This window comes from Nonomuraea sp. H19, assembly GCF_052068215.1.
In the GTDB taxonomy this organism is placed as follows: Bacteria; Actinomycetota; Actinomycetes; order Streptosporangiales; family Streptosporangiaceae; genus Nonomuraea.
This window is the reverse complement of record NZ_JBQHCV010000008.1, coordinates 110446-168116: the sequence shown is the minus strand read 5'-3', so window position 1 is coordinate 168116 and position 57671 is coordinate 110446. Positions and strand designations below refer to the sequence as shown.

The 57671-nt window shown below is 71.3% G+C and carries 50 protein-coding genes (2 of these 50 only partly in view); 25 read left to right on the top strand and 25 right to left on the bottom strand.

The features are described from left to right. Positions 1–1037: the 3' portion of a DEAD/DEAH box helicase gene (locus ACTMTI_RS19435; RefSeq protein WP_441121806.1), read on the top strand. It extends 1687 nt beyond the left edge of the window; the window shows 1037 of its 2724 coding nt (coding positions 1688–2724); its start codon lies off the left edge, out of view; it ends in the stop codon at positions 1035–1037. 7 nt (positions 1038–1044) lie between these two features. Here the strand turns inward: ACTMTI_RS19435 and ACTMTI_RS19430 are convergent, their stop codons facing one another. Then, the gene (locus ACTMTI_RS19430) at positions 1045–1233 is read right to left on the bottom strand and encodes a hypothetical protein (protein WP_441121805.1); all 189 of its coding nucleotides are present in this window, start codon (positions 1231–1233) and stop codon (positions 1045–1047) included. Positions 1234–1621: 388 nt separating this feature from the next. On the opposite strand from ACTMTI_RS19430, the gene ACTMTI_RS19425 reads away from it, so the two are divergent. Further along, entirely contained in the window at positions 1622–3529 is a 1908-nt protein-coding gene (locus ACTMTI_RS19425; RefSeq protein WP_441121804.1) for an ABC transporter ATP-binding protein, read from the top strand. A 119-nt stretch (positions 3530–3648) separates the two neighbouring features. Further along, a complete protein-coding gene (locus ACTMTI_RS19420; protein WP_441121803.1) occupies positions 3649–4230 on the top strand; it encodes a TetR/AcrR family transcriptional regulator in 582 nt (193 codons plus the stop codon). A gap of 6 nt (positions 4231–4236) precedes the next feature. On the opposite strand, the gene ACTMTI_RS19415 is transcribed toward ACTMTI_RS19420, so the two are convergent. Next, the gene (locus tag ACTMTI_RS19415; RefSeq protein ID WP_441121802.1) at positions 4237–5664 is read right to left on the bottom strand and encodes an RNB domain-containing ribonuclease; all 1428 of its coding nucleotides are present in this window, start codon (positions 5662–5664) and stop codon (positions 4237–4239) included. A gap of 27 nt (positions 5665–5691) precedes the next feature. After that, the gene (locus ACTMTI_RS19410; protein WP_441121801.1) at positions 5692–6009 is read right to left on the bottom strand and encodes an STAS domain-containing protein; all 318 of its coding nucleotides are present in this window, start codon (positions 6007–6009) and stop codon (positions 5692–5694) included. Positions 6010–6377: 368 nt separating this feature from the next. On the opposite strand from ACTMTI_RS19410, the gene ACTMTI_RS19405 reads away from it, so the two are divergent. Beyond that, positions 6378–7109, top strand: a complete 732-nt coding sequence (locus ACTMTI_RS19405) for a hypothetical protein (protein WP_441121800.1) — start codon at positions 6378–6380, stop codon at positions 7107–7109. Positions 7110–7170: 61 nt separating this feature from the next. Here ACTMTI_RS19405 and ACTMTI_RS19400 read toward each other — a convergent pair whose 3' ends face one another. Continuing rightward, positions 7171–8064: a siderophore-interacting protein gene (locus ACTMTI_RS19400; RefSeq protein ID WP_441121799.1), complete on the bottom strand. Its 894-nt coding sequence runs from the start codon at positions 8062–8064 to the stop codon at positions 7171–7173. Positions 8065–8378: 314 nt separating this feature from the next. Here ACTMTI_RS19400 and ACTMTI_RS19395 point away from each other — a divergent pair, with 314 nt between their 5' ends. The 5 genes from ACTMTI_RS19395 (at position 8379) to ACTMTI_RS19375 (ending at position 20005) form a co-directional block, all read left to right on the top strand. Then, entirely contained in the window at positions 8379–9806 is a 1428-nt protein-coding gene (locus ACTMTI_RS19395) for an RICIN domain-containing protein (protein ID WP_441121798.1), read from the top strand. 150 nt (positions 9807–9956) lie between these two features. Then, positions 9957–12029: an alpha-galactosidase gene (locus tag ACTMTI_RS19390; RefSeq protein WP_441121797.1), complete on the top strand. Its 2073-nt coding sequence runs from the start codon at positions 9957–9959 to the stop codon at positions 12027–12029. Between the two features lie 157 nt (positions 12030–12186). Further along, positions 12187–13536 carry an FAD-dependent oxidoreductase gene (locus ACTMTI_RS19385; RefSeq protein WP_441121796.1) on the top strand — a complete coding sequence of 450 codons (1350 nt, stop codon included), beginning with the start codon at positions 12187–12189 and terminating at the stop codon, positions 13534–13536. 134 nt (positions 13537–13670) lie between these two features. Continuing rightward, positions 13671–19070 (top strand): family 43 glycosylhydrolase, encoded by a 5400-nt coding sequence (locus ACTMTI_RS19380; RefSeq protein ID WP_441121795.1) that lies wholly within the window; start codon positions 13671–13673, stop codon positions 19068–19070. A 92-nt stretch (positions 19071–19162) separates the two neighbouring features. Beyond that, complete coding sequence (locus ACTMTI_RS19375; protein ID WP_441121794.1) at positions 19163–20005, top strand: ACT domain-containing protein; 843 nt, start codon at positions 19163–19165, stop codon at positions 20003–20005. Between the two features lie 22 nt (positions 20006–20027). On the opposite strand, the gene ACTMTI_RS19370 is transcribed toward ACTMTI_RS19375, so the two are convergent. The 9 genes from ACTMTI_RS19370 to ACTMTI_RS19330 all read right to left on the bottom strand — a co-directional run bounded on the left by ACTMTI_RS19370 (position 20028) and on the right by ACTMTI_RS19330 (position 29406). Then, positions 20028–21383: an aminopeptidase P family protein gene (locus ACTMTI_RS19370; protein WP_441121793.1), complete on the bottom strand. Its 1356-nt coding sequence runs from the start codon at positions 21381–21383 to the stop codon at positions 20028–20030. Continuing rightward, on the bottom strand, positions 21376–22650 hold the full coding sequence (locus ACTMTI_RS19365; RefSeq protein WP_441121792.1) for an alpha/beta fold hydrolase: 1275 nt from the start codon (positions 22648–22650) through the stop codon (positions 21376–21378). Before ACTMTI_RS19365 ends, ACTMTI_RS19370 begins: the two co-directional genes overlap by 8 nt. Then, positions 22647–23459, bottom strand: a complete 813-nt coding sequence (locus tag ACTMTI_RS19360; RefSeq protein ID WP_441121791.1) for an ATP-binding cassette domain-containing protein — start codon at positions 23457–23459, stop codon at positions 22647–22649. Before ACTMTI_RS19360 ends, ACTMTI_RS19365 begins: the two co-directional genes overlap by 4 nt. After that, a complete protein-coding gene (locus ACTMTI_RS19355) occupies positions 23456–24256 on the bottom strand; it encodes an ABC transporter ATP-binding protein (RefSeq protein WP_441121790.1) in 801 nt (266 codons plus the stop codon). The genes ACTMTI_RS19360 and ACTMTI_RS19355 overlap by 4 nt, the downstream gene beginning before the upstream one ends. Beyond that, complete coding sequence (locus ACTMTI_RS19350; protein ID WP_441122098.1) at positions 24253–25248, bottom strand: ABC transporter permease; 996 nt, start codon at positions 25246–25248, stop codon at positions 24253–24255. Before ACTMTI_RS19350 ends, ACTMTI_RS19355 begins: the two co-directional genes overlap by 4 nt. Next, positions 25248–26168, bottom strand: a complete 921-nt coding sequence (locus ACTMTI_RS19345) for an ABC transporter permease (RefSeq protein ID WP_441121789.1) — start codon at positions 26166–26168, stop codon at positions 25248–25250. The genes ACTMTI_RS19350 and ACTMTI_RS19345 overlap by 1 nt, the downstream gene beginning before the upstream one ends. Beyond that, positions 26169–27821 (bottom strand): ABC transporter substrate-binding protein, encoded by a 1653-nt coding sequence (locus ACTMTI_RS19340; protein ID WP_441121788.1) that lies wholly within the window; start codon positions 27819–27821, stop codon positions 26169–26171. A gap of 443 nt (positions 27822–28264) precedes the next feature. Continuing rightward, positions 28265–28642, bottom strand: coding sequence for a hypothetical protein (locus ACTMTI_RS19335; protein WP_441121787.1), 378 nt, complete (start codon positions 28640–28642; stop codon positions 28265–28267). Between the two features lie 104 nt (positions 28643–28746). Continuing rightward, positions 28747–29406 carry a TetR/AcrR family transcriptional regulator gene (locus ACTMTI_RS19330; RefSeq protein ID WP_441121786.1) on the bottom strand — a complete coding sequence of 220 codons (660 nt, stop codon included), beginning with the start codon at positions 29404–29406 and terminating at the stop codon, positions 28747–28749. 22 nt (positions 29407–29428) lie between these two features. Between ACTMTI_RS19330 and ACTMTI_RS19325 the strand changes: the two genes are divergently transcribed. Beyond that, a complete protein-coding gene (locus ACTMTI_RS19325; RefSeq protein ID WP_441121785.1) occupies positions 29429–30346 on the top strand; it encodes an NAD-dependent epimerase/dehydratase family protein in 918 nt (305 codons plus the stop codon). 243 nt (positions 30347–30589) lie between these two features. Here ACTMTI_RS19325 and tnpA read toward each other — a convergent pair whose 3' ends face one another. Further along, on the bottom strand, positions 30590–31006 hold the full coding sequence (gene tnpA, locus ACTMTI_RS19320) for an IS200/IS605 family transposase (RefSeq protein WP_441121784.1): 417 nt from the start codon (positions 31004–31006) through the stop codon (positions 30590–30592). A 23-nt stretch (positions 31007–31029) separates the two neighbouring features. Here tnpA and ACTMTI_RS19315 point away from each other — a divergent pair, with 23 nt between their 5' ends. Beyond that, complete coding sequence (locus tag ACTMTI_RS19315; RefSeq protein WP_441121783.1) at positions 31030–32226, top strand: RNA-guided endonuclease InsQ/TnpB family protein; 1197 nt, start codon at positions 31030–31032, stop codon at positions 32224–32226. Positions 32227–32288: 62 nt separating this feature from the next. After that, entirely contained in the window at positions 32289–32804 is a 516-nt protein-coding gene (locus ACTMTI_RS19310) for a hypothetical protein (protein ID WP_441121782.1), read from the top strand. A 24-nt stretch (positions 32805–32828) separates the two neighbouring features. Here the strand turns inward: ACTMTI_RS19310 and ACTMTI_RS19305 are convergent, their stop codons facing one another. Beyond that, positions 32829–33569, bottom strand: a complete 741-nt coding sequence (locus ACTMTI_RS19305; RefSeq protein ID WP_441121781.1) for a GntR family transcriptional regulator — start codon at positions 33567–33569, stop codon at positions 32829–32831. Positions 33570–33696: 127 nt separating this feature from the next. On the opposite strand from ACTMTI_RS19305, the gene ACTMTI_RS19300 reads away from it, so the two are divergent. Next, complete coding sequence (locus tag ACTMTI_RS19300) at positions 33697–34515, top strand: inositol monophosphatase family protein (RefSeq protein ID WP_441121780.1); 819 nt, start codon at positions 33697–33699, stop codon at positions 34513–34515. On the opposite strand, the gene ACTMTI_RS19295 is transcribed toward ACTMTI_RS19300, so the two are convergent. Together ACTMTI_RS19295 and ACTMTI_RS19290 are read right to left on the bottom strand one after the other, a co-directional pair. Beyond that, the gene (locus tag ACTMTI_RS19295) at positions 34512–35234 is read right to left on the bottom strand and encodes an HAD family hydrolase (protein WP_441121779.1); all 723 of its coding nucleotides are present in this window, start codon (positions 35232–35234) and stop codon (positions 34512–34514) included. The genes ACTMTI_RS19300 and ACTMTI_RS19295 overlap by 4 nt on opposite strands. Before the next feature lie 82 nt (positions 35235–35316). Continuing rightward, complete coding sequence (locus ACTMTI_RS19290) at positions 35317–35970, bottom strand: GntR family transcriptional regulator (protein ID WP_441121778.1); 654 nt, start codon at positions 35968–35970, stop codon at positions 35317–35319. A gap of 70 nt (positions 35971–36040) precedes the next feature. On the opposite strand from ACTMTI_RS19290, the gene ACTMTI_RS19285 reads away from it, so the two are divergent. Further along, a complete protein-coding gene (locus ACTMTI_RS19285; RefSeq protein ID WP_441122097.1) occupies positions 36041–37228 on the top strand; it encodes a CaiB/BaiF CoA transferase family protein in 1188 nt (395 codons plus the stop codon). Further along, entirely contained in the window at positions 37225–38205 is a 981-nt protein-coding gene (locus ACTMTI_RS19280) for an HpcH/HpaI aldolase/citrate lyase family protein (protein ID WP_441121777.1), read from the top strand. The genes ACTMTI_RS19285 and ACTMTI_RS19280 overlap by 4 nt, the downstream gene beginning before the upstream one ends. A gap of 325 nt (positions 38206–38530) precedes the next feature. Here the strand turns inward: ACTMTI_RS19280 and ACTMTI_RS19275 are convergent, their stop codons facing one another. After that, entirely contained in the window at positions 38531–39169 is a 639-nt protein-coding gene (locus ACTMTI_RS19275; protein WP_441121776.1) for a TetR/AcrR family transcriptional regulator, read from the bottom strand. A 134-nt stretch (positions 39170–39303) separates the two neighbouring features. Between ACTMTI_RS19275 and ACTMTI_RS19270 the strand changes: the two genes are divergently transcribed. The 6 genes from ACTMTI_RS19270 (at position 39304) to ACTMTI_RS19245 (ending at position 44884) form a co-directional block, all read left to right on the top strand. Beyond that, entirely contained in the window at positions 39304–40284 is a 981-nt protein-coding gene (locus tag ACTMTI_RS19270) for a substrate-binding domain-containing protein (RefSeq protein ID WP_441121775.1), read from the top strand. Beyond that, positions 40281–41312: an ABC transporter permease gene (locus tag ACTMTI_RS19265; RefSeq protein ID WP_441121774.1), complete on the top strand. Its 1032-nt coding sequence runs from the start codon at positions 40281–40283 to the stop codon at positions 41310–41312. The genes ACTMTI_RS19270 and ACTMTI_RS19265 overlap by 4 nt, the downstream gene beginning before the upstream one ends. Next, complete coding sequence (locus tag ACTMTI_RS19260; protein WP_441121773.1) at positions 41309–42064, top strand: ATP-binding cassette domain-containing protein; 756 nt, start codon at positions 41309–41311, stop codon at positions 42062–42064. Before ACTMTI_RS19265 ends, ACTMTI_RS19260 begins: the two co-directional genes overlap by 4 nt. A gap of 108 nt (positions 42065–42172) precedes the next feature. Further along, the gene (locus ACTMTI_RS19255) at positions 42173–43129 is read left to right on the top strand and encodes an alpha/beta hydrolase (protein ID WP_441122096.1); all 957 of its coding nucleotides are present in this window, start codon (positions 42173–42175) and stop codon (positions 43127–43129) included. 218 nt (positions 43130–43347) lie between these two features. Continuing rightward, positions 43348–44190: a metallophosphoesterase family protein gene (locus ACTMTI_RS19250; protein WP_441121772.1), complete on the top strand. Its 843-nt coding sequence runs from the start codon at positions 43348–43350 to the stop codon at positions 44188–44190. 73 nt (positions 44191–44263) lie between these two features. Continuing rightward, a complete protein-coding gene (locus ACTMTI_RS19245) occupies positions 44264–44884 on the top strand; it encodes a YigZ family protein (protein WP_441121771.1) in 621 nt (206 codons plus the stop codon). Here the strand turns inward: ACTMTI_RS19245 and ACTMTI_RS19240 are convergent, their stop codons facing one another. Beyond that, complete coding sequence (locus ACTMTI_RS19240; protein WP_441121770.1) at positions 44885–46114, bottom strand: isochorismate synthase; 1230 nt, start codon at positions 46112–46114, stop codon at positions 44885–44887. A 218-nt stretch (positions 46115–46332) separates the two neighbouring features. On the opposite strand from ACTMTI_RS19240, the gene ACTMTI_RS19235 reads away from it, so the two are divergent. Then, positions 46333–47166: a GDSL-type esterase/lipase family protein gene (locus ACTMTI_RS19235; RefSeq protein WP_441121769.1), complete on the top strand. Its 834-nt coding sequence runs from the start codon at positions 46333–46335 to the stop codon at positions 47164–47166. A gap of 27 nt (positions 47167–47193) precedes the next feature. Here the strand turns inward: ACTMTI_RS19235 and ACTMTI_RS19230 are convergent, their stop codons facing one another. After that, positions 47194–47907 carry an HNH endonuclease family protein gene (locus tag ACTMTI_RS19230; RefSeq protein WP_441121768.1) on the bottom strand — a complete coding sequence of 238 codons (714 nt, stop codon included), beginning with the start codon at positions 47905–47907 and terminating at the stop codon, positions 47194–47196. Between the two features lie 73 nt (positions 47908–47980). Here ACTMTI_RS19230 and ACTMTI_RS19225 point away from each other — a divergent pair, with 73 nt between their 5' ends. The 3 genes from ACTMTI_RS19225 to ACTMTI_RS19215 all read left to right on the top strand — a co-directional run bounded on the left by ACTMTI_RS19225 (position 47981) and on the right by ACTMTI_RS19215 (position 49794). Beyond that, entirely contained in the window at positions 47981–48442 is a 462-nt protein-coding gene (locus ACTMTI_RS19225; RefSeq protein WP_441121767.1) for a fluoride efflux transporter FluC, read from the top strand. Further along, positions 48439–48798, top strand: a complete 360-nt coding sequence (locus ACTMTI_RS19220) for a fluoride efflux transporter FluC (RefSeq protein ID WP_441121766.1) — start codon at positions 48439–48441, stop codon at positions 48796–48798. The genes ACTMTI_RS19225 and ACTMTI_RS19220 overlap by 4 nt, the downstream gene beginning before the upstream one ends. Before the next feature lie 75 nt (positions 48799–48873). Beyond that, entirely contained in the window at positions 48874–49794 is a 921-nt protein-coding gene (locus tag ACTMTI_RS19215) for a S1C family serine protease (RefSeq protein ID WP_441121765.1), read from the top strand. On the opposite strand, the gene ACTMTI_RS19210 is transcribed toward ACTMTI_RS19215, so the two are convergent. The 5 genes from ACTMTI_RS19210 to ACTMTI_RS19190 form a co-directional block, all read right to left on the bottom strand. Next, entirely contained in the window at positions 49775–51085 is a 1311-nt protein-coding gene (locus ACTMTI_RS19210; RefSeq protein WP_441121764.1) for a glycosyltransferase family 4 protein, read from the bottom strand. The two genes, ACTMTI_RS19215 and ACTMTI_RS19210, sit on opposite strands and share 20 nt — an antisense overlap. A 159-nt stretch (positions 51086–51244) precedes the next feature. Next, entirely contained in the window at positions 51245–54358 is a 3114-nt protein-coding gene (locus tag ACTMTI_RS19205) for a S41 family peptidase (RefSeq protein ID WP_441121763.1), read from the bottom strand. A 222-nt stretch (positions 54359–54580) separates the two neighbouring features. Next, a complete protein-coding gene (locus tag ACTMTI_RS19200) occupies positions 54581–54706 on the bottom strand; it encodes a hypothetical protein (protein WP_441121762.1) in 126 nt (41 codons plus the stop codon). Between the two features lie 89 nt (positions 54707–54795). Next, the gene (locus ACTMTI_RS19195) at positions 54796–56658 is read right to left on the bottom strand and encodes a GTP-binding protein (RefSeq protein WP_441121761.1); all 1863 of its coding nucleotides are present in this window, start codon (positions 56656–56658) and stop codon (positions 54796–54798) included. 201 nt (positions 56659–56859) lie between these two features. Further along, positions 56860–57671, bottom strand: partial view of an Rv2578c family radical SAM protein gene (locus ACTMTI_RS19190; RefSeq protein ID WP_441121760.1) — the 3' portion only. The gene runs 220 nt beyond the window's last position; 812 of the gene's 1032 nt are visible here — the last part of the coding sequence; its start codon lies off the right edge, out of view — the gene reads right to left on this strand; it ends in the stop codon at positions 56860–56862.

Genomic DNA, 57671 nt, shown 5'->3' with positions numbered 1-57671 from the left:
TCATCCGCGTGCCGGGCGGGCGCAGGGCGGGGCTGGCGATCGTGCTCGACCCCGGGCGCAACCCGCGCGGCACCGGGCCGAGCCCTCTGGTGCTGACGATCGGCAAGCAGGTCAAGAAGCTCGACGCGGCCGACTTCCCGGTGCCGGTCGAGCCGCTCGAGAAGCTGCGCATCCCGAAGAACTTCAACGGCCGCTCGCCCAAGGAGCGCGCCAACCTCGTCTCCACGCTGCTGGCCAAGATGGGCGACCGTGATCTCGGCAAGCCGGACCGGGCGCGCGACCACGCGGTGGAGGACGAGGAGGTCAACGAGCTGCGCCGGCGCATCCGCCAGCACCCCTGCCACGGCTGCGACGAGCGCGAGGACCACGCCCGCTGGGCCGAGCGCTACCACAAGCTGCTGCGCGAGACCGAGGGGCTGCGCCGCCGCGTCGAGGGCCGCTCGCACGTCATCTCGCGTACGTTCGACCGCATCTGCTCGGTGCTGGAGCAGCTCGGCTACCTCGACGGCGAGACGGTCACCGACGAGGGCCGCCGCCTCGGCCGCCTCTACACCGAGCTCGACCTGCTCACGGCCGAGAGCCTGCGCAAGGGGCTGTGGGAGAAGCTGGACCCGGCGGAGCTGGCGGCATGCGTGTCGGCGCTGGTCTTCGAGTCGCGGGCGGCCGACGACGCCCGCCGGCCCAAGGTCCCCGCCGGGCAGGCCAAGGACGCGCTGACCGAGATGGTCCGGCTGTGGGCGGAGCTGGAGGGCATCGAGTCCGACCACGGGCTGTCCACGATCAGGGAGCCCGATCTGGGCTTCGCCTGGGCGGCCTTCCGCTGGACCAAGGGCCACAGCCTGGACGCCGTGCTCATGGACGGCGTCAACGGCAACGAGCTGGCGGCCGGCGACTTCGTGCGCTGGATCAAGCAGCTGATGGACCTGCTCGGCCAGCTCGGGAACGCCGCGCCGCCGGGCAGCAAGGTCAAGCAGACCGCGGTCAAGGCCGTGGACGCCATGCGGCGCGGGGTGGTGGCCTACTCCTCGCTCGCCTGACCATGCTCTAGTCGTCTTTTCCGAGGGCGCCGACGACCGTCAGCACCAGACCGGCCAGGCCGGTCACGATGCCGGCGGCCGTCAGCATGCCGCCGTCGAGCCACAGGTTGAGCAGGCCGAAACTTTTGCCGAAGAAGTGGTCGGCGATGAGGGCGCCGAAGCCTTGGACCATGAGAAGGATGCCGAGGAGAACCATACGGCCAGCGTTTCAGGCGGGGGCGGCCGTTCCATCGGACCAAAGTATCGGGCGATGTCACCTTAGATAGCGGCCTCGGGAAGCATTCTTGGCGACTGCATTGCCTTCTTTGGGTGCTTTACGCATTTACAGCACTTTTAACAGTCGCACGGAGGTGTCTTTCCGGACTGCATTCATGGGTCAAGTCTCTTTGAAGTTGTCTGCTATGTCGTGCTTTATTAGATTTCTGGTGCTAACGTCCGATTTGTGAATGTGTAGGCCATCCAACCGGGGGAGGAACCATGGCTAGCACACGGCTCTCGGCAATCGGCTTCCACGCAGGATGGGGCTGTCATCGCCGCCGACGGTGCCGCCGTTGGCGGTGCTGTGGCTGCCGCAATAGGTCGTGGTGGTGGTAAATCAGCCCGATGAGAGCCGGCGGCGCAGCCGTCGGCTCTCGCTGAGCGCCTCCGGCCGCGAACTGGCGCCGGCGATTTCCCTTCGCCGGACATTTCGCGAGTTCTGGCCGGACACTCGCGGGCTGCGCCGGCTGTTCGCGGCCGGTGTGGTGTTCGCCATCCTGGCCGCGCTGTGTGAGGTCGCCGCGATCCGCCTGTTCGGCCACATCACGGACGAGGTGCTCACCACCCGGGATCTGGGAGCGTTCTGGGCTCCCGCGTTCAGCTGGCTCGGGCTCGCCGCGGTCGCCGGGGTGACGGCCTTCGCCGGGACGTACGCCACCGCGCTCGGTGCCGAACGCTTCCTGCTGGTCCTGCGCGACCGGGTCTTCGCGCACGTGCAGACGCTCTCGCCGGACTTCTCGGAGAAGCGGCGGCTCGGCGACCTGATGGCACGGCTCACCGACGACGTCGAGGCCATCGAAGAACTCGTCGGCTCCGGGGTGGTCAAGGCGATCACCACGGCCGCCAGCGTGGTGTTCTTCGCCGGGGCCGCCTTCCTGATCCGCTGGGACCTCGCGCTCGTCACGATGGCGCTGATCCCGGCGTTCCTGGTGGTCTCGAAGGTGTTCGCGGCCAGGTTCAGGATGGCCGCGGCGCGGGAGCGGCACAGCAACGGTGCCATGAACAGCGTCCTGGAGGAGTCGCTGGCCAACCAGCCGCTCGTGCAGGCGTACAACCGGCAGCCGGTCGAGTCACGCCGCCTGCACGCCGAGGGACGCACGTGGCTGCGCGCCAACCTGACGCAGGCCAGGCTGTCCGGCCTGTACGGTCCCTCCGTCCAGGTCATCGAGACCGCCTGCCTGATCGTCATCCTCGGGTTCGGCGCGTGGGAGATCGCCGCGGGCCGTCTGACCATCGGCGGCCTGCTGGCCTTCGCCGCGTACCTGGCGCTGCTGTACCCGGCCGTGCAGAGCCTCGGCGAGCTGGCCCTGACGGTGTCGGAGGCGGGCGCCGGGTCCGACCGGATCATCGAGATCCTGCGAACCAGGCCGGCCGTCACCGACGCCCCGGACGCCGTGCCCGCCCCGCCCGGCCCCGGCCGGGTGGCGTTCGACCGGGTCTGCTTCGGCTACCCGGGACGGCGGCGCCCGGTGCTGCAGGAGGTGTCCTTCACCGCCGAGCCCGGCGAGCTGCTGGTCTTCACCGGGCCCAGCGGGGCCGGCAAGTCCACGCTGGCCAAGCTGCTGCTGCGCTTCTACGACCCGGACGCGGGACGCGTCCTGCTGGACGGCGCCGACATCCGCGGCCTGACGCGGGAGTCGCTGCGCGCCGCCATCACGCTCCTGCACCAGGAGACCCTGCTGTTCTCGGGGTCGGTGCGGGACAACATCGCCTACGGCTGCCCGGACGCCTCGCCCGACGAGGTTCTCAGGGCCGCTGAGGCGGCCGGCGTGCACGACTTCGTCAAGCGGCTGCCCCAGGGGTACGACACGCCGGTGGGGCAGCGGGGACGGCTCCTGTCCGGCGGGCAGCGGCAGCGGATCGCGATCGCCAGGGCCGTCCTGCGCGACGCGCCGGTGCTGGTGCTCGACGAGCCGATGAGCGGGCTGGACGAGGCCACGGCCGCGCAGGTCATGGCGCCGCTGCGGCGGCTCATGACCGGGCGGACGACGATCCTCATCACGCACGACCTGCGGCACGTGCCCGAAGGGGCGCGGGTGATCGAGTTGCGGCCGGTGCCGAGGCGGGAACGGATCCGGCTGAAGCGGGTCGGCGCCTCGGCCGCCCGCCTCCGCCGTTCCGCTTCGTCCGATCGGGCTGCTTCGCCTGATCGCGCTGCTTCCCCCGATCGGGCTGCTTGGCGTGATCCGGTCCGGGTCGTGCGGCAGTCCGCGTCGGACCGCGTCGCTCCATAAGGTCCCGGCAGCTTCATGAGGCACCCGACCGGCAAGTCGGGTGCCTTATGGCTGTATGTCGTGAAAACCGGTCGCTAGAATCGGAGAGATCCCTCCGGTTGTCGAAGGCAGGTTCACGCATGGGCGACGACCACGGCACGGCCAGGCCGCTGCGGGCCGACGCCCGCCGCAACCGCGACCGGGTCCTGCAGATCGCCGAGGAGGCCCTGGCCAGCGACGGCCTGACGATCTCCTTCGATGAGATCGCCAGGCGCGCGGGATTCGGGGTCGGCACCGTCTACCGGCACTTCCCGACCAAGGAAGCACTGTTCGAGGCGGTGCTGCTCGGCCGGATCGAGCGGTTCGTGGCCGACGCCCGCGCGCTGGCCACGGCAGAAGACCCGGGCAAGGCGTTCTTCGGCTGGTTCGCGACGGTCGTCGAGCAGGCCGCGGCCAACCAGGCGCTGTGCGACCTGCTGGAGAGCGGCTCGCGCATGGCGCTCAGGCCCGGCTCGACGCTGCAGGACGACTTCGCCGCCGCGCTCGGCCGGTTGCTGGCCCGAGCGCAACGGGCCGGCGCGGTGCGGCCCGACGTGGGCGCGGACGACGTACAGGACCTGCTGCGGGGATGCCTGGTGGCCGAGCGGCGGGCGCGGGCCAGGGGAGGGGCCGTGCGAATGGCGGACGTGGTCTGCGACGGGCTGCGGGTCACCGGACGCTGACGCCGCTCAGGCCGGGGTGAAGCGGACCTCCCGGGTGGCCGGGTCCGCTTGCACCAGGCGTACCGTGACCTGCTCCCCGAGGGGGAGGGGGCCGTCGCAGCGGGCGATCACGGCAGGATCGGCGAGCTGCACCTGCCCGTCCCCGCGCCGCTCGTCCACGTCAATCACCACCGCCTCGAACTCCTGCCCGATCCTGTCCCGCAGCAGGAACGCCTCCACCAGGTCCACGCACGCCCGATCCACCGCCGCCGCGCGCCGCGCCGAGCCGGACATGAGGGCGGGCAGGCTCGCCAGCGCCGCCCGCACGTCGGAGGGGACCGGCTCGCCGGCGGCGATCGCCAGGCACACCTCCGTCGCGTAACGGTCGACCAGGCGGCGCAGCGGGGCCGTGACGTGCGCGTACGGGGCCGCGACCGCGGCGTGCTCGGCCACCTTCGGCGGCGCCCCGTCGAACGCCTCGTAGCCCGAGCCGCGCAGCAGCACCCTCGACTCGTGCAGGAACGCCGCCTGCTGCGGGTTCTTCGGGTCCAGGTCGTGCACCACGGCGCCGTACCCGGCCCCGTCCGGCCATGGCACGCCCAGCGCCGCCGCCACTCTGCGCACCTTGGCCAGGTCGGCGGGACGCGGCCGGGGCAGCACGCGCAGGATGCCGATCTCGGCGTCGAGCATCATCGTGGCCGCGGCCATGCCGGTCAGCAGCGAGATCTGCGCGTTCCACGCCTCGGCGGGCAGCGGCAGCCGGAACTCCAGCCGGTAGCCGTCGGCGCCGGGCACCACCTCCTGCTGGGGCGTGGGCAGGGTGACGCCGCCGCGCTCGCGCTCCAGGGCCAGCCTGAGCTCGCCGATCTCGGCCAGCAACTCCAAGGTGCCGTCGGCGGTGCCGGTGGCGAGGGCCACCTGTACGTAGCCGTAGTCGAAGCGCTCGCGGCTGCGTACGAGGGCGCGCAGCACGTCGGCGCCGACCGTGCGGCCGTCGGCGTCGAGGTCGATCCGCCACACCACGGCCGGCCGCAGCGCGCCGGGCAGCAGGCTGGCCGCACCCTCCGACAGCACCTTGGGGTGCAGCGGCACCTTGCCCGCCGGCAGGTAGACGGTCTCGCCCCTGGTACGGGCCTCGGCGTCGATGGCCCCGCCGGGGCGCACGAAGGCGCCGACGTCGGCGATGGCGTACCAGACGCGGTATCCGTCACGCAGCCGCTCCAGGTGGACGGCCTGGTCGAGGTCCATCGAGCCGGGCGGGTCGATGGTGACGAACGGCACGTCGGTCAGGTCCTGGGCGGCCGGCCGCGCGATCTCCGCCAGGTGCGCCGCCCATTCGGCCTCGTCGAGGACGGCGCGCGGGAAGCCGCCCGGCAGGTCGAGCTCCCGCCCGATCCGGTCGAAGCCGTCTTCCAGCCTGGCGGGTATCTCCTCGGGAACCTGAATCGTCGACACGCCCCAAAACCTACAGGCGCCGGGCGATCATGTGGTGAGGTGGGCGTCCAGCCCGGTGATGCGCAGCAGCCGCAGCATGGCGGGCGGGACGCCGGCGATCCGCAGCGGGATGCGCCCGCGCGCGGCGTGGTCCTGGACGGAGACCAGGACGCCGAGCCCGGCGGCGTCGATGAAGGACAGGCCGCTGACCTCGACGACCACCGCGACGTTCCCGTGCCGGGCCTCTTGCAGCAGCTGGAGCAGGTGGCTGCGGAGCTGCTCGATGGTGGCGATGTCCAGCTCGCCGGCCACGGTGACGGTCAGAGTCCCGTTATGGCGGCTGGTGGTCAGGTGCAGTGGGTCCATGTCCGGCTCCGCGCTCTGTCGGGGCCGGGAACGTCCTTGCCGGTTGCGCGGACCCGCCCTTCATAGGCACCAGAGGTCACGTAACGCGACCGTGTTCTTCCGGAATGGAGTTTACCCGGCTGTTCGTGAACGTCGAGAGGTGCGCGGCGAATCGGGAGAACGGGAGAATTCCTCAGGAAAACACATCGGATTTCAGCGCGGCGTGCGACTCCTCCAGCCGGCGCTGGGTGACGGCCTCGGCCGCCGCGGTATGCGCCCACGGCGGCCGACCTCGCAACCCAGGTCTCGTTTACGGAAATTTCCGAGTTTGCGGGGAAAGATCACACTACGCTGCTAGCCCGGTCAGGATACGAGGGGAGTAGCGCATCGTGTGGATCGCTGTCGCAGTGGCGGCCGCCATCGTCGTCGGCGTGGTGGTGTGGTGGCTTCGCCGTGACCCGGTCGGCGGCGACGCGTACGACATCTTCGAGATCGAGCGGAAGTGGGACTGGGAGCTCCTGCTCACGCCAGAGGCGGAGGCCGCGTTCGTGGAGGGGCTGCGGGCCTACCACGAGGCGGGGAATCCCGTGCGCGTCGGCGGGGAGCAGGGGGTGCTCACCGCGTACGACCCGCCCCGGCTGCTCTCCCTTCACCTGCTCGCCGGAGCTTTCGCGGCCAGGGGCGACGCCGCGATGCACGATCCGCAGGGCACGGTGGCGGAGTTCATGGCGCAGGACGCCGAACGCCCCGGAGTGCTGCACCTGCGTCCGGACTGGCTGATCGGCGAGGTGGACGGCATGGACCGGACGGGCTTCGCCGACGCCGTCCACGAGATCGTGTGCCCGCCGGGCGGCGAAGTCCGGCCGGGCGCCGAGGGCGTTGGAGCGTTGCAGGTCCGCGTGCGCGCCGCGCAGGAGCCGCACGCCAACACGATGATGCTGGACCTGGCCAGGGTGCTCGACCGCTACGTCGAGGCCCGCGACAAGCAGCCGGAGGCGACGGCCGGGGAGTTGCTGCGCGACATCGTGCCCGGCATGATCGCCGCCGGCGGGCCCGGCGTGACCTGGGCGCGGCCGCCCACGCCGGAGGAGCGGCAGCTCGTGCTCGCGGAGCTGCGGTGATCCGGCGTCCCTGGCGGCCGCGTCCGCACTCGCCGGTCCCGCCGCGTTCGGGTCCGCAGCGTCACGCGTTGTGCTCGGCGCGGCCCAGCCGCCAGTAGCCCATGAACGCCACCGCCCGCCGGTCCATGCCGCGCTCGGCCACCAGGTGCCGCCGCAGCGTCTTGATCACGGCCGCCTCGCCGGCCAGCCACGCGTACATGGACTGAGGGGTCTCCTCCTGCGGCACCTCCCACAGCTCCTCGGCGTCGACGTCCACCTCGTCGAAGGTCTCCGGCTCGGGCAGCGACGGCAGCAGCCGCTCGGCCGCGGCCTGAACGGCGGGCAGGAGCAGGCCGCCGCGCTCGGAGGCGTTCCTGGCCAGCCAGCTCACCTTGACCGCCGAGGCGGTCTCGACCGGGAGGAAGTCGTCGTCGCAGGGCACCTCCATCAGCGCCTCGCCGGTGACGTCCGCGGGCAGGCGCTCGAGGATGGAGCAGATCGCCGGCACCGCGGTCTCGTCGCCGGCCATCAGCACGGTCGCGGCGCCCGCGGGCGGGTGGAACTCCAGCCCGCCGTGCATCCCTTCGTAGCGCGCGTCGGGGCCCATGAGCACGGCGAGGTCGCCAGGCTGCGCCTGCTCCGCCCAGCGGGCGACGGGGCCGTGGCCGCCGGGGTGCATGACCACGTCGACGTCGACCTCGCGCGCCTGCGGGCGGGCCAGCCGGACGGTGTACGTGCGCATCGGGTTGCGCTTGTCCTCCTCCAGCGCCCGCCATCGCGGGAACCAGTCCGGGCCGGTGGGCAAATGGGCCAGCCCGTGCAGGGGAACCGGCAGGATGAGTTTGATCCGCTGGTCGAACCCGTTGTCGGCGAAATGCCGCAGCTCGTCTCCGGTGAAGGTGACCCGCAGGAACGACGGGCTCAACCGCCGTAGGCCGGCGACCCGTACGGAAAACATGCGAAAGGGCTCAATCATCCGGTCTCTCCATCGTTGTTAGGTGAGCCTAACCTAAACGATCGAGGACGGGATGGCCACTCGCACGCTCTGTCGCCGCCCACGCACGAAGCGTCGGGAAATCCCGTGAATGGGCAGGTCGGCCTGATGCGCACAATCTCCTTACTCGGGTTGTGGTGAAAGTTTCACAGCTGATTGACAGTCGGAAAGCGCTTACCTATGTTGTGGCATGTTCGCTCACACGTATGGCTGTCACATATGTGAACGATGCTCACCCGGGGGACACCACCTCGCAGGCCGGTCCGGCCTGCTCGGGCCAGCAAGGAGCGTGAATCGTGCGACACAGAATCAACGGCAAGACCGCCGCGGTCATCGCGGGCGTCGTCGCTCTGTCCGGCACCGCTGTGGCGGGCGTCGCGGTGGCCTCGTCGGCGGCCGCACCGGCGCCAGGGGCGTACACCGTGGTCAACAACGGTAGCGGCCTGTGCCTCACCGTCCCGGGATCCAGCTCCTCCGACGGCGTCCAGCTCACCCAGAGCGGCTGCGGCAGCGCCGCCCAGACCTGGAACCTGACCGCGAGCGGCAGCGGCTACACGCTCAAGGCCGCCCACAGCGGCAAGTGCGCCGGCGTCAAGGACGCCAGCACCTCCGCGGGCAAGGCCGTGCAGCAGGAGAGCTGCACCGGCGCGGCGTCGCAGACCTGGACGTTGCCCGAGTCCGGGTCCACCGTCAGGATCGTCAACGCCAACGGCGGCAAGTGCCTCAACATCAAGGACAACTCGACCGCGTCCGGCGCCCTGGTGCAGCAGAACTCCTGCGACTCCGTCGCGACCAAGCAGTGGCGGCTCGTCCCCGCGGGCGGCGGCAACCCGACCGACCCGCCGCCGACGACTCCGCCGCCCGGCAACGCGACCGGCCTGGTCGGCTGGGCCACCCAGGGCGGCGGCACCACCGGCGGCGGCAGCGCCTCGCCGATCACCGTCACCTCCGCCTCGGCCTTGACCAGCGCGCTGTCGTCCAGCAGCCCCGCGGTGATCCGGGTGTCCGGCACGATCTCCTGCTCGGGCATGCTCCGCGTGGCCTCCAACAAGACCGTGCTGGGCAACTCCGGCGCGACCATCGCCGGCTGCGGGTTCAACGTCTCCGAAGCCTCCAACGTGATCGTCCGCAACCTGACCTTCCGCGACTGGAACGACGACGCCATCAACATCCAGTACGCCACCCGGGTGTGGATCGACCACAACTCCTTCAGCAACGGCTACGACGGCGCCGTGGACGTCAAACGGGCCAGCGACTACGTCACCATCTCCTGGAACAAGGTCTCCAACCACGAGAAGACCATGCTGCTCGGCCACAGCGACGACAACGCGAGCGAGGACCAGGGGCGCCTGCGCGTGACGTACCACCACAACTGGTTCGACGGCACCAACAGCCGGCACCCGCGCGTGCGCTTCGGCAACCCCGTGCACGTCTACAACAACTTCTACGGTGGCGTCACCGACTACGGCGTGGCCTCCACCGAAGGCGCGGGCGTCCTGGTCGAGGGCAACTACTTCGAGAACACCGACGATCCCTACCACCTCGGCGAGGGTTCCTCCGACCCGGGCACCCTGGTGGCCCGCAACAACCACTTCGTCAACTCCGGCAGCGGCCAGACCGGCGGCAGCGTCGCCTCCATCCCCTACTCCTACTCGCTCGACACCGCCTCCAACGTCAAGTCCATCGTGACTGCGGGCGCCGGAGCCGGGCGGATCTCCGTCTGACCTTTCCTGCCCGCCACGGCCCCTCCGGCGTCCGCCCCGGAGGGGCCGCCCCATGCCGGGGCGGTGGCGCGCGTTCGGGTACCGTTCCGCACAGGTCACCCCCGCCGGGCCCCCGCGCCCGGCGCTCCCCCTTGAGTAAGGAGCCCCGACTTGTCCCCCGTCATCCTCTCCGCCGCGGGCACCGCCCTGCTGCTCGATCCCGGTAGCCAGGGCTTGCCCCGGGTGCGTCACTTCGGCGCCGACCTCGGCCCCGTCGCCGGGGCCGGCCTGCTTCCCGCGCTGGCGTCCCCCGCGTTGCCGTTGCTGCCCGCCCAGGGCGACTCCTGGTACGGCAGGCCGGGCCTGTCGGGAGGCAGGAGCGGCGAGCACTGGCCGGTGCGGTGGACCCTCGACCGCCTCGACGCCGATGCCACCCCCGGCGCCGGCGGCACGGTGACCGTGGCCGCCTCCGACGAGCGGGCTGGGCTGGCGCTGGTGACCGAGCTGGCCATGGACGCGGGCGGCCTGGTGTCGATGCGGCACACGGTGACCAACGCCGCCGCCTCGCCGTACCGGCTGGAGGGGTTGACCTGCGCGCTGCCGCTGCCCGGGCGGGCCGGTGAGCTGCTGGACTTCACCGGGCGGTGGGCGCTGGAGAAGGTGCCGCAGCGCAGGGCGTTCGGGCACGGCGTGTGGTCCAGGGAGAACCGGCGGGGCCGCACCGGGCACGACGCCACCGGGCTGCTGGTGGCCGGGACCGAGGCGTTCGGCTTCCGCGCCGGCGAGGTGTGGGCCGTGCACGCCGGCTGGAGCGGCAACCACGTCCACTACGCCGAGCGCCTGCAGGACGGGCCCGCGCTGCTGGCGGCGGGCGAGCTGCTGGAGCCCGGCGAGGTCACGCTCGGCCAGGGGGAGAGCTACCGGACGCCGTGGGTGTACTTCACCTGGTCCGGCAGCGGCCTGGACGAGGCGAGCGCGCGGCTGCACGGCCACCTGCGCGGCACCCGCGCGCTCGGGGTCCGGCCCGTCACGCTGAACAACTGGGAGGCCACCTACTTCGACCACGGCCTCGACCGGCTGCTGGAGCTGGCCGGCAAGGCCGCGGCGGCCGGGATCGAGCGGTTCGTGCTCGACGACGGCTGGTTCCGGCACCGCCGCGACGACCACGCCGGGCTCGGCGACTGGTACGTCGACGAGGGGGTGTGGCCCGACGGCCTGCACCCGCTGGCCGACCACGTGCGCAAGCTCGGCATGCAGTTCGGGCTCTGGTTCGAGCCGGAGATGGTCAACCCGGACTCCGACCTGGTCCGCGAGCACCCCGACTGGATCCTCGGCCAGGCCGACCGGATGCCTCCGCCGCAGCGCCACCAGCAGACGCTCGACCTGGCCCGGCCGGAGGCGTACGCGTACCTTCTGGAGCGGCTCGACACGCTGGTGAGCGAGTACGCGCTCGACTACATCAAGTGGGACCACAACCGCGACATCGCCGAGCCGGTGCACGACGGCGTGCCCGGGGTGCACGCGCAGACCCTGGCCACCTACCGGCTGCTGGACGAGCTGCGCCGCCGCCACCCCGATCTGGAGATCGAGTCGTGCTCGTCGGGCGGCGCCCGCATCGACTACGGCATCCTGGCCCGGACCGACCGCGTGTGGACCTCCGACAGCAACGACGCGCTCGACCGGCAGGCCATCCAGCGCTGGACCGGGCTGCTCGTGCCGCCGGAGCGGCTGGGCTGCCACGTCGGCGCCCCGCACGACCACGTCACGGGACGTTCGCTGCCGCTGGCCTTCCGGGCGGGCACCGCGTTGTTCGGCCACATGGGCGTGGAATGGGACCTGACCTCCGCGAGCGAGTCCGACCTGGAGGAGCTGGCGACCTGGATCGCACTGCACAAGCGGCTGCGGCCGGTGCTGCACGCCGGGCGGGTGGTCCGCGCCGACCATCCGGACCCGTCCGCGCTGCTGCACGGCGTGGTGCTGCCCGAGCGCGGGGTGTTCGGGTTCGTGCAGCTCACCTCCAGGGTCGACTGGGCGCCCGCCCCGCTGCGGCTGCCCGGACTCGACCCCGCCGCGCTCTACGAGGTGCGCGTGGCCGGGCCCGTGCCCGCGGGGGCGGCGCTGCCGGACTGGACGGCCGCGCCCGTGCGGCTGCCCGGCGCCGCGCTGGGCGAGCTGGGGCTGCCCGCCCCGTCGATGCGGCCCACGTCGGTGTTGGTCATCGAGGTGGAGAAGGTGTCGGCCTAGCCTCCGCCTCGGGCTCGGTGACAGTGTCAGCCGGCGCTGCGGCGGCTCATCTGGTCAGGCGGTCGTAGGGGTGGGCCTGCGAAGTTAGGGGTGGGCGCGCCACCGAGGACCGGCTCATCGTGGAAGCGACATCCCCTTCGACTTCCCCGGAGAGACCATGAGGCACGCCGTCGTTATCGGGGCCAGCATGTCCGGCCTGCTGGCCGCCGCCGCGCTCAGCAGGATCGCCGGGCGCGTCACCGTGCTGGACAGGGACGAGTTGCCCGAGGAGGACGTCCATCGCCGCGGCACGGCGCAGAGCCGGCACGCCCATGGCCTCCTGGCCCGGGGTCTGGAGGTCATGGAACAGCTGCTGCCCGGCCTCACCGCCGAACTGACGGCCCGCGGGGCGTTCGGCGGGGACCTGCAGGCCGACTGCCGGTGGATCAACGAGGGGCGCCGCCTGGCCCCGGCGCCGGGCGGCATGCCCGGGCTCCTGGTCAGCCGCCTGCTCCTGGAGGGCCAGATCCGGCGGCGGGTGGCCGGGCTGCCCGGAGTGGAGGTGATCGGGGAGAGCCAGGTCTTCAGCCTCACCCGCAGCGGAGACCGGGTCACCGGCGTCCGGCTCGTCTCCGACGAGACGATCACCGCCGATCTGGTCGTCGACGCGTCGGGCCGGGGGTCGCACACCCCGGCCTGGCTGGCCGAACTCGGCTTCCCCGCGCCCGGGGAGGAGCGCGTCGAGATCGACCTGACCTACACCACTCGGGTGTTTCGCCGGCGTGCCGACGACCTGGCCGGGGACCCGGTGGTCATCATGGCCGCGACCCGGGCGATCCCCCGCGCCGGGGTGGCGCTGGCCATGGAGGGTGACCGGTGGATCGTCACCATCGGCGGGTACGGCGACGCGCCACCGTCCGACCACGAGGGCTTCGTCGCCTACGCGAAGTCCCTGCCCGCGCCCGACATCCACGAACTGGTCGCCTCGGCCGAGCCGCTCGGCGAGGGCCGCCACCACCGCACGCCGGCCAGTGTGCGGCGGCGCTACGAGCGGCTGTCTCGCTTTCCCCGCGGCCTGGCGGTCGTGGGCGACGCGGTGTGCGCCTTCAACCCGATCTACGGCCAGGGCATGAGCGTGGCCGCGGTGGAGGCGTTGAGGCTGGGTGAGTGGGCCGCTCGGGACAGACCGGCGGGGGAGCTGTTCCGGTCGATCGCCCGGGTCGTCGACGGGCCGTGGGACATCGTGGTCAGCGGTGACCTGCGGCTGCCCGGAGTCCGCGGACGGCGGACACCCAAGACCAGAGTGATCAATGCCTACCTGGAGCGTTTTCACCGCGCCGCCGAGCACGACGTCGAGCTCGGCCGTCGCTTCCTGCGGGTGGCCAACCTCATCGATCCTCCGCGGGCCCTCCTGCGACCGGCCTGCCTGTTCCGGGTGTTCCGCGGCGCCATGGGCGGAGCCGGCGGCTCCCGCGGTGTCGGCACGCAGCGTCGCGAGCCTGAAGTGGCAGGTCTGGATCAAGCGTGATGGGATGCGTGCTCCGAGGGGCTCTTGACGTGCAGCGCCTTCGCAGTTAACACTCACGCAACACCTTTCACGCGCCGGCGACCGGCTGAGTGCTCCGAGGCGTGATGTTAGCGCTAACAACGAAGGATTCGCAGATGCGACGACGCGCTCCGGCGTGCCTGGCCGCGCTGGCGGCAACGGCCACGCTGCTCGTGGCTCCGTCCGCGCAGGCGGCCGCCGACGGCCCGGTGCTGTGGTACAAACTGGACGAGCAGGCGGGAACGGTGGCGACGGACTCGTCCGGCACCGCCCGGCACGGCGCGGTGCGCGGCGCGACCGGCTGGGGCGACGGGCTGGCGTTCAACGGCACCGACACCCACGTCGAGCTGCCCGACGACGTCATGAAGGACATGAGCTCGATCACCGTCTCGACGGACGTGCTCATCGACGCCGGGCAGCGGACGCCGTACTTCATCTATGGACTCGGCAACACCAGCGGCACCGCCGGCAACGGCTACCTGTTTGCCACCGGCGACCACCTGCGGGTCTCGGTCGCGACCGGCAACTGGTCGACCGAGCAGAACACCCGCGCGTCGACCTCTTACAACCTGGCCCGCGGCGGCTGGAAGCATCTCGTCTACACCCAGACGGGCACCACCGGAGTCCTGTACGAGGACGGCGTGGAGATCGCGCGCAACCCGGCCGTCACGATCACGCCCGGCTCGATCGGCGGCGGCACCACCGCGGCCAACTACCTCGGGCGCTCGCTCTACTCCTCCGACCGGCTCTTCATGGGCAAGCTGCGGGACTTCAGGATCTACGACCGGGCGCTCGGCGCCGAGGAGGTGAAGGAGCTGGCGCAGTCCACCGTCACCGCCGCGCTCGCGGCCGACAAGCAGGCCCTCACCCTCGGCGACACCGGCGCCGTCACCGCCGACCTGACGTTGCCCGCCACCGCGCCGGGCGGCTCCAAGGTCACCTGGGCCACCAGCGACGACTCGGTGATCACCGCATCCGGCGAGGTCACCCGCCCCGCGAACGGGCAGCCGGCCGCGCGGGCCACGCTCACGGCCACCCTGGCCAGGGGCGGCCTCACCGAGACCAAGACCTTCGAGATCACGATAATGGCAGAGTACGACGACGTGAAGATCGCAGAAGCGGCCGCCGCCGCGCTGAAGGTGCCCGGCGTCGACGACGTGCGCGGCAACCTCACCCTTCCCGCCACCGGTGAGAGCGGCACCACGGTGTCCTGGGCTTCGGACCGGCCCTCCGTCATCACCCCCACCGGCGAGGTCACCCGCCCGGCGCCCGGCTCCGGCGACGTCACCGTGAAGCTGACGGCCACCGTCACCAAGAACCAGGCCACCGCCACACGCGCGTTCACCGCCAAGGTGGTCGAGCTGCCCGCCCAGCAGAACTACGCGGGCTACCTGTTCAGCTACTTCACCGGCGAGGGGACCGCGGACGGCGAGCAGCTCTACTTCGCGCTCAGCAGGGGCAACGACCCGCTGAAGTGGCGCGAGCTGAACGAGGGCAAGCCCGTGCTCACCTCCACGCTGGGGGAGAAGGGGCTGCGCGACCCGTTCATCATCCGCTCCCCTGAGGGCGACAAGTTCTACCAGATCGCCACCGACCTGCGGATCTACGGCAACGGCGACTGGGACGCCGCCCAGCGCACCGGCAGCAAGTCGATCATGGTGTGGGAGTCCGTGGACCTGGTGCACTGGACCGACCAGCGCCTGGTCAAGGTGTCGTCGGACAACGCGGGCAACACGTGGGCGCCGGAGGCGTACTACGACCACACGATCGGCGCGTACGTCGTGTTCTGGGCGTCCAAGCTGTACGCCGACGACGACCCGAACCACACCGGGTCTGCCTACAACCGCATGATGTACGCCACCACCCGGGACTTCCACACCTTCAGCGAGCCGCGCGTGTGGATCGACCCCGGCTACTCGGTGATCGACTCGACCGTCGTCAAGCACGGCGACACCTACTACCGCTTCACCAAGGACGAACGGAACAACACCTCCACCACGCCGTGCAGCAAGTTCATCATCGCGCAGAAGTCCACGTCGCTGCGCGACCTCGACTGGGACTTCGTCGCCGAGTGCATCGGCAAGAACGCCATCTCCCAGGGCGAGGGGCCGACCATCTTCAAGTCCAACACGGAGGAGAAGTGGTACCTGTTCATCGACGAGTTCGGCGGACGGGGCTACGTGCCGTTCGAGTCCACCGACCTGGACTCCGGAGTCTGGACGCCGTCGGCGGACTACGCCCTCCCCGCGCGGCCCCGGCACGGCACGGTGCTGCCCGTGACCAGGGCCGAGTACGAGCGGCTGCTGGAGACGTACGCGCCGGGGCAGCTCGTGCGGAGCGTGGCGGGCGTGGAGACCGTCACCGGCATCGGTGACGCGCCGGTGCTGCCGAAGACCGTGAAGGCGACGTTCGCCGACGGCGGCACCGGCGACGTGGCCGTCACCTGGGACGAGATCCCGCCGTCCGCGTACGCGCAGGCCGGGACGTTCACCGTCGAGGGCGCGCTGCCCGACGGCGGCGCCGCCCGCGCCCAGGCGAAGGTCACCGTGTCGGCCGAGGGCGTGCCCGTCGAGAGCCTCACGGTGTCGCCCGGACAACTGCGCCTCGGCGTCGGGGTGAGCCGGCCGGTCAAGGCGACCGTGCTGCCGGTCAACGCCACCGCCCGCGCCCTGACCTGGACCAGCGCCGACCCGGCCGTCGCGACGGTGAGCGCGACCGGCTTGGTCACCACCGTGGCCGAGGGTCAGACGGAGATCACCGTGAAGACCGCCGACGCCTCCAAGAGCGTCACGATCCCCGTGGAGGTCACCGCCGGCATCCCGGCCGACCTGCTGCTGCGCTACGAGTTCGACGAAACCGGTGGCGGCGTGGCCCGCGACGCGACCGGGCGCGGCAACGACGGCGCCTACGAGCGGACGCCTGCCTGGGGCGAGGGCGTGAGCGGCCGGTCGTTCAAGATGTCCGGCGGCTCCGGCTCGCCGTACGTGACCATCCCCAACGGCGTCCTCAAGGACGCCGCCGCCCTCACCGTGGCCTTCCACGTGAAGTGGAACACCTCCACCACGGCCAACCAGTGGATCTACGGCCTCGGCCCCGACAGCGGCAAGTACCTGTTCACCACGCCCCGCAACGGCGGCGGCGTCCTGTACTCCGCGGTCACGCTGGGGAGCTGGCAGGGCGAGTCGAAGCTGCCCCACACCGGAGCGCTGGCCGGCGGCTGGAAGCACGTCGCCGTCACCCTCGACCCGGCGGCCAGGACGGCGGTCATGTACCTCGACGGGGCCGAGATCGCCCGCGCCGCGAACGTGACGATCAAACCCTCGGACCTGTACGACGCCGCCAAGAGCTACTCCGGCTACATCGGCAGGTCGCTGTACGCGGCCGACCCGTACTTCGCCGGCGAGGTGGACGACTTCCGCCTCTACGGCCGGGCGCTGTCGGCGGCGGAGGTCTACGCGCTGGGCGGCGACCCCGCCGCGATCATCGGTGCGACCCTGCCGGAGCTCAAGGTCGCCGCCATCGTGAACGCCGGCAAGGGCGAGATCAAGCTGCCGCTGAAGGAGGGCAGCGACGTCACCAAGCTGGCGCCGCGGCTGACACTCGCGCCCGGCGCGAGCGTCAGCCCCGCCTCCGGCGCCGAGCGGGACTTCACCGAGCCCGTCACCTACACCGTGACCGGCTCGGACGGCAGCACGCGGGAGTGGAAGGTCACCGCGCTCGTCATGAAGAGCCCGGTGCTGCCCGGCCTGCACGCCGACCCTGACATCGCGGTGTTCGGCGACCGGTTCTACCTGTATCCGACCACCGACGGCTTCGCCGGCTGGAGCGGGACCGCGTTCAAGGCGTTCTCCTCCGCCGACCTGGTGCACTGGCAGGACCACGGCGTCATCCTCGACCTGGGGCCCGGCGTGTCCTGGGCGGACAACAGCGCCTGGGCGCCGGCGATCGCCGAGAAGGACGGGAAGTACTACTTCTACTTCAGCGGCGGCCTGGCCGCCGGCAACACCGCCAAGCACCTCGGGGTGGCCGTGTCGGACTCGCCGACCGGGCCGTTCAGGGACGCCCTCGGCAAACCTCTCGTCCCCGCCGGGACCTACGCCGGGCAGATGATCGACCCGGCCGTGTTCCAGGACGACGACGGCCGGCACTACCTGTACTGGGGGAACGGCAACTCCTACCAGGTGCCGCTGAACGCCGACATGGTGTCGTTCGACGCGGCCAAGGTGAAGACGTACAAGCCGGCCGGGTACAACGAAGGCTCCTTCGTCGTCAAGCGCGACGGCACCTACTACTTCATGTGGTCGGAGAACGACACCCGCAGCGAGGACTACCAGGTGGCCTACGCCACCGGCGAGACGCCGCTCGGCCCGTGGACGAAGCGGGGCGTCATCCTGCGCAAGGACCTGTCCCTGGGCATCAAGGGCACCGGGCACCATTCCGTGGTCCGCGTGCCCGGCACCGACGACTGGTACATCGCCTACCACCGCTTCGCCATCCCCGGCGGTGACGGCACGCACCGGGAGACCACGATCGACCGGCTGGAGTTCGGCGACGACGGCCTGATCAAGACCGTGACCCCGACGCTGGAGAGCGTCGATCCCGTCGCGATCGTGACCGCCGGCCCCGACGCCTCCGGCGCGGAAGGCGCCCCCATCCGCCTGACCGGCACGTTCTCCGGAGCCGGCACCCCGTCCTGGCGGTACGAGGCCGCCGGCGAAGCCGGGGGCACGTGCGCCTTCGCCGACCCCGCAGCACCGCAGACCACGGTGACCTGCACGGACGAGGGCACCTACAAGGTCACGCTGGCCGCCGGGCGCAGCCGGGACGCCGCGACCGTCACGGTGACCAACGCCGACCCGGTCATCACCGGCGCGACGAGCCCGCAGGATCCCGTCGCGGCGGGCAAGCCCGTGAAGGTGACGGTCACGTACACGGATCCGGGAACCGCCGACACGCTCACGTGCGAGGTGGACTGGACGGACGGCACCACGGGGGCGTGCGCGGAGGACCACGCCTACGCCAAGGCGGGCATCTACCAGCCGGTGGTCGCCGTCACCGACGGCGATGGCGGCAAGGTCACGGCGACGGCCGGCCCGGTCGTCGTCTACGACCCGGATGCCGGGTACGTCACCGGCGGCGGCTGGCTCGACTCGCCGGCGGGTGCCCAGCCGGGCAAGCCTGCGGCGACGGGCAAGGCCGTCTTCGGGTTCGTGTCGGCGTACAAGGAGGGCGCCACGAGCCCGACCGGGCAGACCGCCTTCACCTTCCCGGCCGGCAAGCTCCTCTTCGTGGCCACCCGCTACGACTGGCTCGTGGTGACCGGCGGCGAGGTCCGCTTCCGGGGCGCCGGCAAGGTCAACGGCGAGTCCGGGTACGCCTTCACGGTCACCGCCCTCGACGGCGCCCCCGGCCGCTTCCAGATCAGGATCTGGAACGAGGCGAGCGGCGAGGTCGTCTACGACAACAAGGGCGGAGAGGCGGGCGGCGGCGAGATCATCGTCCACACGGGGAGCTAGGCCATGCTCCGGTCACGGGGTGAACGCGCTTTAATGCCGCCGCAACCGCGAAGACCGCGATCATGTAACAAGCCCTGCGCAGACTGGGCGGCATGAGCGATGCACCTAAGGTCATGCACCTACGTTCCGGACACGGCAACCAGCAGGCGCGCTCGTGGCGGCGGGAGATCGTGGAACTCGCCGCCCTGTTCTTCGCGGTCGGCCTGGCGCACCTGGTCGCGACCCTGCTCGGGCACGAGGACCCGGGCCCCGTCGTGCTCGTGGGGCTCGGCGTGGCGTTGATCGCCGGAGCGGCGATCCACAAGCGGATGGGCCGCCGGCCCCTGCGCAAGAAGGGCGCCTCGCTCCCCGTGGACGGGGGAGCGGGGTCGCCCATGGCGTTGTGGCGCATCCGCATGCGGGTGGTGGAGCGGCCAGGCCGGCTCGCGACGGTGGCGGGGGCGTTCGGCCGCCTCGGATGCAACATACTGGCGCTGCACATCGCGCCGACCGGCAGCACCGCCATCACCCCCGCCGGCTGCGACGCGCTCGACGAGTTCGTCATCGAGGCGCCCCGCGACCTGGCGCTCGACGTGCTGGCCCGGGCGCTGACCGAGGCCGGCGGGCACGATGTCGTCATCGTGCCCGCGCAGGTCAAGGACCTCACCGACCCCGGCGTCCAGGCGCTGGTGCTGGCGCAGCGGGTCGGCGCCGACCCCGACCGGCTGCCGGAGGCCATGGCCGAGCTGCTGCGGGTCTCACAGGTCGAGTGGCGCCGGCCCGGCGACACCGTGGACGAGGGCGCCGAGCTCAACACCACCATGGTCATCTCCGTGAACCCGGACCGGGCGCTGCTGATCCGGCGGCCCGAGCTGCCGTTCACGCCGACCGAGGCGGCCCGGGCGGCGGCCCTGACCGCGGCGGCCCGGCAGGCCCGCTACGCCGGATCGAACTGATCCGCGTGCCACCCCCGGGCGGTCAGATCCTCTCCTTGACCCAGCTCTCCAGGCCGCTCGCGTCGATGGGCAGGGCGGCGGAAAGGATCTCCGCGCCGTCGCCCGTGACCAGCAGGTCGTCCTCGATCCGCACGCCGATCCCGCGCAGCTCGGGCGGCACCGTGCGGTCGTGGGCGTGGAAGTACAGGCCGGGCTCGACGGTGAGCACCATGCCGGGCGCCATCCGCGCCCCGTGGTAGGCCTCCGGGCTGGAGCGGGCGCAGTCGTGCACGTCCAGGCCCAGATGGTGGCCGATGCCGCAGACCAGATAGCGGCGGTGGTGCTGGCCGGCGTCGGACAGCGCCTCGTCCACCGAGACCGGCAGCAGCCCCCAGTCGTCCAGCCCGCGCGCGATGACCTCCATCGCGGCGTGGTGGAAGCCGGTGAAGGCGCGGCCCGGCGCCACCTGCGCCATCCCGGCCCGGTGCGCCCGCTCCACCAGGTCGTGCACCTGCCGCTGGACGGGGGAGAAGGACCCGGACACGGGGAAGGTGCGGGTGACGTCGGCGGTGTAGTGGCTGCGCGCCTCGACGCCCATGTCCAGCAGCAGCAGCTCGCCGGGGAGCACAGGGCCGTCGCAGCGCACCCAGTGCAGGGTGGGCGCGTGGGGGCCGCTGCCCACGATGGCGGCGTAGCCGGGGCCGTTGCCGTACGTCCTGGCGTACCGGTCGAAGGTGCCCTGCAGCCAGCGCTCTCCCGCGCCCGCCACCGCCGCCGGGAGCTCGGCGAGCACCGCCGCGAAGCCCTCCACGGTGCGGTCCACGGCCGCGCGGAGCTCGGCGATCTCCCACTCATCCTTGATCATGCGGAGTTCGGCCAGCGTCCGGCCGAGGTCTTCGGAGGGTTCCGGCCAGCCGGGGCCCGCGAGCAGGGCGCCGGCGGGCGGCCCGGCGAAGTCCGGCAGCGGGCGGACCTCGACGCCGAGCGCGGCCGACCATTCGGCGAGCGACGGCGACGGGCCCACCCACAGCTCGCCGTAGACGGCGTCGGAGAAGAAGCCGGTGTCGCCGGGGCGGGCGGGCGGCGGCAGGTACAGGGTGGCCTCGCCGTCGCCGATCACGGCCACCGCGTTCTCCGCGGCGCAGCCGGTCAGCCAGGAGAAGTCGCTGTCCACACGGAAGCCGTAGTCGGTGTCGTTGCTGCGTACCGGCGCCCGGCCGGCCGCGACGACCACGGTCTGGCCGGGGAGCGCGGCGGCGAGGCGGGCCCGGTGCGCGGCGGCCGCCCCGGCCGCTCCGGGGACCAGGTCGGGGGTGCGGGCGGGGGTGTCCCAGCCTTGGGCGATGTACTCGGTGAACGCGGGGATCTCCGACAGCTTGGGCAGTTTGCCGTCACTCACCGGTGATTCCTCCTCCCATGTCGCGGACGAGCCCGGTGAGCCTGGCGAAGACGCGCTCCTCGCCGATGCCGTCGTGCTCGTACTCGTTGGTGACCCAGGCCTGGACGTTGCCGAGCCGGGCGGCGGTGTCGAGCTGCAGGCCGGAGTCTACGTACATGTCGTCGAAATAGACGGCCGCGGCCACCGGGACCTCGTTGGCGGCCAGCCGGTCCAGGTCGTACAGCGGGGGCCAGTCGGCCCGCTCGGCGAGCAGGCCGACGGCGGCGTGGAAGGGCCGCAGCGCGCGGATCTCCGCGAACATCCACGGGTAGATCATCTCCCCGGTGAACAGCAGCGGCCTGGCGTCTTCGGAGAAGGCGGGGTGCCGGGCGCGCTCGCGTTCGGCCGCCCACGCGGTCGCGCCCGGCCCGGAGCCGTAGATGCTCTCCTGCAGCGCCGCGAACAGCGGGTTGTCGGCGTAGGAGGAGCGGGCCAGCACCTGGTGCAGGAACGTCTCCGGCAGCCCTTCGGCCTCGTCGAGCAGCCAGTGCATGCGCTCGTAGCCGGGCTTCATGCCGAAGTCGATGCCGAGCGACTGCAGCCGGCGCACGGTGAGCGTGTCGCCGTCGGGTAACAGCACGTCGCCTTCGGCCAGGCGGTCGGCGAGCCGGGCCGTGGTCTCGGCGTGGTGCGGGTAGCGGCGGTAGAACTCGGCGTTCTTGGCCGCCACCCGGGGATAGGTGCGCCGGTAGACCTCCGCGGCGTCCGGCTCCAGCGCCGGCAGGCCGCCCGCGACGTAGCAGGCGCTGAGCCCCTCGGGCGCGTTCGACAGGTACGTCAGCGTGAGGAAACCGCCGTAGCTCTGCCCGAGCGTCGACCAGCGCTTGCCGCCGAAGACGGTCTTGCGCAGGTGCTCGGCGTCGGCCACGATCGCGTCCGCGCGGAAGCGGGCCAGGTAGTCGGCGCCCTCCCGGGCGCCGAGCGCGCTCATCACCCGCCCGTCGATGCGCGAGCTGCGGCCGGTGCCGCGCTGGTCGAGCAGGATCACCCGGTACGCCTGCAGCGCCTGCCCCAGCCAGCCCGGCGTGCCCACGGGCCGCGGCCCCTTGCCGCCGGGGCCGCCCTGCAGGTAGAGCAGGCACGGCAGGTCCTCCCCGTCCCGTACGGGATCGACCAGCTCGCGGGCGAACACCTTGATCGCGGCCTCCGGGTCCGACCAGTCGAGCGGCACGTCCACCACGTGGTCGCGCACCCGCATCCCGGGGATCGTGTACGTCGCGGTGATCAACGCAATTCCCTCCTGCGGCGGTCCCATTCCGGGTTGATGCGCGGGATGGCCGCCAGCAATGTCCTGGTGTAGTCGTCGCGCGGGTCGCCGAACACCTGCTCGGCCGCGCCCAGCTCGACGATCCTGCCCTTGCTCATCACCGCCACCCGGTGCGCGATCTGGCGGACGACGGCCAGGTCGTGGGCGATGAACACATAGCTGAAGCCGCTCTCGCGCTGCAGCCGCCGCAGCAGCTCGATCACCTGCGCCTGCACCGACACGTCCAGCGCCGAGACGGCCTCGTCGCAGATCACCAGCTTGGGGTTGACGGCCAGCGCGCGGGCGATGCCGATGCGCTGCGCCTGCCCGCCGGAGAACTGCGCGGGATAGCGCAGCGAGTGGTCCGGGTTCAGCCCGACCCGCTCCATCAGCTCCTTGGCGTGCGCCCGCCGGCCGCCGTCGGGCGGGATGCCCTGGTAGACCAACGGCGCCATGAGGATCCGTTCCACCGTGTGGCGGGGGTTGAGCGAGGAGAACGGGTCCTGGAAGACGACCTGGACGTTGGCCCGGAAGCGGGCCAGCGCGGCGCCCTTGGCGCGGGTGACGTCCTCGCCGTCGAATTCGAGGGTGCCCTCGCTCGGGTCCATCAACTTGGCGATCATGCGGGCGGTGGTGGACTTGCCGCTGCCGGACTCGCCCACGACCGCGAGGGTCTCGCCCAGCCCCACCTCGAAGCTCACCCGGTCGACCGCCGTGAACGCGACCTTGGCGCCCAGCGGGCCGCGTGAGACGAACCGCTTGGTCAGGTCCCTGGCCCGCAACAGCGTCATGCGCCCACCTCATCGTCGATGCGCGGGATGCTTTCCAGCAGCATCCGGGTGTAGTCGTGGCGGGGCGCGGCGAAGATCTGCTCGGCGGTGCCGTACTCGACCTGCTCGCCCCGGCGCATCACCAGCACCCGGGTGGCGATGGAGCTGATCACGGCCAGGTCGTGCGTGATGAACACCAGGCCGGTGCCGCTCTGCCGGCGCAGGTCCGCCAGCAGGCTGAGGATCTGCGCCTGTACGGTCACGTCCAGGGCGGTGGTCGGCTCGTCGGCGATCAGCAACGCCGGCGAGCACACCAGCGCCATCGCGATCATGACGCGCTGCCGCTGCCCGCCGGAGAACTGGTGCGGGTAGTAGTCCACGCGCCGCTCCGGCTCGGGCAGGCCGACCTGCCGGAGCGCCTCGATCACGACCTCGCGCGCCTGCCGCCGCGAGCGGCCGCGGTGCGCGCGGTAGACCTCCTCGATCTGCAGGCCGACCGTGTAGTACGGGTTCAGCGACGACAACGGATCCTGGAAGATCATCGACATCCGGTCGCCGCGCAGCCGCCGCAGCTCCCGGTCCGGGCGCCCCAGCAGCTCCGTCCCGTCCAGCCGGACGCTGCCGCCGGCGCGGGCGCCCTTCGGCAGCAACCCCATGATCGCCAGGCTGGTCATCGACTTGCCGGACCCCGACTCGCCCACGATGCCGACGGTCTCGTCGTGTCCGACGGTGAAGGACACGTCCTTGACCACGTCCACCGGGCCGCGCGTGGTGGGGAAGGTGACCGTGAGGTCCTCAACGACAAGCAGGTCACTCATCTGGCCGTGATCCTCACCCTCGGGTCCAGCGTCGTGTACACCAGGTCCACCACCACGTTGCCGACCACCACGAAGAACGCCGCCAGCAACGTCACCGCCATGATCACCGGCTGGTCGTTCTTGGCGATGGAGTCGGCGGCCATCTTGCCGACCCCGTTCAGCCCGAACACCGTCTCGGTGATCAGCGCGCCGCCCAGCAGCGCCGCGAAGTCCATGCCGAAGATCGTGGCGATCGGGGTCAGCGCGGGACGCAGGGCGTGCCTGCGCATGGTCAGCACCGGGCTCAGGCCCTTGGCCCTGGCCGTGCGCATGAAGTTCTCCGCCAGGGTGTCGATCACGTTGGCGCGGGTGAGCCGCGCGTACAGGCAGGCGTAGCCGGTGGCCAGCACGACCCACGGCATCAGGTACGACTGGAACCACACCACCGGATCATCGCCGAACGCCACCGCCTGCGGGAAGGGCAGCACCTGCAACTGCACGACCAGCACGTACTGCAGCGCCAGCGCCAGCACGTAGTTGGGGACGCTGGAGCCGCCCAGCGCCAGCCCCATCGCCGCCCGGTCCCACCAGGTGCCCTCCTTGACCGCGCTGACCAGGCCCGCGAGGGTCCCGACCAGCAGCCACAGCACCGCCGCCCCGATCGCCACGGTGGCGCTGACCGGCAGCCGCTCCACCACCATGTCCCACACGGACTGGTTCGTCTGGAAGCTGTAGCCCAGGCACGGCGCCGCGCAGTGCACCAGGTTCGCGCCCTCACCGTAGTCCCGCCCGGCGAAGATGCCGATCAGGAAGGCGGAGAACTGCGTCACGAACGGCTTGTCCAGCCCCAGCACGGCGCGGATCTGGTCGATCCGCTCGGGCGTGCACGTCTTGCCGCAGATCATCACCGCCGGGTCCGGCGACAGCGTGAAGAAGATGATGAACGTGAACAGGCACACCAGGAACAGGATCAGCAGCACCCCGGCGGCCCGCCCGGCCAGGTGACGCGCCATCACGAGGCCTCCCCGGCGTCGAACGCGGCCCGCAGCCGGTCGCCCAGCACCGTCAGCGACAGCACGGTCAGGAACAGGAACGCGCCGGGGATGGCGAAGTACATCGGGTCGACGGCGTACCAGCCGACCGAGCTGGAGATCATCTGCCCCCAGGACGGGGTCGGCGGCGCCACCCCGACGCCCAGGAACGACAGGCCCGCCTCGGTGCCGACGTAGCCCGGCACGGCGAGCGTGGTCATCACGATCAGGGAGTTGCGCAGGTTCGGCAGGATCTCCTTGAACACCAGCGCCCCCGTGGAGGCGCCGGAGGCCCGTGCCGCCTCCACGAACTCCCTGTTCGCCAGCGTCATCGTCTGCCCGCGCACCACCCGGGCAAGATACGGCCAGCCGAAAACGCTGATCACCACGACCAGCAGCACCTCCTTGTTGCCCTGTGGCAGCGACGACAGGATCGCGATCATGAAGATGAGCGCGGGGAAGGCCATCAGGAAGTCCATGACCCGGCAGATCACCTGGTCCGCCCAGCCCCGGTAGAACCCGGCCAGCATGCCCAGCACCACCCCGAGCAGAGTGGTCAGCGCGGTGGCGGCGACCGCGATCAGCAGCGACACGCGCGCCCCGTAGGCGATGCGGGCCAGGATGTCGCGGCCGTTCTGCGGCTCGACGCCCAGCGGGTGCTCGGCGCTGATCCCGCCGAACGCGCCGTGCGGCACGCCGCCCAGGTCGGTGTTGACCGCCGCGGTGTCGAAGTCGTTCGGGCCGTGCCCGGTGATCGCGCTGATGAGCGGCGCGCCGATCGCCATCAGCACGACCAGTGCCAGGAACGCGGTGCTGAGGACGGCGCCCCGGTCGCGCAGCAGCGCGCCCGCGACCCGCCGGCCCGAGGTGGCCGGCGCGCCGGCGTGAAGTGCGAGCGTCATCTACTTCGTCGGCTTCGCCAGTCCGACGGAGACCAGGTCGATGCCGCCGGAGTACGCGTTGGACTGGTAGGCGCCCGCGATGTTCGAACCGACGATGAGGGCGACCTTCTCGTATGCGAGCGGCACCACCGGCGCCAGCTTCATGATCTCCTTGTCGAGCTCGCCGTAGGCGGCGTTGGCCTGCTGGACGTCGTCCATCCCCGCGATCTCGTCGATGCGGTCGTTGATCGCCTTGTCGTTGATCTGCGCGAGGTTGGCGTTGCCCTTGGCGGTGATGTTCCGGCCGTCGAACAGCGGCGGCAGGAACGTCGCGCCGGAGGCCCAGTCGGGGCACCAGCCGGTGACGGCGGCGTCGCTCTGCTGCGCCGGCGTGCCGATCACCTCGTAGTACGTCGAGGTGTCGATGTTCTTGATCTTCAGGTCGATCTTCACCTGCTTGAGCGCCTCCTGGATGGCCACGGCCACCGCCGCCATCTTCGGAATCGTCCGGCTGTCCAGCGTCATGGTGAACCCATCGGCCACGCCCGCCTCCGCGAGCAGCTTCTTGGCCTGCTCGACGTTGTACGGGTACGGGTCGTAGTCCACCCGGCCCGCCACCGAGGGCGGCTGGATCGAGGTGCCCTTGAGCGCCAGGGTGGCGCCGCCCATCGCCGCGACCACGGTGTCCTTGTTGACCGCGTGGTTGATCGCCTGGCGCACCCGCACGTCGCTTAGGGGCTTCTTGGTGCTGTTGAGGCCCATGTACGTGGTGCAGCCGTTGAGCCCGGACAGCGTGCGCGCCTTGATCTGCGGCTGCTGCGCCCGCGCCACCGTCTGCGCCTGGATGGAGCCGGCGATGGCGTCGGCGTCGGTGCCCTGCCCGGCCAGCATGCGCTCGTCCATCGTGGCCGGGTCCAGGCCGAACGTCCACTCGAAGGCGTCCGGCTTGGCCGCGCGCACGTTGTCGGTCTCGCGCTTCCAATGCGGGTTGCGTACCAGCTTGAGTGAGACGCCCCGCTGGTAGCTCGCCACCTTGTACGGCCCGCTCGCGATCGGCTTGCTGTCGAACGCCGCCGCCGCGCCCGTCCCCTTGGGGAACGGCGTGAAGTTGACCATCGCCAGCGCGCTGGGGAAGTCGGCGAAGGACTTCTTGAGGTGGAAGACGACCGTCTTGGCGTCCGGCGTCTCGATGGTGTCGAGATCGCCCGACAGGTACGGGCCCTTGTAGTCCTTCGGCGCGTCGAGCAGCAGCCTGGCGTACGGCGAGCCGATCCCGGCCTCGGGGTCGAAGGCACGCGAGAACCCGAACTTCACCGCCTCGCTGTTGATCGGCGTGCCGTCCTCGAAGAACAGGTTGTCCTTGAGGGTGAACGTCCAGGTCTTGGCGCTGTCGGACGGCGTGCCCGTGTCGGTGGCGAGGTCTGGCACGATCTTGGTGCTCTCGGCCCCTGGACCCGCGCCGAACGTCGTCAGCCCGCGGTAGATGAGCCGGTAGAAGTTGTTCACGCCGCCGTCCCAGCCACGTGCCGGATCCAGGTGGGAGAAGTCCGCGTTGGCCAGGACGCGCACGGTGCCGCCCATGGCGGCGGGTGCGGCCGGGCCGCTCGCCGAGCCGGTGGAGGGCGCCGCGGCGCCGCCCCCTCCGCATGCCGTGAGCGCCAGAACTGCGATCATGGTGACGCTCCCGAGCGCCGCCGATCTCCTCATGTCGCCTTCTTTCCGTTGGTTCCGGCCCGTCAGGTCGGGGCCATGGCGCCGGCCAGAGTGCGGCGCGGGTTGCTCCTCCAGCAGGCGGCTCGGGCCGGTGACCGCCCGGAGCCGCTCGATGACGCGGGGAATTGCGGCCCGGCTGTTACGCCGCCGCCGGTCGCGCGCCAGGCGGCCCGCGATGCGCCCCTGCCACCGGCCGTACCGCCCTCGCCGCGGTACGAACGGCGCAGGCACGCAGCGTGACCTGCTTGGACGTCATGAACCTTCCCAGTAATGTGTGGCATTGCACTGAACCATAAATGTCCGGAAGGCCGTTGCCAAGAGTTGCGGGTGTACTTAAAAAGAACGTAACGACGAAATCGGCCGCCCGGCTGTTGCCGGACGGCCGATGATCGAAGCTGCCGCTGTCATGCCCGGTTGGGCGCCGGCCGCCACGAAGCCCAGTCGATGCGCACGCGCTCGCGCCGCTGCCTGTCCACCTTGACCGGGACCGTCACGCCCGGCGCCACCACGCCCATCGGGATGCGCGGCAGCGACTGCCGGTGCGTCACCCGGTAGGCCTGCCCGTCGTCCGTCCGCACGGCGAGCACGAAGCTCACCACCGGCTGCCCGTTGACCGTCATGCCGGTGTCGGCCATCGACTCGACCACGGCCTGCGCGGCGATCCCCGTCGCCAGCAGCCGCTGCCCGTTCCGCGCGACGATCAGGAACGGGAGGCCGACGCAGGCCAGCATCAGCGTCGTTCCGCCCACGATCGCCATCGACATCCACATTGCCGTGCCCACTTGACTTCCCCAGTTCTCTCCGACGTTTCACATCGTCCTGGGTAGTTCTACGTGGACGGGATTGCGTGCCGCTTGATCGCCGGTTGCGCGATCCCTGCGCGGCGCTAGAAGCACTCCGCGGCACCCTGGTCCCGGCCGCCCGGTGGGTCGGCGTGGCGGAGCTTGAGCGTGGCGGCGGCGTGTTCGACCCAGGCGGCGAGGAACCGCTCGGGGTCCAGGTCGCCGGGCGTGTGCCCGATCATGATGCGCAGCAGGGGGTAGTAGGTGAGGGACGCCAGGAGCACGGCCGCCGTCGCCTCGGGATCGTCGGCCTCGGCGTTGCCCAGTTCCTTCTGGGCGGTGATCCACGCGGCCCCCTGCCGGTACACCCCCGCCAGGACGCCCTGCCACATGCCTTCGAACAGCTCCGGGAACCCGTCGAACTCCCGCAGCATGATCCGGATGAGCTCACGGTCGTGCTCCAGCACGTCCCACACGACCCGCGCCATGCGCTCCAGCGCCGCGCGCCCGTCCTCGCCGCCGGGCCGCTCGGCGGTGGCGGCGGCCGCCTGCTGCGCGATCGTCTCCAGGTTGCGCCGCACCGCCTCCTCCAGCAGGGCCCGCTTGGACGGGAAGTGCTTGTACAGCGCGCCCGAGCCCGTGGTCAGGCCGCACGCCGCCTGGATGTCGGCCACTGAGGTCGCGGCGTAGCCGCGAGTGGAGAACAGGCGGACGGCCTCGTCGATGAGCCGCTGCCGTGTGACGCCCGGTGTAGTCCTCGCCATGGTAAGAGAGTACTCTCTCACTATGAGAGTATTCGTCACAGGCGGCACCGGCGCGATCGGCGGTCACGCGGTTCCCGCGCTGCTGGCCGCCGGTCACGCGGTGACGGCGCTCGCCCGCACACCGGCCAAGGCGGCCGCGCTCGAACGCCAGGGTGCCGCTCCCGTCCGGGTGTCGCTGTTCGACCGTGAGGCGCTGGCCTCGGCGTTCGCCGGGCACGACGCGGTGGTCAACCTGGCGAGCGCCATCCCGCCGATGAGCAGGTTCATGAGCACGCAGGCGATGCGCGACAACCACCGGGTGCGCGACCAGGGCTCGGCCGCCGTCGCCGACGCCGCGCTGGCCGCCGGCGTCGGCCGGGTGGTGCAGGAGTCGGTCTGCATGGTCTACCGCGACCAGGGCGACCGCTGGATCGACGAGGACGCCCCGGTAGACCGTTACCCGCTCACCCGCGGCAACTTCGCCGCCGAGTCGAACGCCCACCGCTTCACCCAAGAGGGCGGCGGCGCGGGGGTGGCGCTGCGGTTCGGCTGGTTCTACGGTCCTGGGGCGCTGCACAGCGAGCAGATGTACGCCCTGGCCGGCCGGCACGTCGGCCTGGTCTTCGGCCGGCCCGGCGGCTACGTGTCCGCCATTCACATGGCCGACGCCGCCACGGCCGTCGTCGCGGCGCTCGAAGCACCCGCCGGCACCTACAACGTGGTAGACGACGAGCCGCTGACCAAGCGGGACTTCGCCGACGCCCTCGCCCGCGCCACCGGCGCCCGCATGTGGCTGCGTGTGCCCGGCCGCGCCGCTCACCTCTTCGGGCACCGCCTCACCTCGCTCACCCGCTCGCTCCGGGTCGCCAACGCCCGCCTGCGCGCCTCCACCGGCTGGACCCCGCGCCACCCCAGCGCCCGCGAGGGCTGGCGCGCCACCGCCGCCGTGCTCACGCCATGAGCACGCCCGCCCTGGCCATGTAGCGCGTCGATCGCCGTCGACCTCCGGCAGGAGGGCGTGCGGCTCGTCAGACGGCAACGTCCTCGCCGTCGTTCCAGGCCGGGAGCTCGTCCGGCGGCCGCGATACACCGGCTACCGGAATTGTCAGCAGTGCTCCGGGCTTCAGCTGGGGGTGAAGCGGACCAGCCCGCGTAGCGGGGCAAGAACAGCCGATTCGGCCAGGTGGATCGGCGTCCACCCCGATCAGGCCGGTCGGTTCTGCTGCTCGATGTACTGGCGCAGGACAGCGATCGGGGGGCCGCCCACTGATCCGGCGAAGTAGGAGCCGGACCACAGCTTGTTCGCCCGGTAGTAGTGGGCGGCGAGTTCGGGGAACTCTTGGCGCATCCGCCGGGATGAGACGCCCTTCAACGAGTTGACCAACTTCGACAGCGCCACTTTGGGCGGGAAGTTGACCAGCAGGTGGAGGTGGTCGTCCTCGCCGTTGAACTCGGTCAGGGTGGTTTCGAAGTCGGCGCAGACGGCCCTCATGATCTCTTCCAGGCGGGTCAAGTGGGTGCCGGTGAACACCTTGTGCCGGAATTTCGTGACGAAAACCAAGTGAGCATGCAAGGCGAAAACACAGTGTCTGCCTGTTCTGATTTCGCTGCTCTCGGCCATAAACCAACTGTACGATGGATCTCGTGCAGTTGCGGTATTCCTTCCGTATCGACCCGACGCCGGGGCAGCGCATCGCGTTGGCCAAGGCGTTCGGGTGCGCCCGCGTGGTGTTCAACGACGCGCTCGCACTGCGCAACCACGCCCACGAGCAGGGCCTGCCGTTCATCACCGATGCGCAACTGTCCCGCATGGTGATCACCCAGGCGAAGCAGCGCCCCGAGCGGGCCTGGCTGGGCGAGGTATCGGCGGTCGTGCTGCAACAGGCTCTGTCCGACTGCACCACCGCGTTCCGGAACTTCTTCGCCTCGGTCAAAGGGGAGCGGAAGGGGCCGAAGCTCGCGCCGCCCCGGTTGCGGTCCCGCAAGGACAACCGGCAGGCGATCCGGTTCACCAAGAACGCCCGCTTCGCCGTCACCGTCTTCGGCAAGCTGCGCCTGCCGAAGATCGGGGATGTGCTGGTGCGGTGGTCTCGGGAGCTGCCCGCGCAACCATCCTCGGTCACCATCATCAAGGATGCGGCGGACCGGTATTTCGCCAGTTTCGTGGTCGAGGTGCAGCAGCAGCTGCCCGCCGCGCCTGCCGAGACGGGGATCGACCTCGGGCTCGGCCATTTCGCCGTCCTGGCGGACGGCCGGAAGATCGACTCTCCGCGTTTCCTGCGCCGGGCGGAGAAGAAACTCAAGAAGTTCCACAAAGCGCTGTCGCGTAAGCAGAAAGGATCATCCAACCGGGCCAAGGCCCGCAGCAAGGTCGCCCGCCAGCACGCGAAGGTCGCCGACGCGCGCCGTGAGTTCCATCACCAGACCTCCACCCACGTGATCCGCGAGAACCAAGCGATCTATGTGGAGGACCTGGCGGTGAAGGGGCTGGCGCGCACGAGGCTGGCCAAGAGCGTCCATGACGCGGGCTGGTCGGCGTTCGTGAGCATGCTGGAGTACAAGGCGAAGCTGTATGGCAGGCAGTTCGCCAAGGTCGGCCGGTTCTTCCCGTCGTCCAAGTTGTGTTCGGCTTGCGGGACTCTGGCCGAGACGATGCCGTTGAACGTGCGGGAATGGTCCTGCCCGTGTGGCGCCATCCATGATCGGGACGTGAACGCCGCGATCAACATTCTCGCCGCCGGACGGGCGGAGAGACAAAACGCCTGTGGAGGACCGGTAAGACCACCGCTCGCGGCGGCACGGGCCGATGAAGCAGGAAGCCGAGGAAGTGCCGCCGCATGAACGGCGTGACACAGGCCAAAATCTCCGGCCCTCAGGCCGGGGAGCGCGTCAAATTGGCGCCGGTGCGACGTGTATCCGTGGTGGGAAACTCGGGGTCCGGCAAATCGACCCTGGCGGCCAGGCTGGCCGGGAGGCTGGACGTGCCCTGGCTCGAGCTCGATTCGATCTTTCACCTGCCCGCCTGGACACCGCGCCCACCGGAGGAGTTCCGTACGGAGGTCGAGCGCTTCACGGCCGGCGACGGGTGGGTGATCGACGGGAACTACTCCCTCGTAAGCGATCTGGTGTGGGCGCGCGCCGACACCGTCATCTGGATCGACCCGCCCAGACCTGTGGTGATGCGCCAGCTCCTGAGCAGGACGCTGCGCCGGATGGCCACCGGCGCCGAGCTCTGGAACGGCAACCGGGAGTCGTTCCGATCGCTGCTCTCCCGGGACGACTCCATTGTCCGCTTCGCCTGGAAGTCGCACGCCAAATTGCGCGACCGCTACCCCCGGGCCTCCGCTGATCCGGCGAACGCGCACCTGACCTTCATCCGCGTCGCCTCCCGGGCCGACGCGGACGCCCTCATGGGCTGACGGTATCGAAAGACCGCGACCGGCTCAGCGTTCGATCAGCGTGACCTCGAGGGAGTAGTGGGAGGCGCGGTAGACGTGGGAGCCGTGCTCGACGGCCCGGCCCTGGTCGTCGTACGTGGTGCGGATCATGGTGAGCAGCGGGGCGCCACGGCGTTCCTCCAGCAGGCGGGCCTCCGCCAGGGTGGCGGCGCGTGCCCCGATGCGCTGGTTCGCCACCCGCAACCGCACCCCCGCACCGCGCAGCAGCTCGTAGAGGCCGCGGCCCTCCAGGTCGGCGGCGCTCAGCGGGGCCAGGGTCAGCGGCAGCCAGTTGTGCAGCACGGCCAGCGGCTCGCCGGCCGCGAACCGCACCCGCTCCAGGTAGAGAACGTCGGTCCCGGCCTCGACGCCCAGGATGCCGGCGACCTCCTCCTCGACCGGTCGCGGCTCCAGGACCAAGACCTGTGTGGCCGGTTCCTGGCCCGCCCTGCGCAGGTCGTCGTAGAGGCTCGTCAGCTCGACCGAGCGCTTGACCTGGCCGTGCACGACCTGGGTGCCGACGCCGCGCTTGCGTACCAGCAGGCCCTTGTCCACGAGATATTGGATCGCCTGGCGGATCGTCGGCCTGGACAGCCCGAGCTTGTCGGCCAGCAGGATCTCGTTGTCCAGCCGGGAGCCGGGCGCCAGGTCACCGCGCCGGATCGCCTCGGCGATCTGCTCGGCCACCTGGAAATAGAGCGGCACAGGGCTGGATCGGTCCAGGTCGATGGCCAGGTTCGCGGTCATATGATCAGCTTAACCGAGGTCAGAATGTCCAGACAAATGGTCGCCCTCCGCGTACCATTTGCCGTGGCTTGTCGCATGATCGCCACTACTGCGGCGCCGGGCGTACCGGGGGGCTAGGCTGAGCGTGATGGACGTGACAGAGCTGCTCGACACCGCCGCCGAGGCAGCCAGGGCCGTCGGCCCCCGGCTGCGCAAGGCCTTCAGATCCCGCCCGGAAGTGGCCACCAAACGCGACTTCCACGACCCCGTCACCGAGCACGACCGAGCCGCAGAGGAGACCATCCGCTCCGTCATCACCGCCCGCGTGCCGGACAGCGCGATCGTGGGGGAGGAGGGCGGCTCGACCGGCTCCGGTGACGTGACCTGGTATGTCGACCCCATCGACGGCACCGCCAACTTCGCCGCCGGGCTGCCGTTCTTCTGCGTCTCCATCGCCGCCGCCGTCCGCGGCGAGCTGGTGGCGGGCGTGGTGTACGACCCGGTACGCGACGACGAGTTCACCGCCACCACCGAGGGCGCCTGGTGCAACGGCACCCCCATCCGCAGCGCGGGCGCGGCGACCGACCGCGAGGCGATGCTCCTGACGAGCTATCCCTCGCCGCTCGACCTGGAGACGGACGGCGAGGTGGCGCTGCGGCGCTACGGGCGGATCCTGGAGTTGTTCTCCACCGTGCGCCGGCCGGGCAGCGCCGCGCTCAACCTCGCGCACGTCGCCGCCGGGTGGTCGGACGCCGCGTTCGGCACCTGGTCCAACCCGTGGGACGTGGCGGCGGGAGCGCTGCTGGTGCGCCAGGCGGGCGGCGTCTACCTGGGCGATCCTCTCGTGAAGGGCGACTACCTGGCCCACGTCGGCGGCTTCGACCTGGCCGGCTCGGCACTGGCCGAGGTGAGCGAAGGGCTGGCGCGCCAGGAGGGCCAGAGGCCGGATGCGGTGGGCGGCCGCTAGAGGTCGTGGACGAGCCGCGGCAGGTCGGCCAGTGTCGTGATCCGGGGGAAACCGGCGGGCGCGGGCTCGACGCCGAGCCGGTCGAGCCAGACCGCGCGCATCCTGGCCGCCGCCGCTCCCGTCACGTCCTTGTCCACGTCGTCGCCCACCAGCAGCACCTCCTCCGGCGCCAGTCCCAGCGCGGCCGCCGCGCCGGTGTAGCAGGCGGGCGCCGGCTTGAAGTGGCCGCCCAGCACCTCGCCCGTCAGCACCGTGCGCAGCGGCCCGTCGAGGCCGATCGCGCGGACCTTCGCCTCCTGCATCAGCTGCGTGCCGTTCGTCAGCACGCCCAGCGCGAACCCGGACAACCCGGCCACCGCCTCGGCCGCGTCCGGGTAGGCGGCCCAGTGCCGGCGGTAGCGCTCGGCGAAGTCCCTGAACGCCGCGTCGAGGTCGGCGGGCTCGGCCACGAGCAGCTCCCGGCAGAGGGCACGCACCCGGAAACGCCGCTGGTCCTCCAGCGAGCACTCGCCCGCGTGCCACATCGCCAGGTACGGCTCTTCCAGACCGGCCCAGAGCGCCGCCACCTCGGCCAGGCGGGCATGGCCGGGGCAGTGCGCCGACGCCCAGGCCGTGATCGCGGCGTCGGCGGCGCTCCGGTGGTCGAGCAGGGTGCCGTCCAGGTCGAACAGGACGCCCTTGATCATGACAGTGCCCCGATGCGTGTCGTGCCTTCCCACTCATTGATCACGATAGCGGGGAGGGGCGCGGTCACGACAGTGCCACGACAGCGGTGACCTGCGGGCGTCGCCTGGTGGGCGCTCAATGGCGGGCGCGGTAGTCGCCGGCGCTGCGGACGTGGTCGATCATGATGCGCTCCGCCGCCTCGCCGCCACCGGCTTCCAGAGCCGCCAAGATGCCCTCGTGTGCCTTCAGCTGGGCCTCGACCTGGGCCTCGTCCAGCCAGAGCGACGCCTCCGCGGGCACGGGGAAGCTGTTGCGCACCGCCCTGGCGTGCGCCCCCAGGAACGCGGGCCCGCCGATGTCCACGATGCGCAGATGGAACTGCCTGCTCTGCTCGCCGAGCCGGTCATGGCGGCCCCGCGCGGCGTCGCCGGCCATCGCGGCATGCAGCTCCCGCAAAGAGGCCAGCTCCTGCGGGGTGATCCGGGCCGCCGCCAGGCGCGCGCCGAACCCTTCGACGACCGCGCGCAGCCCGTAGTACTCGGCCAGGGCCTCCTCGCCCAGGTCCACCACGGTCGCGCCGTGATGCGCCTCGTAGCTGATCAGCCGGTCCTTCTCCAGCCTGCGCAGCGCCTCGCGCACCGGAGTGACCGACACGCCGAGCCGCTTGGCCACCGCCCCCGCCCGCAGCGCCGTGCCGCCGGGGATCCGCGCGGTGCGGATCTCGTCGAGCAGCACGCTGTAGACGTAGTCGGCCTTGCTCATGGGCGGCCGGGGTTCGATGGCTGACATGTCCCCAAGTGTCTCGCATTACGGTCTGCACGGTTGGCCCTATGACATATTTCTTATAAGTTACATGACCATGACGAGCCTCGCCGACCTGCGGGTCATCGACGCCGCGACGCTGTTCGCCGGTCCCTCCGCCGCGATGATGCTGGCCGACTTCGGCGCCGACGTGATCAAGATCGAGCATCCCCGGCGCGGCGACCCCTCGCGCGGGCACGGCGCCTCCGTGAACGGGGTGGGGCTGTGGTGGAAGACGCTGTCGCGCAACAAGCGCGCCGCGGCCGTCGACCTGTCGCGGGCCGAGGGCCAGGAGATCCTGCGCCGCCTGGCCGAGCGGTCCGACGTGCTGATCGAGAACTTCCGCCCCGGCACCCTGGAACGCTGGAACCTCGCCCCTGAGGACCTGCTGAAGGCCAACCCCCGGCTGATCGTGGCGCGGATGACCGGGTTCGGGCAGCACGGGCCGATGGCCAGGCAGCCGGGGTTCGGGACGCTCGCCGAGGCCATGAGCGGGTTCGCCGCCATGACCGGACAGCCGGACGGGCCGCCCACGCTGCCGCCGCTGGCGCTCGCCGACGGCATCGCGGGCCTGGCCATGTCGTACGCCATCATGGTCGCGCTGCACGCCCGCGAGCGGACCGGACGCGGCCAGGTGATCGACATGGCCATCATCGAGCCGATCATGGGGCTGCTGGGGCCGCAGATGAGCGCGTACAAGGCTCTCGGGATCGTGCCCCAGCGGACCGGGAACCGCTCGAGCAGCAACGCGCCGCGCAACACGTACCGCACCCGCGACGGGCGCTGGCTGGCGATCTCCACCAGCGCCCAGCCCATCGCCGAGCGTGTGGTCACCCTCGTCGGCCGCCCCGACCTGGTCGCCCAGCCCTGGTTCGGCAGCGGCCACGGCCGCGTCCAGCACGTGGACGAGCTGGACGAGGCGGTCGCCTCGTGGATCGCCGAGCGGGACGCCGACGAGGTCATCGCCCGCTTCGAGGAGGTCCAGGCCGCGGTCGCGCCCATCTACGACGTGACCGACATCGCCGAGGACCCGCAGTACGCGGCGCTCGGCACGTTCGCCGAGGTGCCCGACGAGGAGCTCGGCTCGCTCACCATGCAGAACGTCTTATTCCGCCTCTCGGACACGCCCGGCGAGATCCGCTGGCCGGGCCGCCCGCTCGGCCGGGACACCGACGAGGTGCTCGGCGAGCTCGACTATCCGCAGGAGCGGATCGCGGCGCTGCGCGAGGCCGGGGTGATCGCGTGAACGTCCCCGTGACGTGGCTGTACGTCCCCGGCGACCGGCCGGAACGGTTCGCCAAGGCGGTCGCGTCCGGGGCCGACGTGGTCATCATCGACCTGGAGGACGCGGTCGCGCCGGCCCGCAAGGACGAGGCCCGCGCCAACGCCGTCGCCTACCTGCTCGCCCGCCGCGACACGCTGACCGCGACCGGGGTGCCCCATGCCGCGGCGGTGCAGGTGCATGTGCGGGTCAACGATGTGGCCACGCCGCGTGGGCTCGACGACCTGGCCGCCGTCGGTGGGCTGGCTGATGCCGTGCGGCTGCCGAAGGTCGAGTCGGCCGCCGTGCTCGACGGGGTCACCGGCGCCCCGGCGTACGCGCTGCTGGAGTCGGCGGCCGGGATCATCGCTGCCCGGGAAATAGCCGCGCACCCACAGGTCGCCGGCGTGGCGCTCGGCGAGCAGGACCTGGCCGCCGAGCTGGCCATCACCGACGAGAACGCCATGAACCACCTCAGGCTCCAGGTCGTCCTCGCCGCCGCGGCGGCGGGTCTGCCGCCGGTGCCGATGTCGGTGTATCCGGACGTCAAGGACGAGGCCGGGCTCATCGCCTCCTGCCGGGCGGGTCGCGCGCTCGGCCTGTTCGGCAGGACCGCGATCCACCCCCGCCAGATCCCCGCGATCCGCCGGGCCTTCCGCCCCACGGAGGAGGAGGCGGCCAGGGCCGCCGAGATCATTGAGGCGGCGGAGCTGGCCGAGCGGTCGGGGATCGGCGCGATCGCGCTGCCCGACGGCCGGTTCGTGGACGCCCCGATCGTCGCGAGTGCCCGCCGCACCATGGCCCTGGCCCGGCAGCTCGCGGACGGCCGGCCCACCGACCACCCGCCGGCCGATCCCGCCGACCACACGCTCACCAACCGGGCACCGGCCGGTCAGCCGTCCGCGGATCAGCGGCCCACCGATCCGCCGTCCGCGAAGGACCGTCAGGCCTCGGACATTTGACGCGCTCGCCGCCATGAATGGCGACGATTCAGCCTGTGCCGCATACGCGACACTTCTGCGGCTTCCTGCTTCATCGACCTGCGCCACCGGGGTGGTCTTACCGGGTCTCCACAGGCTTTCGAGCCTCACGGCTCCGTTCCCGCCCGTCCGGCGGTACCTGACACGATGACGCCACCAGACGCCGATCCGCCCCGGCGGCGAATCGGCTGTCCTTGCCCCGCTACGCGGGCTGGTCGGCTTCACCCCGGCGTGAACGCCGGAGCACCTGCCGACGATTCCGGTAGCCGGGGCTCGCCGCCGAGGCGCCGGATCGCTGATGTCGTGCTTAGGAGCCGTTCCACCACCGGGCCGAAAGCTCTTCGTCCGTGGGCGCCGGACCTGGCAGATCGCGGTGGGCCGGCGGCACCCGCAGCGCGTCCATCATCAGCGTCAGGTGGCGGTGGCGCAGCTCGGAGATGCGCTGCTCGTCGCCCAGCTTGATGGAGGCGATCTGCTCGAACAGCAGGGCGATGTCGGCCACTGTCACGTCCGGCCGCAGTACGCCGGCCGCCACCGCCCGGTGGTGGATGTCGGTGGCGAGCATCCCGGCCCTGACCGCGTCGCGGCCCAGCTCCTCCGTCGGCTGGAAGGTGCCGGCCAGTTTGATCGTCAGCGAGTTGGTGTCGGCGTCCACGATGCCGCGCAGGTAGCCGGCGAACGCCTCCCACGGATCGCCGTCGTCGTCCAGCGCCCGCTCCGTTACCTCGATGTAGAGCTTGAGCCCGTCACCGCAGAGCTTCTGCAGGAGGGCTTCCTTGCTGGGGTAGCGGCGGTAGAGTGCGCTGATCCCGACGCCCGCCCGCTCGGCCACGGCCGCGATGGGGGCGCCCGGATCGGCGGTGAAGACGGCCCGCGCCGCCTGAAGGATCAACTCGTCGTTGCGCGCGGCCTGCGCCTTGCGGCCGCTCATCGGAGCACTGGTCATACCCGCAGTATAGGGAACGTAGCCTTCCGTTCTGCTGCTCCTGACACAGAAATCCAATGTTAGTCATTATGTCTATACATGAAGTTGATATTGAGGTACAACCAGGCCAAGCCCGTTGGTCTTGGAGGTGTCCTATGCGACGTATCCCGATCGTGCTGGCCCTGCTCGGCGCTCTCGCCGTGACCGGCTGCTCCTCCTCCGGAGGGCAGACCGCGCAGAGCGCCCCGCCCGCTTCCTCCCCGGCTCAAGCCGGGAGCGGCGCCGGTTTCGCCGTCATCACCCATGGAGCCCCGGGGGACTCCTTCTGGGACGTGGTCAAGAACGGCGCCGAGGCCGCGGGCAAGCAGTACGGGGTGAAGGTCACCTACCAGGGCGACGGCGACCCCGCCAAACAGTCACAGCTCATCGACCAGGCCGTCTCCGAGAAGGTGGACGGCATCGTGGTCTCCATGGCCAACCCCGACGCGCTGAAGGAGGCCATCGGCAAGGCCGTCGCGGCGAAGATCCCGGTGGTGACGATCAACTCGGGCGCAGACTCCTCCAAGGCGTTCGGCGCCATCACCCACGTCGGCCAGTCCGAGGACGTGGCCGGGCGCGGCGCGGGCGAGCAGCTCAAGGCCGCCGGCGTCACCAAGCTGCTGTGCGTCATCCACGAGGCCGGCAACGTCGGGCTCGACCAGCGCTGCAAGGGCGCGGAGCAGACGCTGGGCGGGACCGTGGAGCGGCTGCAGGTGGACGTCAGCAACCTGGCCGACGTCACCTCCAAGGTCACCGCCAAGCTCCAGTCGGACAAGCAGGTCAACGGCGTGCTGGGGCTCAACCCGGCCGTCGCGATCGCCGCCAGGGACGCGATCAAGGACTCGGGGTCGCAGGCGAAGCTGGGGACGTTCGACCTGTCGGGTGACGTCGTGGACGCGATCAAGGCAGGGGAGATCCTGTTCGCCGTGGACCAGCAGCAGTACCTGCAGGGCTACCTGCCGATCACGTTCCTCAACCTGTACAAGGGCAACCTCAACACCGTCGGCGGCGGCCTGCCCGTCAACACCGGGCCCGGGTTCGTGACCAAGGACAACGCCGAGCAGGTGGCCAAGCTGGCCGAGGCGGGCACCCGATGACGATGACGGCCGACGAGCGGGTCGCCCACGTCGGGCCGGCCCGCCGCCTGCTGATCCGGCCGGAGCTGGGCGCGGTGGTCGGACTGGTCGCGGTGTTCGCGTTCTTCGCCGCGCAGTCGCCGGTGTTCCGGTCGCCGGCCGGCATCGCGAACTGGCTCGACCCGGCCGCCACGCTCGGCATCATGGCGGTCGCGGTCGCGCTGCTGATGATCGGCGGCGAGTTCGACCTGTCGGCGGGCGTGATGACCGGCACGAGCGGCCTGATCCTCGTCACGCTGGCCACCCGCTTCGGCTTCAACGTGTGGCTCGCCATGCTCGTGGGCCTGGTCGTGGCGCTGGCCGTCGGGCTCGCGAACGGCCTGGTCGTGACCCGCACCAAGCTGCCGAGCTTCATCGTCACGCTCGGCACGTTCCTCATGCTGCAGGGCATCAACCTCGGCGTCACCAAGATGATCACCGGGTCCGTGCAGGTCAGCGGCCTGCGCCGGGCCGACGGGTTCGAGAGCGCCAGCGCGATCTTCGCCGGGACCATCCAGATCGGCGGGACCTCGTTCCGGGTGGCGATCCTGTGGTGGATCCTGGTCACCGCGGTGGCCACGTGGGTGCTGATGCGCTCCACGGCCGGTAACTGGATCTTCGCGGTGGGCGGCAACGAGCAGGCCGCCCGCGCGGTCGGCGTTCCGGCCGCCGGTACGAAGATCGCCCTGTTCATGACGACGGCGGTCGCCGCCTGGCTGGTCGGCTCGATCCTGGCGCTGCGATACACCTCCGTGCAGGCCAACATCGGCATCGGGCAGGAGTTCATCTACATCATCGCCGCCGTGATCGGCGGCTGCCTGCTCACCGGCGGGTACGGCTCCGCCGTCGGAGCCGCCATCGGCGCCGTGATCTTCGGCATGGCCGACAAGGGCATCGTGTTCCTGGGCTGGGACGCCGACTGGTTCAAGTTCTTCCTCGGCGCGATGCTGCTGCTGGCCACGCTGGCCAACCACCTGGTCCGGCGCTACGCCGAGGAGGTGCGACATTGATTCTCGAGACCCGGGGCATCGGCAAGACGTTCGGCTCGGTGCTGGCGCTGCGCGAGGTGTCGATGGGCGTGGCGGCGGGCCAGGTCACCTGCGTGCTCGGCGACAACGGCGCGGGCAAGTCCACGCTCATCAAGATCCTCGCCGGGGTGCACCAGCACGACGCGGGCACGCTCCTGGTGGACGGCTCGCCGGTGCGCTTCGCCGGCCCGCGCGACGCGCTCGAGCGCGGCATCGCCACCGTCTACCAGGACCTGGCGATGATCCCGCTCATGTCGGTCTGGCGGAACTTCTTCCTCGGCTCCGAGCCGCGCAAGGGCCTGGCCTTCGACGTGCACCAGGCCCGCCGGGTGGCCCGCGAGGAGCTGCGCGCGATGGGCATCGACATCCGCGATGTGGACCAGCCCGTCGGCACGCTGTCCGGCGGGGAACGGCAGTCGGTGGCCATCGCCAGGGCCGTCTACTTCGGCGCCCGCGTCCTCATCCTCGACGAGCCCACCTCCGCTCTCGGGGTCAAGCAGGCCGGCGTGGTGCTGCGCTACATCGCCAGGGCCCGCGACCGGGGGCTCGGCGTGGTCTTCATCACCCACAACCCGCATCACGCCTACCCGGTGGGGGACCGGTTCCTGCTGCTCAACCGGGGGACCACCCTGGGCGAGTACGCCAAGGCCGACATCACCCCGCAGGAGCTGACCGCGCTCATGGCGGGCGGGGCGGAGCTGGAGGAGCTGGCACACGAGCTGCAGCGGGAGTGAGCGGCTTGAGCGGGATTTGACGGTTCCGGGCGGTCCCCTGGAGGTGCGGAAAGGCACAAACACCTCGGAGCGCCGTACGCCGAGGAGCCGGGGGACACCGTGACCACGATGATCAAGAAGGTCGTGCTGGAGCAGGCGGCCCAGGAGTTCGCCGAGGCCACCGCCAAGCGCCCTTTTGTCTACGAGCTCCCGCCGGAACAGGGGCGGGAGGTGCTGGAGCGGCTCCAATCCAACCTCAAGGTGTCCATGCCGGACATCGACGAGGAGTGGATCCAGGTCCAGGGCGGGCCGACCGGGCTGGTGCCGGTGCGGATCGTCAAGCCGAAGGGTGCCACGGGGACGCTGCCGGCGATCTTCTATATCCACGGCGCCGGCTGGGTGTTCGGCTCCGCGCACACGCACGACCGGCTGGTGCGCGAGCTGGCCACCCGCTGCGGCGCCGCCGTGGTCTTCCCGGAGTACGACCGCGCGCCCGAGGCGAAGTACCCCGTCCAGATCGAGCAGAACCACGCCGCGGCCCGGTGGGTGATGGAGCACGGCGGGGAGAAGGGACTCGACGCGGATCGGATGGCGGTATGCGGGGACTCCGTCGGCGGCAACATGGCCGCCGTGCTGGCGCTGACGGCCAAGGAGCGCGGCGACGTGCGGCTGCGGGGCCAGGTGCTGTTCTACCCGGTCACGGACGCCCGCTTCGACACCGACTCCTACCAGCGCTTCGCCACCGGCTACTACCTCAGCCGCGACGGCATGAAGTGGTTCTGGGACCAGTACACGACCGACCCGTCCCAGCGGGCCGAGAGCCACGCCTCGCCGCTGCGGGCGCGTGCGGAGGAGCTGCGCGACCTGCCGCCGGCGCTGGTGCTGAACGGCGAGGCGGACGTGCTGTGCGACGAGGGCCAGTTGTACGCTGCGCGGCTGCGGGAGGCGGGCAACGACGTGACGTCGGTGCGGCTGGCCGGGATGATCCACGACTTCGCCATGCTGAACGTGCTGCGCGACACGAACGCGTACAAGGCCTCCATGGAGCTGGCCACGGCCATGCTGCGGCGGTGGCTGAGTTCCTGATCTACAATGTAAAGGCGCCCGATCGGTGGATGCCGCTCCCTGGGCCGTTATTACGTCCATGCGCCGACGTGAAGGCCCGGCGGGCGCGGCCCGCCGGGCGGCCCGTTCGACCGGATGCCGCTCATCCGTGGGTACGGATCTTCGCGCCGGTGCCGCTGGAGACGATGCTGTGCTGAGCCGGGCGTGTCATGCTCGTAGCATCCGGAAGGAGATACGCCTTGACCGAGGACGGCTCCGAGAACAGGTTGCTGGCCGTCAGTGACCTGCACGTCTCCTATGCCGAGAACCGCGCCATCGTGCAGGAGCTGAAACCCGTCACGCCGGGGGACTGGCTGCTGGTGGCCGGGGACGTCGGCGAGCGGCTGGAGGACATCGCCTGGGCGCTGGGCCTGCTGGCCGGCCGCTTCGAGCGGGTGGTCTGGACGCCGGGCAACCACGAGCTGTGGACGCCGCCGGGGGACCCGCCGGAGCTCAAGGGCGTCGCCCGCTACGAGCACCTGGTGAGCATGTGCCGGAACCTGGGGATCGTCACCCCGGAGGACGCCTACCCGCTCTGGGAGGGGCCCGGCGGGCCGGTGCGGATCGTGCCGCTCTTCCTGCTGTACGACTACACGTTCCGGCCGCCCGGCATCCCCACGAAGGAGGCGGCGCTCGCCTACGCCCACAGCACCGGCGTGGTGTGCACCGACGAGCACCTGCTGCATCCGGACCCGTACCCGAGCCGTGAGGCGTGGTGCCAGGCGCGGGTGGCGCTGACCGAGCGGCGGCTGGCGGAGCTGGACGACGTGCCGGTGGTGTTCGTCAACCACTACCCGCTGGTACGCGAGCCGACGGACGTGCTGTGGTATCCGGAGTTCGCCCAGTGGTGCGGGACCGTGGCCACCCGGGACTGGCACAGGCGCTACCCGACGGCGGCGATGATCTACGGGCACCTGCACATCCCGCGCGTCACCTGGTACGACGGGGTGCGCTTCGAGGAGGTGTCGCTCGGCTATCCCCGGGAGTGGAAGCGCCGGCCAGGGCCGCGCACGCTGCTGCGCGACGTGCTGATCGAGGGTTAGGACATCGTGGCCGCGCCGCCGCCGGCGATATCGGCTCCGATGGCGGCGGCGGCGAGGGCATACGCTGACGCATGTGCCAGTCCCGTACCTCACCCTTGAGACCACCGTCGAGCACGAGACCGAGGTGCGGCGATCGCGTTTCATCTGCGCGCTCGCGCCCGCGCGCAGCGTCGAGGAGGCGGCGGCGTTCATCGCCGCGCGCCGCAGCCGGTACGCGGACGCCACGCACAACTGCACCGCCTACGTCATCGGGGAGCGTGTGCAGAAGGGCGACGACGACGGCGAGCCGGGCGGCACCGCGGGCACGCCCATGGTGCAGGCCCTGGTGGGCAGGGGGTTCAGCGACGTGGTGGCGGTGGTGACCCGCTATTTCGGCGGCGTCCTGCTGGGCGCGGGCGGGCTGGTGCGCGCCTACGGGTCGGCGGTGACCGAGACCCTGGACCGGGCCGAGCCGGTGCGCATGGTGCCGGCCAAGCTGGTCGCCGTCGCGGTGGCGCACGACCAGGCCGGCCGGGTGGAGAACGACCTGCGTGCCTCCCGCCACGCGGTCCGCGAGGTGACGTACGCGAGCGAGGTCACCTTCATCGTCGCGGTGGGCGCGGACGAGGTGGCGAAGTTCGCCGACTGGGTGGCCACGCTGACGGCCGGCCGGGCGCGGGTGACCCTGGGCGACGACATCCACGTGCCGGAATGATCACCCCTCCAGGGCGTACTGCATGACGCGGAACTTGGCCTGCGCCTCGGCCAGCTCGGCGGCCGGGTCGGAGTCGCCCATGATGCCGCCGCCGGCGAACAGCCGGACGCGGCGGCCCTGTACGAGCCCGGAGCGCAGCGCGATGCCCCACTCGCCGTCGCCGTGGGCGTCGATCCAGCCCACGGGGCCGGCGTACCCGGCCCGGTCCATGCCCTCCAGTTCGCGGATGACCTTGATCGCGGTGTCCGTCGGGGTGCCGCCGACGGCCGCGGTGGGGTGCATGGCGGCGACCACGTCGAGCACCGACGCCCCGTCGGCCAGCCGGCCGCTGACGTGGCTGGCCAGGTGCTGCACGTTGGGCAGCACCAGCAACTCCGGAACGTCGGGGGTGCGCAGCGACGAGCACAGCGGGGCCAGGGCCTGGCGGACGGAGGCGATCGCGCACTCGTGCTCGTGCCGGTCCTTGTGCGAGGCGAACAGCGCGGCGCCGCGGGCGACGTCGTCGGCCGGGCCGGTGCCGCGCGCGGTCGTCCCGGCCAGCACCAGCGACTCGATCTCCTGGCCGGTGCGCCGGATCAGCAGCTCCGGGGTGGCGCCGACCAGGCCCGCGACCGAGAACGTGTAGCACTCGGGGTAGCGGCGGGCCAGCCGGGCCAGCAGCAGCCGCACGTCGATGGGGCGCTGGGCGGTGGCGACGAGGTCGCGGGCGAGCACCACCTTCTCCAGCTCGCCGGCGCGGATGCGGCGGGCGGCGCGGGCCACGACGTGCTCCCACTCGGGCGCGGTGAGGCTGCCGTCGCCGTAGCTGATCCGGCCGGGCTCACGGATGGGGGAGAACGTCCCCAGCGGCGCGTCGCCGATGGTGGTCAGCCAGGCGTGGCCGTCGCGGCGGGCCAGCACGGTCTGCGGCACCACCAGCACCGAGCCGCGGGCGTTCTCGTCGAAGGTGAAGCTGCCGAAGGCGACGGGACCCGAGCCGGGCGTGCGTACGGCGTCGTCGATGTGGGCGTCGCCGAAGACGTCCGCGAGCCACTGGCGTGCCCAGGCGAACCTGCCCGGACCCGGGGGTACGCTCACCTTGGCGGCCTCGCCCCAGCCGACGAGTCCCTCGCCGTTCCTGACCCAGGCGTAGGGTGCCGTCCTGGGCAGGGAAGCCAGCAGGTCACCGGGGTCGCCGACGGGGGCGGTGCGAACCGGCAGCGGGCGGGTTGTTCCGAGCGCGACACTCACCCAAGACATGCTATGCGGGATCTGAACACGTTCGACTGGGACCCCCGTGAATGCGTGGTTACGGCCAACGAACTAGGAAAAAACCGGACGTCAGGGTGCTTTAGTTGCAACCTGATCACCTTCGGCCTGTCAAGCGGCCATATGAAGTCGGTCCTGAAATGGCAGACCTGGCTCTGACGTCATGGCAGACCCGTGATCGGCTCTCTACCTTTGGGTCCATGATCGCTCGCCTGGGCCCCGTCATCGCCGCCGTGGTCGTCCTTTCCGGTTCCGGTACGGCGCAGGCCGCCGCCGCCCAGCCCGTACCCGAGATCATGGCCGCGCTCGGCGACTCGATCACCACCGGGTTCAACGCCTGCGGCTGGTACGTCTCCTGCGTCTCCCGCTCCTGGTCCGCCGGCGACCACCAGGAGGTGACCAGCCACTACCTGCGCCTGCAACGGCTGTCGGGAACGCTCCACAAGCACAACCTCAACTTCGCCGCCCCCGGCTCCACCAGCGCCGACCTCCTCGGCCAGGTACGCCAGGCGGTCGCCGCCAAGGCCGACTACGTGACGATCCTCGTCGGCGCGCAGGACGCCTGCACCCGCACCGAGCAGGCGATGACGCCGGTGCAGACCTACCGGCGGCGCATGGACGCGGCACTGGCCGAGCTGCGCGCCGGCATGCCGCGGGCCAGGGTGCTCATCGCCAGCATCCCCGACCTGCGCAGGCTGTGGCAGGTGGGCAAGGGCAACCCCCTGGCCAGGACGTTCTGGACGCTGGGCCGCATCTGCCCCACGATGCTGGCCGACCCGATCTCCACCAAGCGGGCCGACACCGAGCGCCGGGCCAGGGTGCGGGCGCGGGTGATGGCCTACAACCGGGCCGCGGCCGAGGCGTGCGCCGCGTACGGCCCCGCCTGCCACACCGACGGCGGCGCGGTGTTCGCCTATCCGTTCACCCTCGACCACGTCAGCAAGTGGGACTACTTCCACCCCAGCGCGGCCGGGCAGCGGGTGCTGGCGGAGCGGACGTTCACGAACGGCTTCGACTGGATCGACCCGCGCTGACGCGGCGGCACGCGGGCGGGCCGCCCGCTAGCGGCACTGGGCGAGCATCGCCTTCTTGTCGGCCGCGGTGACCGGCACGTTGTACTTGAAGGCGACCTGCGCGAACCGGGTGACGTACGCGCAGCGGATGCGCCGCTGCGGCGGCAGCCAGCTCGCCGGTCCCGAGGCGTCCTTCTGCTCGTTGGCCTCGCCGTCCACCGGCAGCAGATTGAGCGGGTCGTTGGCGAAGTCGAGCCGCTTGGACATGGTCCAGCGCGGCGCGCCCATGCGCCAGCCGTAGTTCAGCGGCACCACGTGATCGACCTGCACCTCGCCGGCGTTGTCCTTGTGCCAGGAGATCGTCCTGCCGGTGTAGGGATCCTCCAGCGTCATCGACACGACCTCGCAGCTCGATCCCGCGCGGTAGACGACGTCCTGGCCGTCGCGGGCCAGCAGGTCGTCGCGGGTACGGCAGCCGTTGCGCGCGTACGGCACCCCGCTCGAGGTGTCGGCCCAGTTCTCCCCGTACCGGGTGCGCTCGTAGCCGGTGTTGGGGCCGAAGCCCTTGACGCGCAGCCGCTGGATGAGGTCGCGTGCGCGGGCCTTGTCGGCGTCGGAGATGATGGGGGCCAAGCCGGGTAACGTGCCGCTGACGTTGCCCAGCGGGCTGGCCGCGGTGGCCGGCGGGGTCTTGGCGGTGCCGAGGAAGGAAACGGCGATGATGGCTCCCGCGAGAAGGGCGATGGCGTCCTTCGTGCTCACGCAGTCCTCCGTGGGGGTCCATGTTGTCTAGAGAAATTCCCGGCATCGACTGTTTTGACACGGGGAGGGTTATGTGACTGATCGTCCGATCGACCCTGACGTCGATCTCCATGTCCCCGTGCAGCGCGCGGAGCTGCACTGGCCGGTCCTGGCGGCCATCGCGGCCGGGGGCGCGCTCGGCGCGCTGGCGCGCTACGGCGTGCAGTCGGCGCTGCCCGCCGGTCCGGCCGGCTTCCCGTGGGCGACGTTCTGGATCAACGTGTCGGGCTGCCTGCTGATCGGGGTGCTCATGGTGATGATCACCGAAGTGCGGCAGGCGCACCGGCTGACGCGGCCGTTCCTCGGGGTGGGGGTGCTGGGCGGGTACACGACGTTCTCGGCGTACGTGGTCGACATCCAGCGGGTGCTGGCGGCGGGGGCGCCGGTGACGGCGCTGGCGTACCTGGCGGGGACCATGGCGGCGGCGCTGGCGGCCGTGGTCGCCGGGATGTGGCTGACCAGGCTGGTCGCCGGGGTGCGGGCGGGCGCCCGATGACGGCGCTGCTGATCGTGGTGGGGGCGGCGGTCGGGGCGCCGCTGCGCTACCTGGCCGACCGCGCGGTGCAGGCGCGGCACGACACGGTGTTCCCGTGGGGGACGCTGGCGGTCAACGTGGCCGGCTCCGCGCTGCTGGCCTTCCTGGCCGCGCTGCCTGCCGGGCATGGCGTGATGGCGCTGGCGGGGACCGGGTTCTGCGGGGCGCTGACGACGTACTCGACGCTGGGATACGAGACGGTGCGGCTGATGGAGGAGGGGGCGCGCTTCCACGCGGTGGCCAACGCGGTGGCCAGCATCGTGGCGGGGCTGGGCGCGGCCTCCTGCGGGCTCGCCTTGGCGCAGGCCTTGACCTGACCGACGCGAGCCGTCACCGGCGCGCAGGACCCTGGCCGGAGTTAACGTAATCCTGTAAGCAAAGGAGTGCACGTGATGGCGGATCCCCTCGACGCCTACTCGCGCGTCGTCTCTTCCGTGGCGGCCGAGTTGCTGCCGAAAGTGGCCGGCGTACGGGCCGGTCGGGGCAGCGGGTCCGCGGTGGTGTTCACCGCCGACGGCTTCCTGCTGACCAACGCGCACGTGGTCGGTTCCTCCCGCGCCGGCACGGTCGCGTTCGGCGACGGCACCTCGGGGGACTTCGTCGTGGTCGGCCGCGACCCGCTCTCGGACCTGGCGGTGATCAGGGCGCAGACGGCCACGCCCGAGCCGGCGGTGCTCGGCGACAGCGACGAGCTGGTCGTGGGGCAGCTCGTGGTGGCCGTGGGCACGCCGCTCGGGCTGGCCGGGTCCGTGACGGCCGGCGTGGTGTCGGGCCTGGGCCGGTCGCTGCCCGCGCGCAGCGGCTCCAACGTGCGGCTGATCGAGGACGTGATCCAGACCGACGCGGCGCTCAACCCCGGCAACTCCGGCGGGGCGCTGGCCGACTCCCAGGCGCGGGTGGTCGGGATCAACACCGCCGTGGCCGGGATCGGCGTGGGGCTGGCCGTGCCGATGAACAGCACGACCCGCGCCATCATCGCCGCGCTGATCAGGGACGGCCGGGTCAGGCGGGCGTTCCTGGGGCTGGTGACCTCGCCCGCGCCGCTGCCCGAGCACCTGCGGCGGCGTACCGGGCAGGACGGGGCGCTGCGCGTGGTCGAGGTGGTGCCGGGCTCGCCCGCGCACCGGGCCGGGCTGCGCGGCGGCGACCTGGTGCTGAGCGCGGGCCGCAACCCGGTGGCCGACGCGCAGAGCCTGCAGCGGCTGATGTTCGCCGACGCGATCGGGCGGCCGCTGCCGATCACCGTCTACCGCAACGGCGCCCTCGTCGACGTCATCGCCGAGCCGGTGGAGCTCACAGGCTCTGGGGTGTGATCCCCGAGCCGGCTTCAACCGCTGGAGGCTGGGGGCGGACGTACGTCCCGTTGCGGCGGGCCAGCAGCTCGGCCAGCAGCGCGTCCCACTTCTCGCCGATCGCGTCCACGTCGTACGTCCGGGCGGTCTCCAGCGCCCGGGCGGCCAGGTCGCGGCGCAGCTGCTCGTCCTCGATGACCCGGATGATCGAGGCGGCGAGGTTGGCGTTGGTGCGCGGCTTGACCAGCAGCCCGTCCACCTCGTTCGTGATCATTTCCTTGGGGCCGTGCGGGCTGTTGAAGCTGACGATCGCCAGCCCCTTGGCCATCGCCTCCAGGATCGTCATCGGGAAGCCCTCGTGACGGGAGCTGAGCACGTAGATCGACGCCTGCTCCAGCTCGGCGCCCACGTCGGACGTCGGCCCGGGCAGCTCGACCTTGCCCTCGAGCCCGGCGTCCTTGATCTGCTGCGCCAGGTTCTCCTCCTGGGGGCCCGCGCCGAAGATGCGCAGCTTCCAGTCGGGATGGGCGGCGGCGACCGTCTCCCAGGCGGTGATGAGCCGGTGGAAGCCCTTGATGCGGGTCATCCTGCCGACCGCGATGGCCACCTTGGCGTCGAGCTTGGACACCTCCCCCGACATCGGCGGCACGGCGTTGGGGATGCGGACCAGCTTCTTCGGCTTCTTCGGCAGTGTCTCGCGGTAGTCGCGCAGGTCCGCCTTGGTGAGCGTGGCCAGGGCGTCGAGGCGGCGGTAACGCCACTTGATCAGCTCCTGCATCGGCTCTGACTGGGTGCGCAGCGCCACGTGCTCCTGCCCGATCGTGATGACGCTCGGCAGCGCCAGCTGGGCCATCGCCAGGTTGAGCCCGGGACGGGTGGCTATCAGCACGCCGGTGTCGAGGGAGCGGATGTAGCGGGCCAGCTTGAGGTCGGTCCACAGGTTGAAGCGGTGGTAGGCCGACTCCTCCTTGGGGATGAGCTTGCTGGGCATCTTCGACAGCACCGCGCGCAGCGGGTCAGGGCTGGGGTCCAGCCGGTCGTCGAGGAAACGGAACTTGACCCGCGGGTCGATCGGGAAGAACGGCTCCTCGGCCTCCTTGAGGATGCTCACGATCTCGACGTCGTGCTCCCTGGCCAGGTAGCTGGCCAGGTTGAACACGGTCCTGATCGTGCCGCCCATGCCGTTGGCATGCAACAGCAGGATGCGGACCTGCTTGATCGAGGGAGGCGGCGCCTTGCGCACCTTGCGCCGGTTGTATCCCCGATAGAGCCGGACAACAGCCGACTTTCCCTTGCGTGCCAGTGCGCGCACCTGACAGGTCCCCTCTTGTGCTGGAAGAAGTCAACAACACACGTGGCCGATAGTAGGAAATATCCCCCTACCACCGGCCATTGTCTCGCGTTGGCGGAGTGCACAATTCATCCCCTGTGTGCTAACCCCGCCTATGATCATTAGACGCCTGAAATCTCACTAAGGTTGCATACGCGGCCGATGTGTCGGATCGGGAGTATGCGGCGGCCGCTCGGCCAGAAGAGCGAGCGCGGCGTCGATGGCCCTCTCGAGCTGCGTGTCCACGCCCCTGGCGTAGTCCTGCGGGGTGATATCGACCTCGATGTCGGGATCGGTGCCGTAGTTCTCCACCTGCCAGCCGACGTCGTCGAAGGCGAAGGAAAACTCCGGCTGCGTGGTCACGGTGCCGTCGGCGAGCTGATGCCGCGGCCAGATGCCGATGACGCCGCCCCAGGTGCGCTTGCCGACCAGCGGGCCCAGCTCGAGCAGCTTGAAGGTGTGGCTGAAGATGTCGCCGTCGGAGCCCGCCCACTCGTTGGTGATGGCCACCAGCGGCCCGCGCGGCGACTCCGGCGGATACGGCTCCGGCGCGCCCCACCTCGGATAGTCGTAGCCGAGCCGGCGCCTGGCCAGCTTCTGCAGGAGCAGCGCCGACACGTGCCCGCCCCCGTTGAAGCGCACGTCCACGATGAGCGCGTGCCGGTCGTACTCGGCCAGGAACCCCCGGTGGAACTCGCCGAACCCGTCCGCGCCCATGTCCGGCACGTGCAGGTAGCCGACCCGGCCGCCGGAGCGCTGGTGGCACCGGGCGCGGTTGAGGTTGACCCAGTCGCGGTAGCGGGCCGGCTGCTCGTCGGCGAGCGCCTTCGCGGTGACCGTGAAGACCCGCTCGCCGCGGCGCAGGGTCAGCTCCACCTCTTCGCCGGCCAGGTTGACCAGGCGCTCGTTGGGGGTGGCCACCGCGCCGATGGGCGCGCCGTCGATCGCCAGGACCGCGTCGCCCGGACGTACGTCGAGGCCGAGCCGGTTCAGCGGCGAGGTCGCCTCCGGATCCCACGGGTCGCCGGTCACGATCGCGCGGATGTGATAGACGCCGTCGCGATAGTCCCAGTCCACGCCGAGCTTTCCCTGGCTGTAGTCGGGTCCGGGGCGGTATTCGCCGCCGCTCTCGAAAGCGTGGCTGGTGGCCAGCTCGCCGTGCAGCTCCCACAGCAGGTCGGAGAACTCGCCCCGGGTCGTGACCCGGTCCACCAGCGGCTGGTAGCGGTCGTAGACGGCATGCCAGTCCACGCCCGACATGTCCTCGCTCCAGAAGTTCTCCAGCTGCAGCCGCCACGCCTCGCGGAACATCTGCCGCCACTCGGCCTCCGGGCTCACCGACACCTTGATGCGCGACAGGTCGATCCACCCGCTCTCGCGCCCCGGATGATCGTCGTGACCGTCCGGCGCCTCGCCCGCCTTGACCACCCGCAGCCGGGAGCCGGCCCGGTACAGCAGCGTCTTGCCGTCGCGGCCCAGCTCGAAGTCCGTGACGCCGTCGGCGAACGTCTCGCTCTCGTCCTTGGCGAAGTCGTACAGGCGCAGCGTGTTCTCGCCCTCCGTGTGGCTGGCGAGGATCAGCGCCTTGCCCTTCAGCCCGGCCACCCGCTCGTAGCGCCCCTCGGGCAGCGGGAAGGCGGTGACGCGGCGGGCCAGCCCGTCCAGGTCCACCCGCAGCGGCTCCGGCTCCTCGCCGTCGTCCTCGTCCTCCTTGTGCTCCAGCGGGCGCGGCGCGGGCACGAACGGGTCCGGCACGTCCGCGCGCAGCGCCACCGCGTACGGCCGGGTGCCCAGCGGGAAGCCCAGGTCGAACTGGAGCTGGTCGTAGACGGGGGAGAAGGTGCGCTGGCCGATGAAGTACAGGTAGCGGCCCTGCGGGTCGAAGGCCGGCATCGAGTCATGGAGCACCGGCTCCGTGACCTGGACGGTCAGCCCGGTCTCCGGCCGGTGCAGCTTGATCGCGCTGGTCTGGGAGTTGAGCGGGGAGGAGTAGGCCAGCCACTGCCCGTCGGGCGACCAGGCGGGATCCTCCGGCGGGCCGTGCGGGTTGGCCTCGACCAGCGTGGAGCCGCCCGTGGCCAGGTCGAGCAGGTGCAGCTCGTGACGGTGGTTGATGACGGCCACCCGGTCGTGCGCGGGATCGGGGACGAGCGTGTTGACCCGGCCCAGCCTGGCCACCTCCGTGCCGGGGCCGCCCGCGCGCCCTTCGAGGATCACCAGCCGCTCCTCGTCACCGTCGTCGCTGGCCGCCGCGATCAGCCGCAGGCCGTCGTTGAGCCAGGTCAGGAACCGGTAGCGGACGCCGTCCTGGGCGCCGTACTGGTGTACCGGGCCCTCCCAGCCGGCCATCGCGTACGCCTTGCCGCGCGCCGTGATCGCCAGCGCGCTGCCGTCGGGGCTGAGCGTGGCGCTGTCGAGGTAGTCGGCGGCCTCGACGAACCTGCGGTTGCGCTGCGTCCGCGAGCTGGCCAGCCGCACGTCCAGGCGGCGCGCCCGCGCGCCGGGCTCCAGCAGGTACAGGTCCGCGCCCGCGTGATACACCAGCCGGTGCCCGTCGCCGGACAGGTTGCGCGCGTAGTAGTCCTCGTGGTGGGTGTGCTTGCGCAGGTCCTGGCCGTCGGGAGTGCACGAGTAGACGTTGCCGACGCCCTCGTGGTCGGAGATGAAGCACACCCGGCCGTCGCTCCAGCAGGGCGAGGCCAGGTTGCCGGGCAGCCTGATCAGCCGCTGGAATTCACCGTCGCCGCGCGGGTCGATCCACAGGTCGCCGACCGTGCCGCCGCGGTAGCGCTTCCACCGGGCCGGGTCGGCGGTGTTGCGGCCGAGCAGGATCATGCCGTCGGGGCCGTACGCGATCGAGTTCGCCGGTCCGTACGGCAGCCGCTCCGGCACCCCGCCGGGCGCGACCCGGTGCAGCCATTTGCGGCCGTCGAACGGCTGGGACTGGTCGCTGGCGTACAGGATGCGGCCTTCGGGGTCCCATCCGGTCACCGTGCAGCGGGCGCCGTGGAAGGTCACCCGGCGGGCCGCGCCGCCGTCGGCCGGCATGACGTACACCTCTTCCGGGCCCTCCTCTCGGCCGACGAACGCGAGCTGGTCGCCTCGCGGCGAGATGCGCGGATAGCCGGCCTCGGCGAGCCCCGCGGTCAGCCGGAACGCCCGTCCGCCCTGGGCGGAGACCATCCAAAGGTCGTCCTCGGCGGCGAAGACGACGACGTCCTGGAAGACGGCGGGAAAGCGCAGGTAGGCCGGCATGAGAGCAACTCCACGGTCGATCGGGCAGCCGGGCACGGCACTTCGGCGAGCCGGGCCCGGCCCACCTGTCCGATCCTGTCACCGGCCACCCGCCACCCCTTACCGGTGTCCCGCCCTCGGCACCAGACCAGGCGCCGGGGACCCGGCCTCCGGCGCCTGATCGTCCTCACCCGGGTGGGCAGCCGGAGCGCGGCCCCGCGGCTGCCCGCTCGTCCCCCCGGGTCACTCTTCTTCGTCCGTGGTCTTCCTGGTTTCCTTCTTCGTTTCCTTGGCCTGCCGGCTGCTCTTGATGGCTTGTTTCTTCGACTTGCCGGACTTGGCGTTGGGTTTCTTCTTCGTGTCTGCCATCGAAATATCCCCCCTGTACGGACGTGGCACACCGCATTGGTGCACCACGCTCGTTAATACCCATCTAGCACTAAAACCCCACATATCGCCTATCGGGTGGGGCGGTCGCCCGACGGCTCGGACCACCACGCGCCCTCGCCGTGCGACAAGCCGGGCAGCCGCTGCTCGAACTCGTGCACGACGGACGCCGGTATCTCACCCGTCAGCACCCACGTGTCGCCGCGCCTGACCGTGCCGTCCAGCTCGCCGCCGAATGCCGCCAGCGCGCCCGTCACCGCGCCGAACGCCTCCAGCGGCACCTCGACCTCGAAGCGGTGGCACGGCTCGTACACCGTGGTGCCCGCCCGGCGCAGCGCCTCCATCAGCACGATCGGGGTACGGCCGCGGAAATCGGCCGCGACGGTCCCCGCAGCGTCATAGCCGGTCCGGGTCAGCGTCACCATGACATCGGTGACCGGCCACCCGTGGGGACCCTCGCGCAGGGCCAGCCGCACGCTCTCCTCGATCGCCCGGTGAAAGGCCTGCGGCAGCGACCCGAGATCCACCTCCAGCCGGTAACCGGCACCCGAACCCGGCGCGGCCGGCTCGACCCGCAGGCCGACCGTGGCCATGAACTCGTTGCGGCCGTGGCGCCGGATCTCCTCGACGGCCTCGCCGGTGCCGGACGGGCGCTCGAAGTAGATGGGACGGCTCGGCTCGAACACCGCCTCGACGCCGAACTCCCTGGCCAGGGTCTCGCCGATGACCTCCTTCTGCACCTCCCCGTACAGCAGGACCGACGTCTCGCCGCCGGCCAGCGTACGGGTGCCGATCAGCGGGTCCTGCTCGGCGAGCGTGACCAGGGCGGCGTGCAGGCGCGGCTCCTGTCCGGGGACGCGCGGGCGGACCACCGTCTCGAGGCTGGGCGGGCTGAAGTGGGCCTGCCCGTCCGGTCCCGGCTCGCCCACGTGGTCGCCCACACGGATCTCCGGCACGCCCCACACCTTCACGATGTCGCCCGCCACCGCCTCTCGCTGCTCCGGCGAGCCGGCGACGGCCAGCGCCGTCAGCCGCCCGTCGTAGGCATGCTGCCTGCGGTAGAAGGGGAGGTGCTCGCGGGCTCGCAGCACGCCCGCGCGTACCCGCAGGTAGGCGACCTTCTCGCCGGAGGGCGCCCGCTCGATCGCGAACACGCTCGCCCGCACCGCCTCCCCGCTCTCGCGGTCCGCGGACCTGCGGACGGCGGGGAGCAGCGCGATGCCGTCGAGGAGGTCCGCCACCCCCTGCCCGGTGATCGCCGAGCCGTACAGCACCGGATGCGCCACCCCGTCGGCGCACTGCCGGGCCAGCGCCGTGCGTACCTGCTCCAGGTCGGGCGTCTTCCCGTCGACGAGCAGCTCCAGCAGCCCGTCGTCGCGCTCGGCCAGCACCTCGGCGGCCTCCTCCACCCCCGGCGACGGGAGGCCCTGGGTGGTGGCGGCCGCGCAGCCGATGTCGCGCACGGTGTTGAGCGCGACGCTGTACGGCGAAAGCCGCCGCCGGATGTCGGCCAGCACCTCCCGCTCTCCGGCCCCGGCCCTGTCGATCTTGTTCACGAAGATCAACGTGGGCAGGCGCAACCTGCGCAGGGTCTTCATCAGGACCCGCGTGTGCGGCTGTACGCCCTCGACGGCCGACAGCACCAGCACGGCGCCGTCGAGCACCCCGAGCGCCCGCTCCACCTCGGCCACGAAGTCGGCGTGGCCGGGCGTGTCCACCAGGTTGACCCGCAGGTCACCCAGCGTGAAGGAGGCGACGGCGGCGCGGATGGTGATGCCGCGGCGGCGTTCGATCTCGCCGCGGTCGGTTTGCGTGCTGCCCTCGTCGACGCTGCCGAGCCGGTCGATGACGCCGGTCTCGTACAGCAGCCGCTCAGTGAGGCTGGTCTTGCCCGCGTCTACGTGCGCGAGGATGCCGATGTTCAGGATGTGCATGCGTGGTCGAGCCCTCGAGAACTCTCGTGCCAATGGGGCGCTGGGAGATTCCGAGGCGGCGCCGCATCACATGCTCCTGGTTGGTCGGCCGGCAGGTCCCGGTCATCCTGCCACCGGCGTACGGGCCCGGGCCAGCGATTTATCCACCGGCGCGTCGCGCGCCTGCACCCGCCGCACTCGACGCGGGCGGGCTGTCACGGGTCACAGCAGCCGGAGCTGCTCCGGGGCGGCCGGGCCTGGAGCGCGGCGGGGTGGGAGGCGGCGGGCCATGGCAGGGGTGGCGCGGCCCACGCCGTGGCGCTCGGCCAGCTCCTTGACCTGGGCCGTGATCCGCTGCTGGTAGGCCTTCGGCGCATAGGCGCCCCGGCCGTACAGCTCCAGGTAGCGCGGCACCAGCCGCGGATGCTCGCGCGACAGCCACTCCAGCCACCACTCCCGCGCCCCCGGCCGCAGGTGCAGCACGATGGGGGACAGATGGGTGGCGCCCGACTCGGCGATCTCCTTGACGGTGCGCTCGAGCTGGGCGGGGGAGTCGGTGAGGTACGGCAGGATCGGCGCCATCAGCACGCCGCACGCGATCCCGTTGTCGTTGAGCGTCGCGCACACCTCCAGCCGCCTGCGCGGATTGGGCGTGCCCGCCTCGACCGCCCGCCACATCCCCGGGTCCACGAACCCGACCGACACGCTGGCGCTCACTTCGGTCACGCCTGCCGCCTCGGTCAGCAGGTCGAGGTCGCGCAGGATCAGCGTGCCTTTGGTGAGGATCGAGAACGGGTTGGCCGCGTCGCGCAGGGCCGCCAGGATGCCGCGCATCAGCCGATAACGGCCTTCGGCGCGCTGATAGCAGTCGACGTTCGTACCCATGGCCACGTGGTGACCGCCCCAGCGGGGCGAGGCCAGCTCCTTGCGGGCCAGCTCGGCGGCGTTGACCTTGACGACGATCTTGGAGTCGAAGTCCGCTCCGGCATCCAAATCAAGATATTCGTGAGTTTTACGGGCAAAACAGTAGATAC

Excerpts from the sequence above, each read along its gene's own strand:
- ACTMTI_RS19400 (WP_441121799.1), bottom strand. The coding sequence starts at position 8,064 with ATGATTGAGCCCTTTCGCATGTTTTCCGTACGGGTCGCCGGCCTACGG.
- ACTMTI_RS19420 (WP_441121803.1), top strand. The coding sequence starts at position 3,649 with ATGGGCGACGACCACGGCACGGCCAGGCCGCTGCGGGCCGACGCCCGC.
- ACTMTI_RS19380 (WP_441121795.1), top strand. The coding sequence starts at position 13,671 with ATGCGACGACGCGCTCCGGCGTGCCTGGCCGCGCTGGCGGCAACGGCC.
- ACTMTI_RS19305 (WP_441121781.1), bottom strand. The coding sequence starts at position 33,569 with ATGACCGCGAACCTGGCCATCGACCTGGACCGATCCAGCCCTGTGCCG.
- ACTMTI_RS19290 (WP_441121778.1), bottom strand. The coding sequence starts at position 35,970 with ATGTCAGCCATCGAACCCCGGCCGCCCATGAGCAAGGCCGACTACGTC.
- ACTMTI_RS19410 (WP_441121801.1), bottom strand. The coding sequence starts at position 6,009 with ATGGACCCACTGCACCTGACCACCAGCCGCCATAACGGGACTCTGACC.
- ACTMTI_RS19355 (WP_441121790.1), bottom strand. The coding sequence starts at position 24,256 with ATGAGTGACCTGCTTGTCGTTGAGGACCTCACGGTCACCTTCCCCACC.
- ACTMTI_RS19345 (WP_441121789.1), bottom strand. The coding sequence starts at position 26,168 with ATGACGCTCGCACTTCACGCCGGCGCGCCGGCCACCTCGGGCCGGCGG.
- ACTMTI_RS19360 (WP_441121791.1), bottom strand. The coding sequence starts at position 23,459 with ATGACGCTGTTGCGGGCCAGGGACCTGACCAAGCGGTTCGTCTCACGC.
- tnpA (WP_441121784.1), bottom strand. The coding sequence starts at position 31,006 with ATGGCCGAGAGCAGCGAAATCAGAACAGGCAGACACTGTGTTTTCGCC.
- ACTMTI_RS19265 (WP_441121774.1), top strand. The coding sequence starts at position 40,281 with ATGACGATGACGGCCGACGAGCGGGTCGCCCACGTCGGGCCGGCCCGC.
- ACTMTI_RS19330 (WP_441121786.1), bottom strand. The coding sequence starts at position 29,406 with ATGGCGAGGACTACACCGGGCGTCACACGGCAGCGGCTCATCGACGAG.
- ACTMTI_RS19325 (WP_441121785.1), top strand. The coding sequence starts at position 29,429 with ATGAGAGTATTCGTCACAGGCGGCACCGGCGCGATCGGCGGTCACGCG.
- ACTMTI_RS19195 (WP_441121761.1), bottom strand. The coding sequence starts at position 56,658 with ATGCACATCCTGAACATCGGCATCCTCGCGCACGTAGACGCGGGCAAG.
- ACTMTI_RS19200 (WP_441121762.1), bottom strand. The coding sequence starts at position 54,706 with ATGGCAGACACGAAGAAGAAACCCAACGCCAAGTCCGGCAAGTCGAAG.
- ACTMTI_RS19275 (WP_441121776.1), bottom strand. The coding sequence starts at position 39,169 with ATGACCAGTGCTCCGATGAGCGGCCGCAAGGCGCAGGCCGCGCGCAAC.
- ACTMTI_RS19205 (WP_441121763.1), bottom strand. The coding sequence starts at position 54,358 with ATGCCGGCCTACCTGCGCTTTCCCGCCGTCTTCCAGGACGTCGTCGTC.
- ACTMTI_RS19375 (WP_441121794.1), top strand. The coding sequence starts at position 19,163 with ATGAGCGATGCACCTAAGGTCATGCACCTACGTTCCGGACACGGCAAC.
- ACTMTI_RS19255 (WP_441122096.1), top strand. The coding sequence starts at position 42,173 with ATGATCAAGAAGGTCGTGCTGGAGCAGGCGGCCCAGGAGTTCGCCGAG.
- ACTMTI_RS19215 (WP_441121765.1), top strand. The coding sequence starts at position 48,874 with ATGGCGGATCCCCTCGACGCCTACTCGCGCGTCGTCTCTTCCGTGGCG.
- ACTMTI_RS19235 (WP_441121769.1), top strand. The coding sequence starts at position 46,333 with ATGATCGCTCGCCTGGGCCCCGTCATCGCCGCCGTGGTCGTCCTTTCC.
- ACTMTI_RS19270 (WP_441121775.1), top strand. The coding sequence starts at position 39,304 with ATGCGACGTATCCCGATCGTGCTGGCCCTGCTCGGCGCTCTCGCCGTG.
- ACTMTI_RS19430 (WP_441121805.1), bottom strand. The coding sequence starts at position 1,233 with ATGGTTCTCCTCGGCATCCTTCTCATGGTCCAAGGCTTCGGCGCCCTC.
- ACTMTI_RS19285 (WP_441122097.1), top strand. The coding sequence starts at position 36,041 with ATGACGAGCCTCGCCGACCTGCGGGTCATCGACGCCGCGACGCTGTTC.
- ACTMTI_RS19220 (WP_441121766.1), top strand. The coding sequence starts at position 48,439 with ATGACGGCGCTGCTGATCGTGGTGGGGGCGGCGGTCGGGGCGCCGCTG.
- ACTMTI_RS19350 (WP_441122098.1), bottom strand. The coding sequence starts at position 25,248 with ATGGCGCGTCACCTGGCCGGGCGGGCCGCCGGGGTGCTGCTGATCCTG.
- ACTMTI_RS19340 (WP_441121788.1), bottom strand. The coding sequence starts at position 27,821 with ATGATCGCAGTTCTGGCGCTCACGGCATGCGGAGGGGGCGGCGCCGCG.
- ACTMTI_RS19385 (WP_441121796.1), top strand. The coding sequence starts at position 12,187 with ATGAGGCACGCCGTCGTTATCGGGGCCAGCATGTCCGGCCTGCTGGCC.
- ACTMTI_RS19300 (WP_441121780.1), top strand. The coding sequence starts at position 33,697 with ATGGACGTGACAGAGCTGCTCGACACCGCCGCCGAGGCAGCCAGGGCC.